Genomic DNA, 57,307 nt, shown 5'->3' with positions numbered 1-57,307 from the left:
CGTCCTCGAGGCCCAGCCGCTTGGTGAGCTGCTGGTACATCCGCGGTTCTGACTGCGGATCAGGCGAAATGAGCTCCACCTGCCGCCCGTTGATGCCCTTGTCGCCGGATTCGACCAGCGTGTCGGCCAATTCGCTGTAGGCGCCGTCCTTGCCGGTTCCTCCTGGGCCGGTGGGGCCACTGAGCAGCGTGAAGCCGTCGTTGATCTCCTTGATCGCCAGTTGCGTGGCATGCAGCTTGGGCAGGCCGAACAGCGCGAAATTGCCCGACTGGTCTTCGAGCAGACCGAACTTGACGGGGCCGTTCTCCGCGGCCCTCACCTTTATCGCGGGAAAGCCGAGCGCCCCGACGGCGGCGATGCCGGCCGCGGATCCGGCAAGAAATTGCCGGCGTGTGGTTCTTGGCATTGCGTCGCCCTCCTGACTGCGGACGGCCGACTCCTTGTCACTCCCTGCTTCCTGTTCCGACATGCTACTCCTCCTCCAAATGCGCATCTACTCTACAAATGCGCCTCAACAAGCTCACGTCATCCGGCTCCGATCATGCGGGTTCGTCCACCTGCGACGGTGCAGGCGAGCCAATTTCGGCAAGCACGGCGCCGGCCAGGACCGAGTCCAGGATCAATGTATTGACAAAGCCGCCCTTGGCGGCCGCGACCACGGCCTTGGCCTTCACCGCGCCGGTCGCGATTCCGACGCGCGCGGGCACCTGCATCAGGTCGCTGAGGCCGATGGTGATCATCCGGTCGTAGATCTCCGTCCGGACGACGTCACCGGCAGCATCGACGAAGTAGGAAAAGACGTCCCCGACGGCCCCCGCGCGCTTCAGCGCCGCCCGCTCCGGCAGCTCGAAGTAGCCGCTGGCAAGCAGCATGGACGCCTCCGACGGCACCAGCGAGCCGATACCGACGATCGCCATGTCGAGGATCGAGAAAAGCTTGAAAACGTCGGCGATCGAACTCTCGCCGAGAAGCAGGTCGCGGGTCTCCTTGCGGTCCACGATGCCAGGTGCATGAAGCAGATGCGGCGCCGTGCCAAGCTTCTCGGCCAGTCGCCGCGTCACTTCCTGGCAATCGAACAGGTGCTCGACGCGCTTGTTTCCGCCGGTGATCTGGATCACCTGGGATCCGGGAAAATCGAGCGTCTTGAGCTGCGTCACCAGTTCGAAGGTCGTGCTGCCCCAGCCAATTCCAATGGCGCCGTTCTCGGGCAAGATCTCGCCGAGGAACTCGGCGCCAAGGGCGCAGGTACGCCGCTTTACCTCGTCGGCGGCAAGATTCGGCTCGACCCTGGCAACGACACAGGTCTTGACGCCGAGGCCGACCTCGATGGCCCGCTCCAGGTCACTGGCCTGACTGACAGGGGCACGAACATCGATGCGCACGACGCCCAGTTCCTCGGCCTCCTGCAGCATCCGGCCGATCTTGTGACGGGAAAGCCCGAAACGCGTCCCCACCTCCGCCATGGTCAGGCGCTCGCGATAGTAGGCTTGACAGATCTTGGCCAGCAGGAGGGATGAGGTTGCCATTGATTGCTCATATGCGCTTAGATTGCGCATATGGATAGAATCGTTATGCGGCTCATGTCAAGCGCGACCGACAGCGACAGGAGAAATTCGGAAAATCGACACAGTGTTTGGGCGCTCGGCAGCGCTTGCCGCGCCGGTCGATGCAGAGGTTGTTCCGCACCCGGCCCAATGCGCACCGTCAAAATCCTGCGGGAAACGCCAGCCGCAGCTTCGATCCGGCCCGACTTCGAGATAGGCTGCCGCAGGCCTGCTGAAAGGATAGGCCGCTCAGGCACCCATTTCCGAAGGCAATCCATAGAATGGCTGGCATCCGCGACGTTGCGAGGCTTTCCGGAACGTCCATCGCGACGGTTTCCCGCGTCATCAACAACTCCGGCTATGTCTCGGCCGGCGTGCGGAAGAAGGTCGAGGCCGCGATCCGGGAGACGGGCTTCCAGCCGAACGCGGGTGCCAGGCTGATACGCATGCAGGAAAGCCGTATGGTGGCACTTATGCTCCCGGCGCTGGACGTGCATTTCTTCGGCATCCTCGCCCACGAAATCGAACAGGAGCTGTTCGCCCGCGGCTATACCGCGATGATCTGCTCGACCGCCGAAAACCCCGAAAGCGAAGCGCGCTATGTCGCCGCACTGCTGTCGCAGAAAGTGGATGGCGTCCTGGTCGTCAGCGTCACCGAGGATTCGCACGCCTTCCAGAGACTGCAGGATGCAGGCATCCCGATCGTCGCCATCGACCGGCAATTGCCGGATGTCACGCCGCATGCGGTCAAGGCCGATCACCGGCAGGGGATGCGGATGGCTGCCGAGCATCTTCTCGCGCTCGGCCACCGCGAGATCGCCATTCTCGGCGCGCCAGGGCATAGCTGGCCAATCCAGGAACGCCTGGAAGGCGCGAGGGAAGCATTGGCGACTGCCGGGATTGCGCCGCTCTGCATCGGCATCGGCGAAATCCATAGCTTCGAGGCCTGCCGCGACCTGATGCTGTCGTTGTTCGATCAGGGCCATCGTCCGACCGCGATCCTCGGCATGACCGACATAGCCGCGATCGGCGCAATCCATGCGGCGAGCCAGCGCGGGCTGCGGGTGCCCGAGGACGTCTCGGTCACCGGCTTCGACGACCTGCCGGCCGCGCGCTACGTCGTGCCGCAATTGACCACCGTGGCCCAACCCGTGAGAGCCATCGGTCGGCAGGCGGTCAACGAACTGCTGGCCCTGATCGCCGGCGAGGCGCCGCCGGCGCCGCTGCCGGGCGCGCTGGACCTGCGCATGGTGCTGCGTGGGACCACGGGACCGCTCATTCGGCGTTCCGGCGGTTCCACACAGGGCCGGTAGCCACGCCGATGTTGCCCACTGTTTGCCGTTGCACCCTTCACTCCGGCCTTCAGCGAGGGGATCGCCCGTCGATGGCGAAATTGACGAAGACGGCGCCAAGGATCAGCGCCCCCTTCACGACCTGCTGCGCGTAAGGGTTGAAGCCCCACAGCGTCATGGCGTTCAACAGCACACCCAGGAACAGCACGCCGATGAAGGCCCCCCAGATCGAGCCCTTGCCGCCGAACAGGCTGACGCCGCCGATGATGCAGGCCGAGATCACCTCGAGCTCCAGTCCCCGCGCGATGGTCGAATTGCCGGAATTGATCAACGAGGAATAGACGATCCCGCCGATCGCCGCGAAGACACTGGTGATGACGAGGCAGATCGTCTTGGTGCGCCAGACATTGATGCCCGACAGTCGTGCAGCCTCGATATTGCCGCCCACAGCGTAAATCTCGCGGCCAAGCGCCGTATAGTTCGTCAGGATGAAGGTGAAGGCGAAGGCTGCCGCCAGGAGGAACACCGGCACCGGAATATGCAGGAAGCGGCCGCTGCCGATGATGTAGTACCACGAAGGAAAGCTCTCGATCGGCGATCCTCCGGTGATGAGGTTCGCTACACCCGCCAGCGTCGCCATCATGGCCAGCGACGAAATGAAGGTCGGCACGCCGATCTTCTGCCGCATGAGGCCGTTGAAGAAACCCACCAGCGCAGCAAAACCGAGCGAAATCAGCATGGCGCCCAGCACGGCAAGCACCGAAGGCTCCATCGCGCCGCGCGATAGAAGCTGCACCATCCAGGCGGTGATGCAGGCCGAGACGGCCACCATCGAGCCGACCGACAGGTCGATCTCGCCGACGATGACGACCAGCGTCATGCCGAAGGCGATCATCCCGGGCACGGCCACGGTGCGGAGGATGTTGAGCTGGTTGTCCGGGGTAAGGAAGCCGCGCCCCGTCAGCGCCACCAGGATGTAGAAGGCGATCAGGATCAGCAGCATGGATTGGCGCCGCAGCAGCCCGGACAGGCGGCGCGGGCCTTGAACGACGGGGGCGTGGGGGATCGCGGTCATGGGGCGGACCTTTCGGCAGAAGTTTCGGGACTGGTCATCATGGTGGCGGCGTAGAGGGCCTTGGGATCGAGCCCCTTGCCAGAAAATTCGGCCGCGATGCGCCCGTCGCGCAGCACCAGGACGCGGTCGCAGCATTCGGCCAGGTCCTCGAGTTCGGTCGAGACGACGATCGAGGACAGCCCTCGCGCGGCCTGGTCCCAGATGATCTGGTAGATCTGGCGCTTGGCCTGCACGTCGACGCCGCGTCCCGGCTCGTCCAAGAGCAGGACACGCGGGCCGCTGTTCAGCCAGTTGCCGACGACGACCTTCTGCTGGTTGCCGCCCGAAAGGGAGTTGACCGGCAGCATCAGGTCCGAAACCTTGATCTGCAACCCTGCCACCTGGCGCTCGGCATGGGGCCGCTCCAGCCCGAGCCAGGTCAGCCCCCATTTGGCGATCTTGCGCAGGGGGGCCGTGACGAGGTTGGCGTGGATCGAATGATCCAGCACCAGCCCGGCATGCTTGCGGTCCTCGGAGGCATAGGCCAGCCCCTCCGCCTTGCGGCCGGGCAGGCCGTAGCTGGTGATGTCGCGCCCGTCCAGTAGGACACGCCCGGCGTCAATGGGTCGTGCGCCGAAGATGCCGTGCAGAAGCTCCGTCCGGCCCGAGCCCAGCATGCCGGCTATCCCCAGCACTTCCCCCTTGCACAGCCGGAAGCTCACGTCTCTCAGCCACGGCTCGATACGCAGGCCCTGGACTTCCAGCAACAATTCGCCACCTGCCCTGTGGGCGGGGCGGTCCAGTGGCGCAAGGTTGCCGAACATCATGCCAAGGATCTCGCGCGGGCCGGCCTCGGCCATCGGCAGCGATCCCGCGAAGGCGCCATCGCGCAACGTCGTCACGGTATCGACGATGCGCGGCAGCTCGGCCAGGCGATGCGAGATGTACAAGATCGTCACGCCCTTGGCCTTCAGGCGGCGGATCAGCGCAAAGAGCCGTTCCACCTCGGCGGCGGCAAGGGCGGAGGTCGGCTCGTCCAACAGCAGCACCTTGGGCGACAGGCTCGAGGCCTTGACGATCTCGACCAGCTGTTGCCGCCCCACTGACAGGCTTTCGACCGACTGGCGCGGATCGATGTCGGTCGCGCCCATTTCTTCCAGAAGTGCCCCGGCAAGATCGTGCAACCTGGTCCAGTCGATCCACTTGCCCCGGCGTGGCAGCCGGCCAAGGAAAATGTTCTCGGCCACCGAAAGGCCAGGCACGAGGCTAAGTTCCTGGTAGACGGTCACCACGCCTTCTGCCAGCGCGTCCTGCGGACTTCGAAACTGAACGGGACGCCCCCCCAGGCGGATGCGGCCCGAGGTCGGCGAGGTGGCCCCCGCCATCATCTTGATGAAGGTGCTCTTGCCCGAGCCGTTCTTGCCGATCAGGGCATGGACCTGGCCGCTCGCGAAGCTATGGGTGAAATTGTGCAGGGCGCGCACGGCGCCATAGTGGCGCGTGAGTCCCTCGAGATGCAGATCCATTGCTGACGCCTTGCCTCCGGCAATGAAAGGTGGCACCGCCCGAAGGCTGGGGCGGCGCCGGCATTCGCCTATTTGAGCGATGCGAGGAACGCTTCGATCCCGGCCGGGTCATTGCGGTTCAGCGGCAGCGTAGGCACGACGGTCTTCGCTTCAACCGCTTCGCCCTTCAGCACCTTGAGCGCAGCTTCTGCGCCCATCTTGCCCATTTCGCGCGGCGACTGGGCGGTGACCGCCTGCAGCACGTCGTCCCCGGCCGTAAGCCCCTTGGCAAGCTGCTCAGACCCGTCGATGCCGAAAACGAAGACCTGCCCGGCCTTGCCCGCATTGCGGACGGCCTGCATGGCACCGATGGTGCCGCCCTCATTGGCCGCGAAGATCACATTGATCTCGGGGTTGGCGGTCATGATGTCGGTTGCGACGGTCACCGCCTTTTCAGGCAGCCATGCATCCTGTGCGGCCTCAATGTCGATCTGATTGCCCTGCGCGGCCGCACCCTTGAACCCTCCGGTGCGCTCGCCGCTCTGTTCCGGCAGAAGCGACGAGAAGGCAAGGATGCCGACCTTCGCCTTGCCGCCCAGCTTCTCGGTGATGAACTTGGCAGCCGCCGCGCCCGAGGTCTTGCCGAGGTCGGTATTCGAGGTCGAGAAGGTGGCCGCCGCGATCGACCCGTCCTGGAGCCCGCCATTCAATGCGATGACGGCGATGCCCGCATCCTTGGCGCGCTTCAGGGCAGCGGCCGAATTGGTTGCCGACAGCGGGGCGATCACGATCGCATCGACCTTGCGGGCAATATAGGTGTCGATCGCCTCGGTTTCCTTGGCCTGGTCGCCGTCGATGTTGATTTCCAGCACCTCGGCGCCCCCGGCCGCAGCACCGTCCTTGACGCCCTGCTGCAGCGATTTCATGAAGGAATCGCCCTGGAACACGATGCTGGCGATGACGGGCTTTTCCTGGGCCAGCGCCGGCAGGGCCAGGCCTATTGTCAATGCGGCGATGGTGGCTTTCAGCAAGGTACGCTTGGTGGTTGTCGTCACGGTTTCCTCCCTTTTTGACAAACCATTTCGTGGATTCAACAAGTTGCGAATGCCTCGGGCATGAGGGTCACAAGCGGCGGGATGCCTCCCGTCGCAGTCGGCGAACGCAACGCCGCGGCTGCGGCTCGATGGCCGAGCTGCAGCGCGTAGTTGGGCGGCCAGTATTCATGGATGCCGAAGATCACTCCGGCGCAGAACGCGTCGCCTGCACCGACCGGGCTTACGATCTCCGAGGTGGGTACGGGTATGGAAGCAAGGCGGACCGCCGGTCCAGCTTTCGGCAACCAGATCGCCAGGTCCTGTGAGTGCAGGATCACGGTCTGCCGCACCCCGGCCGCCAGCAGCTGCCTGCCTGCCGCCTCCATGCCCTTGGCATCCTGCGGACCCGAAATGGCGAGCCCCGTGGCACGAGCGGCCTCGATCTCGTTCAGGAAAAGATGGTCGATTTCGGCCAGCGTCGCTTCGACCGTAGCGCGGAAGCGCGGCCCGTCCGCGGAGACGAGATCGACACATGTCTGCATCCCGGCCAACTGCGCCCGTCGCAACAGTGAGGCCGCATCGGTGCTGCCATCGGGACCGACCGCATCCAGGCTTTTCAATAGATTCAGATAGCCCAGATAGAAGATACGCGCGTCCATATCGGCCAAGGCCTCGACCGACAGATGCATGCCATCGAACAGGTCGTTGGCCCCCGCATGGTAGAGGAAGGTGCGGCTGTCGCCGGGCAGGTTCATCACATGCGTATGCGCGGTGGCCGCAGCGGCGGTGGCGCCGAGGTGACGGCTGTCCAGCCCCGCCGCCCGACAGGCCTGACGCACAGTTTCAGCATGACGGTCGGTGCCGGTCAGGCCGACCGCGAACAGCGGCAGGCCGGTATCGAACGCGGCAAGGTCGATGGCCACATTGGCCGCCCCGCCACCGACGCCCTCGGCTTCCGACAGGATATGCACGAGATCGCTTTTCGCCGGCCAGCGGTCCAGCGTGTGGACGACATCGACGATCCAGTTTCCGGCGCAAACGACCCCATCGCCCTTGGGCATCACACCCGTCATCGTGTTGCACCTTCGGACGAGCTTTCGTTCCAAAGCAGGCGATGCGGCGGCTCGTCCTCTTCGATCTCGGCGAAGCGGCCCAGAGGTTCGAGGAAGAAATTGTCCGCCAGGTCGTCGTTGCATTGGCTGACCTCGGCCGCGAATACGTCGCCCGCCCCGGCTTCGCCCCAGAAGCTGTGCTGCATGCCGCGCGGGATCGTGATGCTTTGCCCCGGCCGCAGCCGGATCGGTGTGTCATAGGGATCGGTCACGACGCGGCCGTCCACTAGCACCGGCGCTTCGGCGAACGAACCGTGACGCGTGAAGGCGACGCACAGATGACCGCCGCCGCGCACGATGATGTCCTCGAGCTTGACCTTGTGGGCGTGGAAGGGCGTCACCTGCCCTTCTGCGACGAACAGAAGCTTCTCGGCATAGGGCAGCGTCGCTGGATTGCCCTGCGCGCCATTCCTGACGCAGAACAGGACCAGGCCGCGGCGGGCGAAATCGCCAAGACCGAAATCCGTTACATCCCACCCGAGCTGCCGTTCGTGCAGGAAAGCGGCCAGGCTCGGGTCCGACGCATGGTCCGCGGGCGACCAGCCGCCCCAATCGGGCAGAAGCCAGCCGTGATCCGCCAGCATCGCTTCGGCCCGGCGCAGCGCCGCATTGATGGCGGACCGCTTCATGCCGCGCGCCCATAGGCGACAGGCACCACGCGGCCGGTCTTCCCGGCCTCCAGCGCGGCGGTCAGCACGGCGTGGTGATCGGCTGCCTCTTGCGGTGTGGCACACTGGAAGCCGTTGGCATCGCCGCCCGAAAGCTCATCAACGAAGGCCGCCCACATCTGTTGGATCGCGTCGGTGAAGCCGAATTCGAAGATGCCGCCGGTAATCGTGGGGAAGAGCGATTGATAGCCGAGGTCCTCGACCTGCCAACACTGTGGCCCGCCGGCCTCGTATCGCATGAACTGCCACTGGCGCGGCGATTTGGTAGTGAAGAAGGCCGAACCCTTCATGCCCAGCACCCGGATGGACCAGGTGTTGCTTTCGCCGGGCGCGATGCGCCAGGTTTTCAACACCATCGGAAAATCGCCGCCCTCGGCCTTGACCGTGCCGGTGACCGTCGCGTTGTCCCAGGTCATGCAGGGGACCTGGTTGCCCTTGCCGTCAGGACGAGTTGTGACCCGCTTCACCAGCGACGCGCTGACCGAATGCGGCTTCCAGCCGAGCCGCAGGGGAACATGCAGCACATGCATTCCCAGATCGCCCATGCAGCCGTATTCGCCGTTCACGCCGACCACCCGCTTCCAGTTGATCGGCTTGTCGGGGTTGATGTCGGACGAATGCAGGAAGCAGGCTTCGACTTCGAGGATTTCGCCGACATGTCCCTTGCGAACGAAGTCGATCACCTTCTGCGCACCGGGGAAGAAGGGCATCTCCGACGAGCAGCGCACCAGCACGTCGGGATGCGCCTTCACCGCCGCGTCGATGATGCGGTTCTGTGCGGCATCCATGCCAAAAGGCTTTTCGCCGAACAGATGTTTCCCCGCGGCCAGGATCTCGGGATAGATTTCGGCGTGCAGCAGATGCGGAACCGCGCAATAGACGGCGTCGACTTCCGGGTTCGCCAGCAATTCGCGATAGTCGGTGGTCGTCTGCCTGACGCTGGGCAGATGGGTGGTGAACCAGTCCATCAGCACCGGGTTGGAATCGCAGACCGCCACGATCTCGGGACGGGCCTTTGCGTCTGTCAAATGCAGCCAGCGCGCCGCAGCGCTCGCCAGTTCACGCCCCATCAGGCCGCAGCCGATAATGCCGACGCGTATGACCTTTCCTCCCATTGCCGCCTCCTCAGCCCAGATATTTCGCCGCCGCGTCGGCAGTGGCGCCTTCGTGCACCACCGCCATCAACGCGCGGGTGATGGCTGTCGGATTGGCGTTGTGGATCACGTTGCGGCCATAGACGATGCCGCGAGCTCCCTGCTTCATCAGTTCCGCCGTGCGGACGAGGATCTCGCGGTCGGAGACCTTGCCGCCACCGCGCACCAGGACCGGAATGCCCTGAGCAATCTCGATCACGCGGTGGTATTCCTGCACGTCGTCGCAGGGATCGGCCTTGATGATGTCGGCGCCGAGCTCGACCGCCTGGCGGACTAGGGGCAGGATCTGGTCGATATCGCCGTTGACCATGTAGCCGCCCTTCGAATTGTCCTGCATCACCAGCGGTTCGACCATCAGCGGCATGCCCATGATCTCGCATTCGCGTTTCAGCGCGTTCACGTTGCGAACACAGGCGTGATAGATCTCCGGCTGGTCGGGCAGCTGCAGCAGGTTGACGACCACGCAGGCAGCGTCCAGCACGATCCCCTGCTCGACCGGGCGATCGACGACCTCGGAGAACAGCGTCCTCGGCAGCGGCGTGCCATAGACATTGGCGATGTCGGTGCGGAGCACCAGCGCGGGGCGGTCCTTACCCTTGATCGCCTGCAGGATCGGTGCTGTGCCAGGCGGCAGCTGGATCGCGTCTGGTTTTGCGTCCGCCACGATCCTGATTGCGCGGTGCATGTCCTCGATGCCGCCGAGAAAGGCCCTCTCATTGAACATGCCGTGGTCGATGGCCACGTCGAAACAATTGCCCGACACACCAAAAAGCCGGTTCATCCGCGCGATCTTCATAAAAGTCCTCAATGTGGAAACGTTTCCATATTGAAACCACGACACTCCTGTCCCTGTCAAGGGACCGGATCGGGCACGCGACAGGAACGACAGGATGTGCGTCGATGGAGAGGCCCCAAGTACGGGCCGGCCTGCCCCTTAGCAGTGTTGGAAACCTGATGTCCTGCGGCCGGTCCGCCCTCTCTTGAGCGTCGCCGACCGTGGCGGGATCAGCCGGTCCAGATGACCGTCTGCTCGTGTCGCTTGATGAGGCCGGCCAGCTTCTCGAAGCTGGCTGCGATGTGCCTTGAAAACGCGGCGACGGCAGGTGACTGCGGACTGCCGGCGAGCCTCAGGATGCCGAGCGTGCGCTCGGGATGATGTATCCGCAGAGGCAGGGCGGTGATTTCGCGCTCCTTCCGGTAGGCGAAGACGACGCTGTGTGGCAGCACCGTCAAGGCATCGCTATGCTTCATGTAGTTCATTGCGCTGGCCAGCGACCCGCCGACATAGGGGATGCGGACCTCGGTGGCGCCCAGCCCGACAAGCATCGCGCGCATGTCCGCAAGCAGTGGACTTCCAGGCGGAGGGGCGATCCATGGATAGTCGAGGATTTCGGGCCCCTTCAGCCTGCGCTTCATCAGCAGCGGGTGGGTGACACGGCACGCTACCATGTTGTGTCCGGGAAGTATGCGCTCGAACTCGAACCCCGACCCTTCTTCAAGCACGTCCACCGGACAGATAGCGAGATCGATCCTGTCAGCACGGATGGCGGCTTGCAGCTCGGGCAGGTAGCCATAGCTCTGCTCCACCCGCACTTCCGGCCGCACGTTGTGGAACTCCGCGATCATGCCCGAGATCAGGGCGTCCATGAAGAACTGGGTGCCGCCGACACGCACGGCTCCCGAGTGTCCGTGCCGGAAGCTGTCGACCAGTTCCGACGCCTTGCGCGACTGCAAGAGCATCGCCTGACCATGCTCGCCGAGTGCCCGTCCGAGCGGCGTCGGGCGCAACGGGCGGCGCCCCTTGACGAACAGCGGTTCGCCCAGGCGCCTCTCCAGCACGGCCAGGGTGCGGGACACCGCGGACTGGGTCATGCCGAGCGCTTCCGCGCCCTCGGTGACACCCCCAGCGTTGATCACCGCTGCAAGCTGGATCAAATGGCGTTCATCGAGTTTCATAGCAATTTGCTATAACAGTCGCCCGACAAATCATCAACGGTGATGAGCGGAGCCGCTAGTTTCCTTCCAGGCACCGAGCTGTCAGGAAGGATCGAGCAGATGCCCACCACCGTCGTTTTCGGTGCCGACACGTCCAGCGAGATCGTCGCGCAGCGCCTCGTGCGTTCCGGTGCAAGCCGTCTTTCGAGCAGCCTCGTCGCCGTGGTCGAGCACATTCACCAAGTGATCCGCGAGCTGAAGCCGACGCGGGCCGAGTGGCGCGAAGCCGTCGCCTACCTCACCGACATCGGCCACGCGACCGACGAACGCAGGCAGGAATGGGTGCTGCTCGCCGACCTGATCGGAGCCACGGCCCTGGTCGAGGATATCAACTGCCGGCGGCCAGCTGGCGCCACCCCCAACACGCCGAGAGGGCCGTTCTATCGCTCCGACGCCCCGCGGCGCTCCGTGGGCGCGGACATTTGCCTCGACGGCGTCGGAGAGAAACTCGAAGTGCGCGGCAGGACCACCGACCTCGACGGTTGTCCGATCGCCGGTGCCACGGTAGAGACATGGCAGGCGAACGGTTCGGGCCTCTATGAGAACCAGGAGCCCGACAATCAGCCCGAGTTCAATCTGCGCGGGGTCTTTTCCACCGACGCACAAGGGCGCTTCTCCTATCGCAGCGTGATGCCCGGCGGCTACTCCGTCCCTGACGATGGCCCCGTCGGGCAGCTTCTCGATGCCCTTGGCTGCCCGCTGCGGCGGCCTGCCCACATTCATTTCATCATCAATGCCGGCGGCTTCGAGACGATCACGACGCAGATCTTCGTGAGGTCCGAAGCCGAGACCATCGAGGATCCGCTGTTTTCGGTTCGTCCGAACCTGATCGGCGACTTCAAGCCGTCCGGCTCGAAAGACGCGCCATGGGCACTGGATTTCACCTTCGTCATGGCACGCGCCCGCAACGCAAGAGGTGTCTCATGACCAGCGTCCAGCCATTCGTCTTCCCGGGCATCGGCCCACGCGTCGTCTTCGGCCACGGAACCATCGGCCAGGCTGCGGCAGAGATCGGCAGGCTCGGCCGGAACAAGGCGTTGGTGCTGTCGACACTCCAGCAAACCAGGGATGCCGACGCCCTGTCGGCGAAGCTGGGCAAACTGAGCGCCGGTGTCTTCGCTGGTGCGACCATGCACACCCCGGTCGAAGTCACGGAAACGGCGGTCGAAGCCTTCAGGGCAAGCGGGGCCGATTGCGTCGTCTCGCTCGGCGGCGGTTCGACCACAGGTCTCGGCAAGGCAATCGCCACCCGCACCGGGGCGGACCAAGTGGTCGTTCCGACTACCTATGCCGGGTCGGAAATGACCAACATCCTGGGTGAGACCATGAATGGCGACAAGATCACGCGCCGGGATCCGTCCATCCTGCCCGAAACGGTGATCTACGATGTCGATCTCACGCTGACGCTTCCCGTCGGCATGACGGTGACATCCGGCCTCAACGCCATCGCGCACGCGGCCGAGGCGCTCTATGCCCCCGACCGCAACCCGATCCTCTCCATGATGGCCGGCGAGTCCGTCCGGGCTTTTGCGAAGGCGCTGCCGGTCCTGGTCGCGAACCCTTCCGACCGCGACGCCCGGGCAAGCGCACTCTACGGCGCATGGCTTGCCGGAGCTTCCCTGGGTGGCGCGTCGATGGCCCTCCACCACAAGCTCTGCCACACGCTGGGAGGCAGCTTCGACACGCCGCATGCCGAAACCCATGCGATCCTGTTGCCGCACACGGTCGGATACAACGCGACCGAAGCCGGCGACTTGCTGCAGCCGCTTGCCGACGCCCTGGGAGGCGCGCCCGGCAAGGCGCTGCATCGGTTCTCCGCATCACTCGGCGCGCCGACGAAACTGAGGGATCTCGGCCTGACCGAGGCCGACCTCGACCGGGCGGCCGAAATGGCTGTCGCGCGGCCTTATCCAAATCCGCGTCCGTTCGACCGCGACAGCATCCGCGCCCTGCTTCAGCAGGCATGGGAAGGGCAAGAACCACAGCTTTGATCTTGGCTCGGGGAGGAGCAGACATGATCACACGACGCTCATTTTTGAAGACTTCCGCCGGCGGCGGGCTGCTAGCCGCCACGCATGGTCTCGCGGCCCCGGCACTGGCACAGGGCACGGCGACGAAGATCGGCTATGTCAGCCCGCAGACCGGCCCGCTCGCCGCCTTCGCCGAAGCCGACAAGTTCGTCATCGACGGCTTCTTGGCAGCAGCCAAGGCCGCCGGGCTCGCTGTCGAGGTCGTGGTGAAGGACAGCCAGTCGAATCCGAACCGCGCCGCCGCGGTGGCCAAAGAGCTGATCGTCGACGATGAGGTCAGCCTGATGCTGGTCGCGTCGACGCCGGAAACGACCAACCCGGTCTCCACCATCTGCCAGGGCGAGGGCGTGCCCTGCATCTCGACCGTGGCGCCCTGGCAACCCTGGTTCATCGGCCAGCAAGCCAATGCCGGCGATCCGGCATCCTGGAAACCGTTCGACTATGCCTACCACTTCTTCTGGGGGCTGGAGGACGTGATCGCCGTCTACACCAATATGTGGGCCCAGCTTGAGACCAACAAGAAAGTCGGCGGCCTGTTCCCCAACGACGGGGACGGCAACGCCTGGGGCGACGGTAAGGTCGGCTTCCCGCCCGTACTGTCCGAGAAGGGCTATGGACTTGTCGACCCCGGTCGCTACCAGAACCTGTCTGACGATTTCTCCGGCCAGATCAACGCCTTCAAATCGGGCAGCGTCGAGATCATCACCGGCGTGATGATCCCGCCGGACTTCACCACCTTCTGGAACCAGGCCAAGCAGCAGGGCTTCGCTCCCAAGATCGCCTCGATCGGCAAGGCAATACTGTTCCCGCAGGCGGTGGATGCACTCGGCAAGCAGGGCCACAATCTGTCGTCGGAAGTTTGGTGGAGCCCAAGCCATCCGTTCAAGTCGTCGCTCACCGGGGCAACGTCGAGGCAACTTGCGGACGACTTCACCGCCGCGACCAGGCGACCATGGACGCAGCCTATCGGCTTCGTGCATGCGCTGTTCGAACTGGCAGCCGACATTCTCAAGCGCATCGACGATCCAACCAGCGCCGATGCGATCGTCGCCGCAATAGGTGCCACCAGGCTCGATACCGTCGTCGGCCCGATCGCCTGGAACGGTGCCAACCTGCCGCCCTTCGCAGCCAGGAACATCTGCAAGACGCCGCTGGTCGGCGGCCAATGGCGACTGAAGGACGGCGGTGGCTACGACCTCGTCATCACCGACAACCGGACGGCGCCCGAAATTCCGACCGGCGGCCAGATGGAACCGATCGCCTGAGCGAAAGGGGCTGCATCCCCACCCCGTCGGACGGAGCAACGGCAATGCCAATCCTGCAACTCGATCATGTGTCCAAGAGCTTCGGTGCCCTGAAGGTGACGGACGACGTATCTTTGCGCGTCGAGGCCGGCGAGGCGCTTGGCATCATCGGGCCCAATGGCGCAGGAAAATCGACGCTGTTCAACCTCGTCACCGGCAACATCCGGGTCGATGCAGGCACGGTCTCCTTCGATGGCGCCGACGTCACACGCATGCCGCCGATGGCGCGGTGCAGGGCGGGCATCGGCCGCACATTCCAGATCCCGCAGCCCTTCGAGAAGTTGACCGTCTTCGAAAACCTGGTCGTTGCGGCATCCTTCGGGGCGCACCAGGCCGAATCCGACGTGACCGACCGCTGTGCCGACATTTTGGTAACGACCGGCCTTGCCGAACGCGCCAACAGCACCGCGGGCAGCCTTGGCCTTTTGCAGCGCAAGCGCCTGGAACTCGCGCGCGCCCTCGCCACGGATCCAAGCCTGCTGCTGCTCGACGAGATCGCCGGCGGCCTGACCGAGGCCGAGTGCCGGTCGCTGGTCGAGACCATCCGATCCATCCACGCCTCCGGCGTCTCGATCGTCTGGATCGAGCACGTGCTGCATGCGCTGAATGCTGTGGTCGAGCGGTTGCTGGTGCTGGATTTCGGCAAAATGGTCGGTATCGGCCGTCCCGACGAGATCATGGCATCGAGCGCCGTGCGCGAAATCTATCTGGGGATCGACGTCTGATGGCCCTGCTCGAAACCCGTGGGCTGACCGCCTACTACCGCGACTTCCAGGCGCTGTTCGGCGTCGACCTGACGTTGGATGCGGGCGAAACCGTCGCCATCATCGGCGCCAACGGCGCCGGCAAGACGACGCTGATGCGTTCGATCTCCGGCGTCATCACCAATCGGCCGGACCAGATCTTTCTGGATGGGCACCCCATCGGCGCGCTCGCCGCTCCCGACGTGATGGCGCTCGGCATCGCCATGGTGCCGGAAGGACGCAAGCTGTTCCCGTCCTTGTCAGTCGAGGAGAACCTGCTGATCGGCTGCTATGGCCGCGCAGTCGACGGGTTGTGGTCGCTTGATGCGATCTACGGCTTGTTTCCGGTACTGAAACAACGGCGCAACCATCCAGCCACTGCCTTGTCGGGCGGCCAGCAACAGATGGTCGCGATCGGCCGCGCACTGATGTCCAATCCACGCGTGCTGCTCTGCGACGAACTCAGCCTCGGTCTCGCGCCGGTGGTCATCAAGGACATCTACGCCGCCTTCCCGGCAATCCGCGAGAGCGGTGCGTCCATCGTCATCGTCGAGCAGGACATCGGCCAAGCCATGAAGGTCGCCGACCGTCTCTACTGCATGATGGAAGGGCGCATCACCCTGTCAGGGCGCCCCGCGGATCTCAGGCGCGAGGCCATCCACGCCGCCTATTTTGGAGCGCACGCATGAACTGGCCGGACACGATCCTGCAGGGCGTTCTGCTCGGCGGACTTTACACCCTCTTCGCGGCCGGGCTTTCGCTGGTCTTCGGCATCATGCGCCTGGTCAACCTGGCGCATGGCGACCTGATCGTGCTTGCGGCCTATCTGATCCTGCTGCTGGTCACGGCCCTTGATCTCAATCCCATCGTGGCAGCGCTGGTGGCGATGCCGATCATGTTCGCCGTCGGCTGGCTGCTGCAGACGCATATCCTCAACCGCACGCTGGGGCCGGACATCCTGCCGCCGCTGCTGGTGACGTTCGGCCTTTCGGTGGTCATCGAGAACGGCCTGCTCGAAGCCTATTCGGCCGACAGCCGCCGCATCTCGGCCGGTACGATCGAGACCGCATCGATGCACCTCGGCCCGGTCACGGTAGGCGTCATGCCGCTTCTGACCCTTCTATCGGCGATAGGCGTGATCGTGGCGCTGAACCGCCTGCTCTACGGCACCGAGATGGGCCGAGCCTTCCGGGCGACCTCGGACGATGCCGTCACCGCCGGTCTCATGGGCATCCGGCCGCATCGCATCTTCGCCAGCGCCACCGGCATCGCCATGGCGGTCGCCACCATCGCCGCGCTCTATCTCGGCACACGCGCCAATTTCGATCCGACGATAGGCCCCGCTCGCCTGATCTACGCTTTCGAGGCGGTCATCATGGGGGGCCTGGGCTCGCTGTGGGGCACGGTGGCCGGAGGCATCATACTCGGCGTTGCCCAGACCATCGGCGGGGCGATCAATCCCGAATGGCAGATCCTTGCCGGGCACCTCGCCTTCGTCGTCGTGCTGCTGGTGTGGCCGCGCGGGTTGTTCCCGCGGGCGGTGGATTAGGAGGCGGCCATGAGCGTGCGAACTCTCCCGTGGCGCGTCGAGACCAGGACGAAAGCCTCGACCTTGTTTGCGGCCTTCGCGGCTCTGGCGATCGTCGCCGGTCTCGCCGCCCCTTTCTTCGTGCCGCGTGCGGCTCTGCAGGACCTCTTCTTCATACTGACCATGCTGGTAATGGCTCAGAGCTGGAACCTGCTTGCCGGCTATGCCGGCCTGGTTTCGGTTGGCCAGCAGGCATTCGTCGGGCTTGGCGCCTATGCGATGTTCGCCGGCGTCATATTGCTAGGCCTCGACCCGCTCGCGGGTATCCTGCTTGGCGGCATTGCGGCGGCGCTGCTCGCCGTCCCGACAGGCTACTTCGTGTTTCGGCTGAACGGCGCCTATTTCGCCATCGGCACTTGGGTCACAGCCGAGATCGTGCGGCTGCTGCTGGCACAGTGGAAGGCACTCGGCGGCGGCACCGGCATGTCGCTACCTACCGATGCAACGCGAGGCATGCTGGGCGTCGGTCTGGTGCGCGACTTGTTCGGCTTCCGCGCCGCGCAGGCCGTGGATGTGGTGTGCTACTGGCTGGCATTAGCGTTGGCTGTGGCAACCATCGCCCTGGCCTATCGGCTGCTGCGGTCCCGCCATGGCCTGGCCCTCGCGGCGGTGCGCGACAATCAGGACGCTGCCCGCGCCGTGGGTGTCGACGCCCGTCGCCTCAAGGTCGTCGTCTATCTCGGGACCGCACTCATCACCGGGCTCGCCGGCGGACTTGTCTATGTGCAGACGGCGCGCATTTCTCCCGACGCGGCGTTCTCGGTCACCGACTGGACCGCCTATGTGATCTTCATTGTCGTGATCGGCGGCATCGGCACGATCGAGGGGCCGATCGTCGGCGTCATCGTATTCTTCATCCTGCAGAACCTGCTGGCCGATTTCGGCTCGGTCTATCTCTTGGTACTCGGCGCGGTCGGCATTGCCGTGATGCTGATCGCGCCGCGCGGGCTGTGGGGATTGTTCGCCGATCGTACCGGGATCCAGCTTTTGCCCGTCCGGCGCAATCTGCGCGGCGGTACCATCGCAAACTGACGACCAAAGGGAGGGCCACATGGCCGACATCACCACTGACGTATTGATCATCGGCACCGGACCCGCGGGATCGGCCGCCGCGGCACTGCTTTCAACCTATGGCGTCGAGAACGTGGCCATCAATCGCTATCGCTGGCTTGCCAACACGCCGCGCGCCCACATCACTAACCAGCGCACCATGGAAGTGCTGCGTGACCTCGGCCGCGACGTCGAGGACGAAGCCTACATGTTCGCCTCGCACCAGGATCTGATGGGCGAGAACGTATTCTGCACCTCGCTCACAGGCGAGGAGATCGGCCGCATGAAAAGCTGGGGCACGCATCCGGTTTCGCGCGCGGAGCACCAGCTTTCCTCGCCGGCGAAGATGAACGACCTGCCGCAGACCTACATGGAGCCGCTGCTGTTCAAGACGGCCTGCTCGCGCGGCACGCAGGCGCGCATGTCGACCGAATATGTGAGCCACACGCAGGACGAAGACGGCGTCACGACCACCGTGCTCGACCGGCTGACTGGCAGGCAGCTCAACATCCGCTCGAAATACCTGATCGGCGCCGACGGCAGCAACTCGCTGGTCGCGCAGCATGCCGGCCTGCCCTTCGAGGGCAGGATGGGCGTCGGCGGCTCGATGAACATATTGTTCAAGGCGGACCTTTCGCGCCACGTCGCCCACCGCCCCTCGGTGCTTTACTGGGTGGTCCAGCCGGGCGCCGATGTCGGCGGCATCGGCATGGGCCTGGTGCGCATGGTGCGGCCTTGGAATGAGTGGCTGATCGTGTGGGGATACGACATCAACCAACCGGCACCCAAGGTCGACGAGGCCTTCGCGACCAAGGTCGCCCGCGACCTCGTGGGCGATCCCGAGCTCAAGATCGAGCTGCAATCGGTGTCGACCTGGACGGTCAACAACATGTATGCCGCCAAGACCTCGAACGGCCGCGTCTTCTGCATGGGCGATGCGATCCACCGCCATCCTCCGTCCAACGGCCTTGGCTCGAACACGTCGATCCAGGATGCCTTCAACCTGGCCTGGAAGCTCGCCTATGTGGTCAAGGGTCAGGCCGGGCCCAGGCTGCTCGACAGCTACACGGTTGAGCGTGCGCCCGTCGCCAGGCAGATCGTCACCCGCGCCAACCAGTCGATCGAAGAGTTCGGTCCGATCTTCAAGGCGCTCGGCCTGCTCGACTCCATCGATCCGGTGAAGATGCAGCAGAACATGGATGCCCGCTGCGGCGACACTCCCGCGGCGGAAGCGCAGCGTGCCAGGATCCGGGAAACGATCGCCCATAAGGTCTATGAGTTCGACGCGCATGGCGTCGAGATGAACCATCGCTACAGGTCCGACGCCATCTTCGCCGACGGCCAGGAGGAACCGGCGTTTGACAAGGACAGGGAACTGCATTTCCAGCAGACGACCTGGCCCGGAGCGCGGCTGCCGCATGCCTGGCTGTTCGGCCGGAATGGCAACAAAGTGTCGACGCTCGACCTTGCCGGCCATGGCCGCTTCGCGGTCTTTACCGGGAATGGCGGCAGGCCCTGGGTCGAGGCGGCGAAGAAGCTGGGCAAGGAAGTCGGCATCCCGATCGACGCGCACGTGATCGGCCCGCGACAGGAATGGCAGGACCTGAGCGGGGACTGGGCCCGTGCGCGCGAGACGGGAGACAGCGGCCTCGTGCTTACCCGGCCCGACCAGCATGTATGCTGGCGCAGCGAGGCAATGGTGGATGATCCGGAAGGTGCACTGCGCCGCATATTCAAGGCCATCCTGGCGAACTGACAGATCGGGACAAGACGATGAACGATTACGAACAAGGCTTCTTCACCGAACAGAACTCGGCCGAAGTTGTCATCGGCCGCAACAAGAACGCGAAGGACGAACGCCTCAAGCAGGTGATGGCCGTCATCACGTGCAAGCTGCATGAGGCGGTGAAGGAGATCGAGCCGACGCAACAGGAATGGTTCGAGGCGATCACCTTCCTGACCCGCACTGGCCACATGTGTACCGACTGGCGGCAGGAATTCATCCTGCTGTCGGACATTCTCGGCGTGTCGATGCTGGTCGACGCGATCAACAACCGCAAGCCGGCCGGTGCATCGGAAAGCACCGTGCTCGGGCCCTTCCATGTAGACGATGCGCCTGAACTGCCACTCGGCACGAACATCTGTCTCGACCGCAAGGGCGAGGACATGGTCATCGCCGGCATCGTCCGCGATACCGCGGGCCGCCCACTTGCGAACGCGAAGATCGATGTGTGGCAGACCAACGACGACGGCTTCTACGACGTGCAGCAGAAGGGCCTCCAGCCCGACTTCAACCTGCGTGGCGTCTTCCGCACGGACCAGGAGGGTCGGTACTGGTTCCGCGCCGTCAAGCCGCGCTTCTACCCGATCCCCGACGATGGCCCGGTCGGCCAGCTGCTCGGCAAGCTCGGCCGCCATCCGTTCCGGCCCGCGCACCTGCATTTCATCCTGTCGGCGGACGGCTTCGAGACGCTGACCACGCACATCTTCGTGCCGGACGATCCCTACATCAATTCGGATGCGGTCTTCGGCGTGAAGGCCAGCCTGCTCGCTGAGTTCGAGAGGGTCGACGACGCCGACCGCGCCCGGGAACTCGAATTCGCGAACCCGTTCTGGTCCGTCGACTACGACTTCGTGCTGGCTGCCGCCAAATAGGCGCATCGGGGCGCGGAGGAATGGGGCATTGTCCGCCACGCCGTCGCCGGAAGCGAAATCTACGACGTACCGTGCTTGGTGGACTGGCGGGCCGCCTCCAGCAGGAGTTCCTTCATCTTGGCTGCAGCCGGCGACAGCATCGGTTGGCGGTGCTGGAGGAGCGAGATGTCGCGGCCTCCAGCCAGCTTCTTCACCGTCGCGTCGATCAGGCGGGCGCCGAGTTGCCGACAATCGCCGTCCGATTTCCCGATGCAGCTTCGCGCCGACCGGAAGAAATCATGCTACTGTGGCTGAGCGCGTCTGGGAGACAACTGCCTTGGCCAACAGCTTGGAAGTCGAAGCGGACAGGGGTTGGTCGAACTTGCTGGTCGCTGCAGAGAAAGGCGACGTGGAAGCCGTTCGGACGGAAGTAGCGGCTGGTGCGCACGTCAATGAGTCCGATGGCGACGGCTGGTGCGCACTTCACCTTGCAGCCCTCAATGCCCGCGCGGCAGTGGTCGAAACACTGCTCGAACATCCAGAAATCGATGTGAATTGCAGAAATAAATGGAAGAGTACGCCGCTAAGCCTTGCTTCGGCCAAGGGCCACTGCGCGTGTATCTCTGCCCTCTTGAAGCATAAGGACATCGAAATAAATGCGTGCGCCGAATATTACGGAAGGACGGCATTTATCGAGGCCGCCAAAAACGGGCATCTGAGCGTTGTCGAGGTGCTTCTGGCACGTGGTGCGGACGCAAATTTGACGGATAAGACGGGTAGAAACAACGCCCTCATCGAGGCCATCAAAGGGCAGCACTACGAGATCGCAGATTTCCTTCTGGATTCCGGGAAACTCAACTTCCTCAACAAGGAAATGAGAATAAACGCGCTGATTTGGGCCGGAAGCAGCCACAACCATCAACTCATCGACAAGCTGGAAGCCGCAATTACCAACTTCTTCGAAGGCAAATAGGGGACGGCCAGGTATCGCTCGGGTGGCCAAACCCCGCTCGCACCGGTCGACGAGCCCCGCACGATCACGACTCATGTGGGGCTCGCGCGGGCGATGCGCGCGTCGAGTTCCTGCAGGCGCCGGGCAGGTCCCGGATTGTTCGGCTGAAGTGCCATAGCTTCGGTGAGCAGGCCGCGTGCGGTCGCGAGTTCGCCATCGCGGATGTGGCGGTTGGCCCGGTGGTAGAGGAAGTTGACCCGTTCAAGTGAGGAAAAGCCATTGCCAAAGCGCGTGCTGAGCCGGTCGGCCCAGGCGGGATGGCGCGCGATCGCGGTGAGTGCGACCTGGTAGGGGCGTATGGGTGCCGCGAGCCGGACCGTGCGAGCGAGCGCACTCAGTCCGGACACATCATCGGCGCGGCAGCACTCGATGAGCGCCAGTCCGCGGGCGGTCCCGGCGAAGGCGCGGACTGTGCCGTGCCCGGTCATGTGGACCGGAAGGAGACGCGTCTCCCTCTGCTTTTTTGCAATCCATTCCGCATGCTTGCGGTCGACGGCATGGAAAGGGTCATAGAAAACATAGGCGCGACCTGCCGCATGCTCGGGCATGATCTCCATATCAGCATGCAGGGCGGGTGCAAAATGACGCGTGAATCGGCCGTCGAAGGGGACTGCCGCGGGGTCGATGGAGACTTGGGGGCAGAAGGCGATGGCAATGTCGGCGTCGAGGAGCAGGCGGTAGCGGAGCGCCGCGTAGCCACCCTGGGAGTGACCATAGAGGATACGCTCGGAGGTTTGGCGCAGGATCGGCGCGGTCGCGGCGGCGGCCTTCTCAATGCTCGCCGCCGGAAACCAGTTGGGGCGCCGGCTGATGAAGCCGAGTGCGGCAATGTCGGCCTTCTCGCAGAACCGCTGCCCCCAGAATCGGCTGCCGTTTGCCTGCATTTCCATCTCGTTGAAAGTCACGAGAATGTAAGACGACAATCCCGGCCTATGAACTACCTCCAGGTTCTCGTCGGAATAAACAAGCACGCCGAATTTCCATGAAACGGCAGGATCATGACAATATAGTTCGCCGCTCGACTATATTTCCGCGCCACAGGTCCAGAACTTCGCTCAAGGCGACATTCGAGTCTCTCCTGCCGCAGGCGCCCGATGGAACATGGGTGCGTTTGCCCCCGACGCTTCGGTTCCGGCTGGCTTGATGGCGATCGCGCCGGCCGGGCTCAATCGCCCGCACCGCCAAAGGCTGTATGACGGCTCGGTGTCCCAATCGTAGTAGAAGGCCGCGGTCAGCCGCCCTGCAGCCATCAGCTGCTCGAAGGCTGCGCGCATGGCGCGAACCGCGCCTTCTCGCCTTCGGTCGTCGACGGGGCACGCGCGTGCAGTGTTGGCGATCCCCCATTCGGTCACCCAGCACGGCTTGCCGGTATCGGACGGCTGGCAAAAATCGAGGAGGCCCTTAACCCGATCGGCGAGGACAGACGCCGGTTTCTGCCCAGGGTAGACATGAATGCCGTAGGCATCGACGAGGCTATCGACGCCCCGCTCGCGCAGCAAGGCAATGACCTCGCCAGGGTCGAGCCGCTCCATGCCTCTCTTGTCCGCCTCGTCTGCAGTGAGGTCCGAAAGGCCCGCCGAAACGATGGCTGCGTCGCGGCTATGAACGGTGCCCCCCACTTCCTCGCGGGTGATCTTCACGGCCTCCAGATATTTGTCGAGCCCGCGCTCGAAGGCCGCCCTGTCCACGAGATCGGCGATGCCGCGCGGGGTCCGGTCGCCGGGCCTAGGAAAGACAAGCAGATCGCCGTTGTAGGCGCTCAGGTTGATCTCGTTTCCAGGCTCGATCGCCTCCAGGCGAATGCCCAGAGCGTCGATGCGCCGAAGCGCCTCCCGCAGCCCCGTGCGGTAGAGGTCAAGATCGAGATCCGAGAGCCGCTGGATATCCCAGATGCGGCCGAAACCGGTTCGGGGGCGAGCCGTCTCGGAAAAATAGCTTTTGTTCGTGAGCTGGACTTCGAGAAGGATTCGAATGCCCAGGCGGTTTGCGATCTCGAGCGCGTCGATGCTCTTGTCGACCGGTCGCGACAGCGAAAGCCGAGCGTGGGTGACGCCGTTCGCCGCGATCTCGCCCAGAACCCTTTCCTGATCGCTGCGGGAGAGCCAGCCGAGGTTCAGTCGGTTGATGCCGATGCGGGCATCCTCCGCCTCGCCGGCATCGGCAATCGGCACCTGGGCAATGGCCAAGGACGCCAGCAGCAAGATGCCTGCAAAAAGCCGGCCTGGCCTTGCCCTGCCGATTGCAAAGCTAGAGCGGCGGGCATTCTGATGAACGCAATTCCACCACTCCACGGTCTTTCTTGGCCGCATTTGTGCAACGTCAGACGATCCCGTCTGGCCGCAAAATGCCTTATAGGCCGACATGGGCGAGAGCGCCGCGGAAATTGGCTTCGCAAGCCCGATATCGGTCGATGACGGCCTGCGTGTCGATCTTGGCGAGGAAATTGGCGAGATAGCTCTTCTTGTCGGCCTCGCGATTCCACGTGGCCGCCTCGATGTAGGGGAAGCCGATGAATTCCAGCATCTCCCGCATGCGGTCGTCGACGGCAATCATGAGGGCCGGCACGCCGGCCTGCATGCCGATGATGCAGCCATGGAACCGGCGGCCAAAGCAGAGTTCGCGGGAGGCGATCCAACTACGCCACTGATTGGTGTCGAAAAACACCATGAGCTCGTGCTGACGCTGCCACTTTTCGGAATGCTTGTATGAGGTCGCGCCGGTGATCCGGCCGCTGGCCCGGTCGTAGACATGCGCATCGTCGTCGACGGGCAGGGACAGATTGTAGGCGATCACCTCGTCCTGCACGACATAGCTTGCGACGCTCGTCGGCTTCAGCAATGCGTGGGCATCGACGATCGTATCGGCCACGCTCCCGAGATACCCGCCGAAAGCGATCTTCTGTGCCTGCACCAGGTCGGGGTTTGCGAGGGCGGCGAGGGAGCGCTCCATCCCCACAGGGGAGAAATATAGCGACGGGCAGCCCGTCGGCTTCACGAACTTCATCCCCTGTTCCCTCAGGAACTCGGCAGTGAAGTAGCCACGCGTAAGGAAGAAGCTCTTCTTGCGCTTCAGGACGTCGAGGAATTTCTGGGTACCGGCGGGCAGGCTGTCCTTGAGGCCCTCCTTGCGCTGGATGCCGATGCCCATGACCACGACCGGCATCTTCAGCTTTTCGAAGACTTCCGCCTCCAGATCGGCCGAGTACCCGGGCCGCAGGAGATTGGCCGAGGCGAAGACGCAGATGTCGAACTCCTGGTTGAGGCATTCGTAGACATCCTCCGACTGGGAGCTGCGGGCGAGGTGCCAGAACGGCACGTAGGTGACGTCATGCTCCTTCAGGCTGTAGCCGGCGCCCTCGCCAATCAGGTAGTTGCCCGTATTGGCAATCTTCCTGACCTGTTCGATCAGTTCCGACTTGGTCCTGATGTCGTCGAAATAGGGCCTGTGACGAACCTCCGCCCCGGATACGCTCGACACGGTTCGCTGCAGATATGATGGGATGCCCGTAAGCAGGATGCGCATGATGTTCCCTGAAATTGTGCCTGATACCTGGATCCTCGCGGCGCGCTACTGCCCGATGCCGATCTCGCGCAACGTCGAGCGGAAGTTCCGCTCGCGATCGGAATAGCGATCGACCAGTTCGGACGTGTTGAGGCCGGCCAGATGATCGGCCACGAACTCGGCCCGGTTTTCGGCCTTGTCGAGATCGGTCGCGTCGACGGCCGGCAGACCGGTGAAGCCCAGCATCTCGCGCATGCGGTCGTCCACCGCCACCATGAGGCTGGGCACCGCCGCCTGCATGGCAATGATCGAGCCATGGAAACGCCGGCCGAGATTGAAGTCCATCGACGACGCCCAGGCACGCCACTGGTTGGTGTCGAAGAAGGTGCGCACCTCGAACGGCGTCTTGAGCCGCTCGGCGCCCGGGTAGGCAAGGTCGCCGATCATCGCTCCTGAGGCCGAGTCGTAGATGCGCCCCCCGCTATCCGGCTCCGCCCGCAGGTCGAAGTGAATGAATTCGTCCTGCACGACATATTGGGGAGTTGAACCCTCCGGGTTCAATGCGTTGGCGTCGAGGATCGCGTCATGATTGCCGCCGAGGTAGCCTGAGAAGATCGTGCGCGCCTTGCCAACCTGTACGTCGGGGAGCTTCTTCAGCGAGCGGCGCATGTTGTCCGGCATGAAATAGACGGACGGGCAGCCGGTCGGCCGCACGAAGGAGAAGCCCTGGTCCTTCAGGAAGCCCGTGGTTTCAAAACCGCGCGTCAGGAAATAGTGCTCCCGTTCCTTGAGGACACTCAAGAGCCGCTTCGTTCCCTCAGGCAGCGCATTTTCGAGGTCCCTCCGGTTCTGGAGGCCGATTCCAAGCATGACGATCGGCATCTTGAGCTTGCCCAGCACTTCTGCTTCCGCATCCGCCGAGAGCCCCTTGCGCAGGAGGTTTGCGCAGGTGAAGACGCAGATGTCGAAATTGGCATTGAACTCGTCGAGCCCCTCTCCGTTGCGGCTGCAATTGTAGAGATGCCAGAAGGGAACCTGCTTCGCATGGGGCGCGAGCGCACGCAAAGCGCCCTCGCCGATCAGATAGTTGCCGGTATTGCTGATGTTGCGCAGTTCCTGAAGAAACTCGTCCTTTGTCTCGGGCTGTTTCTGCCGCTCCGAATAGGAGACGGACAATCCGTGGGCGCCGTTTGCAAGGCGCGAGTAGTGACCAGGAATGCCCGTCACGAGGATCCTTGGACGCATACAACTAGACCTTTCTACTTGCTGGATCTGGTGGGGTCGCTCAGCCTACGGCCGCGACCTCCGGATTCGGCGTCTCGCGCCGTTGCATGACCGTTGCGCGCGACAGCGATGAATTGCTCACCGCGCCGTCGCACCAGCCGAGGAACTCCGAGAAGGAACCTGTCCATGACCGGCGTGCCGCCGACCTGAGACAGCCCTCCATTAGCGGAGCGAGCTTGCCGCGATCGTGGGCGACCTCTTCGATGACCCTGGCCATCTGCCGCACCACCTGGGAGTCGACATCGGCATTGATGAGGATGCCGTCTTCGCCATGCGTGATGAGCTCGTCCACCGCGCCAACCCCGGTGGCGATGGGAACGCAGCCGAGTTGCTGCGCTTCGGCGATCATCAACGGAGCACCTTCCCAGCGCGAGGGCATGACCAGGACGTCCGCCCAGCCCAGCGCCTTGATCAGTTCCTTGCTCGCGAAGACCGGAGGGTGCACCTCGACGCCGAGGCCCTTGAGCTGCTCCGTCCAGGAAACGCTGGAATCTGCGAGGATCTCCCCGCCGATCGCCCTTATGTCGACGGGAACGCGTGAGGCGTGCAGTTCTGCGATGGTCGCAGCGAGGCGGTCGATGCCCTTCTGCTGATCGAACCGGCCCATGTAGAGGAGCCGTAGCCGGTCATCCTTGCGCTCTATCCGCCTGACCGACAGAACTTCGGCAAGCGCCTTGGGCGGCACTGAAAAGCTCGCGCCATTGGGGACGGCGAAGACCTTCTCGTGAGGGACACCGAAACTGTGCAGATAGATCTTGAGCTGCTCCGAGCAGGTCAGAAAAGCGTCGTAGCAGTGCTCGTGGGCGATCGCGGCGAAGGGCTGGCCGGCGGGCCTCTTGAACGAGGTGTTGTCGACGACGTGCAGATAGCAGGCCGTGCGCGTGCCTTCCGAGCGCAGCCGCGCAATCAGGGGATGGACCGACATCACGTGGTTATTGACGATCAGGTCGAAGCCGGAGAGTTGGCCCTTCAGTCCACCCCAGTCGACGTCATGGTGCTCGGCGATGAAATCCTGGCCGAGGAACAAGCCTGAACCTCCCCAGGCCGGAATGCCCTCGTTCCAGAAATGGATATGGTCGAAGCTCGCGTCGAACTCGTCGATCACATCCATGCGAAGCGTGCCGAGTACGAAAAGGTGGGTCTCATACCCAGCCCTCTTCAACTCGCGGGCGGCCGCATAGACCACCTTCTCGGCGCCGCCGAACGAAGCATTCGGCACAAGCAGCGCCGCTGTCCTCTTGCCGGCCTCGCTGTGGCCAAGCGGCAGGACGGGCGAGCCGCCGACTTCCTTCCGCAGCGACTTGTGCAGCTCCGCAAAAGGCACGAGCCGCGCTGGCCGCCAGGTCCAGCGCCTGCCGGCAGTCCGGCGCAGCGGACTTGTCGCGATGGCGTTGATGCTGTTGATCATCACCTGCTGGGGCGTGATCAGGGAGCGACGCGGCAGGGTTCTCGGGAACGGGAAGCGCACTTTCAGAATGGCCGATGTGGGCCATATCTGCTGGTTGCCGATCGAGGCAAACCAGTCCAGCGCATTGTTCTGGATTACGTCGCGAACAAGCGATGTCGGAATGAAGATGAGATCGGCCGGCGCGACTTGCGGTGCGCCCGACCCCAGGACGATCGGCTCGACCTTGCGCTGCGTTGCGTCGTTGCCGAGCTGGACGAAGACGATGTTGGCCTTCTCGCTCAAGCGCTCGAGGTGGCAAAGCACATTGGGCAGCATGCGCGACCGCCGCAGCAGATCGAGCGTCGCGCCGCTGCCGGCTATCAGGAAAGGCGGGAAATGGACGTTGTCGGGCTCACCGATGCTGGCCCAGAAATCCGGGATGATGTCGTCGAGACGAAGCATCCGTGGCGGCTTGGTGGGATCGGTGAAGAACGAAATGGCGGCATCTTCCGTCCGCGCGAAGAGATAGCGCGGACATTCCTCATGTTCGAACTCGACGAGCATCGGGCGCTGGAACAGCGCCTTGTGGCGCTTTCTGAGGAAACTTACCGAAGTCGCCCGGTCGCGGTTGGCTTCCTTGAAGCGGCTTTCCGCCCGCAGCCGGTACTCGAAGGTGGTGTCGTGGGATGGGATGCCGACGAAACCCTGTTCAATGCAGGAAAGCCAGAATTCCCAATCCTCGAAACCGTTCTGCCTGTCATCGTTGAAGCGCACGCCCGCCCGGAAGACGTCGATGGAGATCATCGAGCCGGTGTCGCAGATGTTGTCGGTGATGCAGTGGACCAGCCTTGAATAGCGATTGCCGTAGTGCGCGCGCCAGTTCACGGAGAAGGTGTCGATGTTGGTGTAGACCCAGCCGCAACCGCTGGAGAGAAGCCGCTCATACAGGGTCTCGATGGTACCCGGCAAAACTCTGTTGTCGGCGTCGAGAAAATAGACCGCCCGCGCCTCGGGCAGGTTTTCGAGCACGTAGTCGATTGCGCGGTTGCGCGCCCCGCCCGGCCCGGCATTCGGGCCGAACACCACATGCACCGACGGATGGGCGGCAGCGTAGAGCAGCAGCAGGTCGAAGGCCTCGCGCCGCGGGTCGCCGTCGACCGAGACGATGATGGCGATCCTGCAGTTGGAAGTCGTCGATGCCAGAACGGACTCTAGCGCTTCGAGCGCCAGCGCGGCGTGGCCGTAAAGCGGCATTGCCACGGCAATCAGATCGTCCTCACTGGTGGGCATTGAGCGCCTCCCCCGACTGCTTGACGAGCCGGAAACCGGACACCTTGAGCCAGGAGAAATCGACCGAGTCGGTGACGGCGCGGCTCAGGATCATGAGATCCATCGGCGCGCGCACCGGCTCGTCCATGTGGATGTTGATGCTGACCGACCTGTCGGGACCGACCTCGCGCCAGCCGCTGAAGAAGGCGGTCGGCTTCGCCGTGCCCTTGCGCACCAGCTCTGCCACCTCGGACCGCGCGTTGGAATTGGCCGGGGCGAGCAGAAAACTGACCGCCGCCGGCGCTCCCTGGGGATGATCGATCACGGCGCTTGCCGAGAAGGAAATGGTTCCAGGCTCGACCGCGCGGCTGACGGCGCCGGCGGAAATCCCGCTCTTGAGCGGGTGGCACACCACCGCGTGCTCGTGCTCGAGGAAGCGGACTGTCTGGAATTCGGGCACGACGGGCGTGACCGACACGTCGACTATGCGGCTCAGGAGATCGGGCGCCAGGCGATAGTCTTCGATGAACTGGCCGTCGAGCAGGTCGGTCGGCGCGATCATGTTGGGCATTCGGGTGGGCCTAACGCCCGGTAGCCCGGTGAACACACGGAATGCCAGAGGCCGCAGATCGAGGTCGGGATGCGCAACTTCCGATCGCGCCGTATAGCGCTCGCTGGCAATGGGGAAGCCGAGCGACAGCCCCACCATCTCCGGTCCCGTGGAGGACACCCGCAGCCGCAACGTCTTCGCTCCGCCTCCGCACGCCCGCGGTAGCGAGAAGAAATTCCAGTCCGCGACGAGCTTTGAAGCGGGAACGCTCCACTCGGCCACTCCTTCGCGGCTCTCGACATAGCTCAGCGTGACGACCAGCTCGGCGCCATCCTTCGGCACCGAATGGAGATGGAGGGCGACGCCGGCCACGCCCTGGCTGGAAACCGGCAGGAACTGCTCGACATGGGCGCTCGACAGGAGCTGGCCGATGCCCTCGTCCTTCGGATCGACATGCGGATCATGCCCGAAGATCTCCGCGACCGGCTCCCAGTTCCGTGCCTGGAATGCATCTTCGAGCGCACGGTAGTTTTCGAGCATCACCTCCCGCTCTCGCCGCAGCATGGCGACTTCTGAAGCGATCGAGGCGGAAAACCGGGAGAGCCGCCCCACCCCGCCCTCCGCGAACGCACGAATGAGCGCGCACATCTCGGCCCCGCTTTTCGCGTCGAGCCGCCGAACGGGGATTTCAGGCACCGTACCGAGTTGACGAAGCGAAACGAGAGCATCCCTCAGAGCGGCTTCGGATGCTTCGGAAAAGGCGACCGCAATGAGAGGAAAGGCGTTCCGCAGGATCGGCCGAGCATGAGCGTCGCCGTCAAGGAAGACGACCAAATCTTCAATGCCGGCCTTTTCGATAGCGGCACGGTCCCGATCGGACGCTGCGACCAACCTTATCTTCGCTGCCGATTGCCTCTCGCCAGAAGACATCACCCCGTGCACGCAGCGCCCTCAATAATAACGAAATCTCATTGATGTTTTTGATTGCCATTCGATCGGAATAGCTCCGAGACAACCAGTCAATGAAACCCGTATCAATAATTATTGCCGGCGACAATGATAAATTTCAGGCACTTAGCAATAGATTATACTTCAAAACTTGAAGTAATATTTACGCGATATGCATTTCTTTTGCCGGATTACAATTCAACCCGGTCATTTTTCCAATCAGAGCAGTCTGGCCTGCAATGCAGTCTTCGAGCCGGAAGCGCTGCTCGACCGTCCTGCGCGCCGCAGCCCGCAGTCCGGCAAAGCTGTCGGGGTTCTTCAGGGCCTCCAGAATGACCTCGGCGAGCGCATCCGTATCGAAGAACGGCACCAGCATGCCGTTGCGGCCCGAACGGATGACCTCCTGGACGCATGCGGTATCGGAGCCGATGACCAGCGCCCCGCAGGCCATCGCCTCCAGGACCGACCAGGACAGGACGAACGGGTAGGTCAGATAGAGATGGGCCGCGGAAATCTGGAAGAGCTGGCGTAGTACCGAATGCGGCACCACGCCGGGGAATAGCACCCTGTCTCTCGGGAGATCGAGCGACGCGAGAAGGTGCTCCCTCCACGACCCGCCTCCCGGCGGCGGCGTGCCATAGCTCACGCCGTCGCCGCCGACAAAGACGAACAGGGCATCGGGGTGCTGGCGGATGACCTTGGCCGCGGCCTCCAGCGCCTGCGGGAACCCGCGGTAGGGCTCGAGGTCGCGTGCGACGAAGGTGACAATGGGAGGGCTGCCGGCCTTGAGCACACGCCCGTCCGGGAGCTTCAGCGAAGCCGCCGGATCCGGGCGGAAGCGTCGCGTGTCTATCCCTTCGTGGCACACGGCGATGCGCGCTCGCGCGTCGGCCGGATAAAGGCTCCTCTGCCACTGGGTCGGGCTGATGCCACCCTCCAGCGCCTCCAGTGAAATGAGCTGCGCCATGTTGCGAAGCCTGAGCCGCTTGCGCGTTTCGAGATGAGGCTGATCTTCCGGGGCAAATCCGACATCCGCCCCTTCGGCCCGATAGAAGAACTCGCAATAGCCGAGCGCTGGCACGCGCGGGAGCACATCCTTGACGAACATCATGCTTCCCCAGCCAATGTGGCCGATGATGATGTCCGGGCTCTGGCCCTGGCGCGCCATCGCATCGAAAGTCTCGGCAACGCGGTGGCCGATCCGAACATGGTGGTCGGGTATGCCAAGATGCCGCGCCACGAGCGGATGGACCCGTGGCCCCGGCTCTGTTCGATGCCGCACGACACGAACCGACGGGATACGCTGGTCGATTGCCTCGGTCACGAGGCTCACTTCATTGCCGGCCTGCGCCAAATGCGCGGCCAGTGCGGCGAACTGGCCGAAGCCTCGCCGATGCACGAATGCTATATGCATGATGTCTAGCAAGCCCCCGACAAGGACCCGCCCTTCAAACTCAGGTCAAACGCCGTAACGTGCAGCATTGGCCCAAACCAGTTCGAGCCGGTGCAGCGCTTGAAAGGCGGCAGCGAGGTCCCGCAGGTCCTGCTCCCCGCAAAAAGAACGTTCAAAGAGCTTTGCGGCATCCCGCAAGTCGGCGCAGAGCTGCCTGCCCCTCTCCGTCAACCTAATGCGGGCCGAGCGCTTGTCGCGCTGGGAGGTGACGCGGTCGATGTAGTCGCCATCGGTGAGCTGCTTCAGGTAGTAGGAAATGTTCGAGCCCACGTAGTTTCCGCGATCGAGCAACTCGCCGACCGAGACCTCCGTATCGCCGATTGCCAGCAGAACCATCACCTGGGCGGGCCCGATATCGTCGACGCCGAGCCTGGTCAGCTCCGCGGCAACCAACCCGGAAAAGCGCCGGCTGGAACGCTCCAGGAGCCGTGCCAGATCGAAACACGACACCTGCGGAGCATCGCCAATTTGATCGCGACGAGGCTGCTCAGGGGCAACATGCCGCCTGTCGCCCACGCTCCGTAGTAACAATGCATCTTCCAAACCCATGGATGGGTAGAGAAGTTCTTGAGTCATCCCTCGCTCCATTTCAGAATTTTACTTCAAAAATTGAAGTAAATCACAACAAAGCCCCACCCCAGATTCCCGAACTTGAGAATGTTATCATTTTCGTGTCACACTGACGACAGAGATATTGCTATATGCTCTGCATGCGGTGCAGGCAACATCCTCAAACCGCCAAACACGGTAGCCCCAGGCCAAATCGCCCATGCTTGATACTGTTCGAAAAAAACCCGTTGGCAAGAGCCAAATTGGGTCAGTTGTCGCCCAGAATGGGACGCTCAATCCGAGGTTGCTCGTCCTGCAGGCCCGGCGTGTCTTTGTCGTGACGCTACTTTATGCTGCCCTTTTGAGTGCATGCATAAGCCTGCTGCAACTTACGATGCCCCTGTTCATGCTGCAGGTGCATGACCGCGTGCTCAATAGCCAGAGCATCGATTCTCTCACCGCGCTCACCGTCCTGGCGGTCGGCGCGCTGCTGGTCTATGGCGTGCTCGAATTCATCCGCGCCCTCTCATTCCAGGCCATGGGCAGCGCCGTGACGCGGCGGCTGAACCTGCCGCTGCTCACGGCCGCAGTCCAAGCTTCCGTCGATCAGGGGGTGTCGCGTGCGACGCAGTCGCTGAGGGACCTGACCGAACTGCGCGGCTTCCTCACCTCCCCCGCGGTCAGTGCTCCGCTCGATGCCGCCTGGTCGCCCATCTTTCTTGGTGCACTCTATTTGTTGCACCCCCTCTTCGGCGTGGTCGGCACGATCTCGGTGGCGCTGCTGCTGTGTTGCGGTGTCGTCACTGACCTGCTCACACGCCAGCTCATGAAGGAGGCAAACCAGGCCAACATCGAGTCGGTGGCGAAAATCGGCGCATCACTTCGTCACGCCGAGGCGATCGAGGCCATGGGCATGCTGCCGGCGCTGGCAAAGCGATGGCGGGCAGCGCAGATGCACGCACTGGACCTCCTGGAAACCAGCGGCAGCCGAAGCCGGGCGATGTCGTCCATCACCCGCGTGCTCCGCTACACCGTCCAGGTCGCGACATTGGCCGCGGGCGCCCTGCTCGTGCTCAAGCAGGAGGTCACCCCGGGCGCCATGATGGCCTCGAGTGTCCTTATCGGCCGCCTGCTCCAGCCGTTCGATTCCGTCATCGAGAACTGGCGGCAATGGGTGCTGGCGATCGCCGGCTGGCGCCGGATCGAGACGGCCCTCAACGAGGATCTTGCGGTGCGCCAGGCCATGCCCACTCCGCACTCGGACGGCGACCTGGTCATCGACAGGCTGGTCTACGCCGCGCCGGGCGTGGACGTGCCGATCATCAAGGGCATCTCCTTCTCCCTTTCCCCCGGCGAGGTGCTGGGGCTGGTCGGCCCATCCGCCGCCGGCAAATCCACCTTGGCGCGGCTGCTCGTCGGCATCCTGAAGCCCACGTCGGGGGGTGTCTTCCTGGATGGCAACAACGTCTATCTCTGGGAGCGCGCTTCCTTCGGTCGCGTGGCCGGCTATCTTCCGCAAGCGGTTTCGCTGCTCGAAGGAACGATCCGGGACAACATCGCGCGGATGGAAGACGGCGACCCGCACAGGGTGCTCGAGGCCGCGCGGCAAGCCGAAGTCCACGATATGATCGGGCGGCTCCCCCTGGGCTACGACACGCCGGTCGGCGACGGGCACCTGACGCTGTCGGGAGGGCAGAGGCAGCGGATCGCGCTTGCCCGCTGTCTTTACGACCGCCCCCGGCTGATCGTGCTGGACGAGCCGAACGCCAATCTCGACGCGGTCGGCGAGCGTGCGCTCATCCGCGCCATCGAAAAGGCTCGCGACGACGGCGCCATCGTCGTGATGATCGCCCATCGGCCGACGATCATGGAGGTCGCGGACAAGCTGCTCGTTCTGGAAAACGGCCGCATCACGCAGTTCGGGCAACGCACCGATGTGGTCGCTTCGATGACGTCCGGCCCGTCGTCGCGCGAGGTCGTGGCATCATGATGCACAGGTCGAAGCCGTCACCAGAGCGCACCGAGGTTCAGCCGGTCCGCAAGTCCACCCCTCCGGACCATCGCATGCGCGCAGCGGGACAAGCGCCGCTCCCTGTCAGCGCCATGGAGCAGGAGCTGGCGGAAGGCCGAGCCCGTTCGCCGCTCCGGCGCCTTGTCATCGCCGGCTTCACGACAATCCTCCTGTCGTTCGGCGGCTTTCTCGGCTGGGGATTTCTGACTGAACTCAACAGCGCCTCGGTGGCCAGCGGCACGATCATCGTCGATTCGAAACGCAAGACAGTCAGCCATTTCGAGGGCGGCATCCTGAGCCGCCTCTTGGTGCAGGAGGGCGACAAGGTCGCCGCCGGGCAGCCCCTGATCAAGCTCGAGGACACGCGCGCCCGTGCCGACCTGCAAGCACTGGAAAGCCGGCGCACCGGCCTGATCGCAAAACTTGCACGCCTCAGGGCGGAGCAGGCCGGTACCGAGGCGATAGGCTTTCCCGCAGATCTTGGCGGAACCGGCGAGGCTGCAGCTCAGGACGCCATGACGGCTGAAAGGGCATTCTTCGAAAAGAGGCGGGAGTCCAAGGCAGGCCGAAACGCGATCCAGCGGACGACGATCGAGGAGTATTCCGAGCGGTTGAAGTTCCTGACCATCCAGATCGAGGCCACCGACCGGCAGATCGACCTCATCGACGGGCAGAGGTCGGCTATCGCGACCTTGGTGGACAAGGGGTTTGCCCAGCGCTCCAAGCTCATAGAGATCGAGGCCAGGCTCAGCGAACTCGCAGCCTCGCGCGGCGAGCTAGGTGGTCAAAGAGCACAAGCGGAGAAGGCCGAGGCAGGTGCCGAACTCGCGCTCACGGGCATCGAACGCGACTTCCAGTCGGAAATCGCCGGCGAAATCACCACGGCCCGCCTCGAACTCGCAGATGTCGAGGAGAAGATCATTGGTGCGAAGGACGTGCTGCGCCGCCTCGAGATCCGCTCCCCGCAGGCGGGAATCGTGACCAACATCGGCGTACGCACGCCGGGAAGCGCCGTGACGCCCGGCCAGCCGCTGCTCGACATCGTGCCGGAAAGCGAACCGCTGCTGGTCGAGATGAACGTGAGCACGCGCGACATCGACAGCATTGCGGTCGGCTCCCGGACGCAGATCCGGCTGACGGCATATAACCAGCGCTCGCACCTGCCCTTGTCGGGGACGGTCACCTACGTCGCCGCCGACCAGTCGGTGGACGAAAAATCGAGCACGGCCTATTTCGTCGCGCGGGCTCAGATCGATCCCGAGTCGCTCGCCGCAAATCCGGATATGCGCCTCTATCCCGGCATGCCGGCGGAAGTGATGATCGTGCACAAGGCACGCCGGGCAATCGACTACCTGGTTTCTCCGGTCGCAGACAGCTTCAATCGCGCGATGAGAGAGGACTAGCCGCAACGCTCCTCGGGTTCAGTCCAAGGAGCCGGCCAGCCCGGCCCTTGTTCGCAGGGCTGCGGCACCTCGATTTTGCTACCGACGACTCGGCAAATCGGATCACCTCGAAAAAATGCTTCAAAATTTGAACCGCTTTGAACGCAGTATAAGATGAACTTATTCGAAAATTCTTTTTACTATTCTTTTTGTTTGTTGATATAATAAATCTGCAACAAATAATTCACCTAATAAAATAGAATTTGTGCTCTAAGGTATATTGCACATCTCTTCCATTCCACTACACAATGGCTCCGCGCAATCCTCGGCCTCTGCCGACGGGAGGCGCGTTCAAACGAGGAAGAGGTTAAGCAGATGGCCACATTGGAAGGCGGCGCGTATGACGACGTCTTGTTTGGCTCTCGCTTTGATGACGTCATTCGCGCCCTTGGGGGTGATGACTTCGTCAGCGGAGGCAACGGGGACGACATCATCACAGGGAACGGCGGCGATGATCTGCTGTTCGGCGACAATGGAGACGACACTCTGTTCGGCGGCGACGGCCAGGATGCCGTCTATGGCGGCAACGGCAGTGATGTCCTGAGTGGCGGCCCCGGCGACGACTTGCTGTTCGGCGAGAACGGCAACGACGTGCTTCGGGGCGGCGACGGCAGCGACTTCCTGATGGGCGGCCGGGGCAGCGACATCCTTCTGGGTGGTGCCGGCAACGACGTCATCGACGGTGGCGCCGGCAGCGACACCCTGGTCGGCGGCCAAGGCAGCGATCTGTTCGTCTTCGACGGCGGCGGCGGAAACGACGTCATCCTCGACTTCACGCCCGGCGAGGATCTGCTGCAGATTTCGAAGGACATCAACGGTCTCGATGTCTCTTCTCCCGAAGACCTGGCTTCGCGCATCACCCAGGTGGGCGGCAATGTCGTGATCGATCTCGGCCATGGCGACACGCTTACGCTGGTGAACGCCGACGCCCAGGACATCCAGGCCAACCCGGAAAACTACTTCACGGTTCACTGAGCCTGAAACGGCGTGCCCCACCCCCTCCCACGGGGCACGCCACATGCCCTTCAACCGATCCAAAGGACTAGCGCGTGACGTCCGACCGTTCGAGGGCCGCCGGCGGCGTTTCCAGCATTGCACGGGCCTTCCGGCTTTGTTCGGACGTGGCCGTCGTGATCTGGGACATCCCCCTGCAACTGCCGGCCATAGGCAAGTTCGTCCTGTCCATGCAGCGGCAGCCGGTCCCGCTTGTCAGCATGATGCTGCCGCTGGCCGACGGGAGGCAGTGCATCCTTTGGGCGATGAGGCCCGACAACAAAGCCGAACGCATGCAGATTTGCGCAGCGGACGGAAACACGTTGCTGTCCTTTGCGCTCCAGCCAGCCGCCAAACTTCCGCTCCTCGATGTGGAAGCCCTCCTGGAGAACCTCCCGCCCGAGGGCAGCATCAAGTTCCTGAACACGCTCCTGACCGTCTGGCGAAGCGCGTTCCGCCTGTCCCGCGACGAGCTTTTCGCAGGCATCGTCGACGACGCCATCCAGGCCTTGGTGCCGACGCCGCGGCTTGCGAGCTCCGTCTGCCAGATCGCTCCCGGACGGCACCTCATCCAGGCCGACGTCAGCCCTGAACTGGGCGGGATCGGCAACCTCTATGCAGTCGGCGCCAACTCCGTTGTGCCGCTGACTATGCAATTTGTCGTCGGCGGCAGGTCGGAGCGTGGCTGGCAATCCTGCCATTTCATTCTCGAACAGCGGCAGCCGGCGCAGCCGCTGCATCTCCTCTTCCTGGGCAAGAAGGGCATCGCGGTCCGGCACCTGCCCAACTGCAATCCGCGCTATTCCGGCCTCCAGAAATGGTGGGCGGAGCAGCAGGGCGGTGCGGGCCTGCGCGAGTTCGTCGTGCGGCAACTGTCAAACCTGTCCCGCAGCGGCGCGGCAACCACAACCGACCTTCAGCTGCGAGCACCGCTGCCGGCCAGGCACGTCACAAAGTCGGCGATGCACGCTGCCGCCGAGATCGACCTTGCACTGTCGCTGCAGGGAGGTCTGCTCGCCGGTGGCTGGACCGACGATCCGGCCTCCACGCTCGCCGGCATCGACTATCTGAAAGAGGACGGTACCGCCTTGCCGCTCGACGGCAACTGGTACCAGTTCCCGGCCTGGGGACGCGAAGGGAAGTCCAGCGCCAAGACCGACGTGACCGGCTTCGTCGCCTGGCTTCCCTTGGACGAGCCATTGGGTCCGTTGCTTCAGCCGCGGTTCCAGCTGCGGCACACCTCGGGTGCGGTGAAACCGCTCGTGCCGAAGCCACAGCCCTTAGAACCGGTCGCCCAGCGCAACCGCATCCTGCGCGCCGTTTCCCCGCAACATGCAACGGATGAAGCGTTCCGCACCATTCTTGCCCCTGCCCTTCAAGATGTCGAGCAGACGCTCGGCAAGACCATCGGGGTCGATCATATGAAGGACTACGGCCAGGCGCGAAAGGCACCCCTGGTCTCGATCGTGGTGCCCCTCTACCGCGTTCTCGACTTCCTGCGCTTTCAGCTGTCCGGCATGGCGACCGATCCCTGGCTCGCGGAGAATGCCGAGATCATCTACGTGCTGGATTCGCCCGAGATCGAGGACGAGACGAAGCATCTCCTGGGCGGGCTGCATATCCTGCACGACCTGCCGATGAAGCTCGTGGTGATGAACCGCAACGGCGGCTATGCCCGGGCCTGCAATGCCGGTGCGCGCTTCGCGAACGGCTCGGTTCTCGTCATGCTCAACTCCGACGTGGTGCCGCGCGAACCGGGCTGGCTCCAGTTGCTGACACGACCGATTTTCGAACGGGATGAACTCGGCGCCATCGGCCCGAAGCTGCTCTTCGAGGACGGATCGCTGCAGCATGCGGGCCTCTATTTCGCCCGCGACCAGCGCGGCATCTGGCTCAACCATCATTTCTACAAGGGCATGCCCGGACGCTACCCGTCGGCGCAAATTGCCCGCGACGTTCCCGGCGTCACCGGCGCCTGCCTCGTGATGCGCAGGGAGATCTACGAGCGCGTCGGCGGCTTTACGGAAGACTATGTCATCGGCGACTACGAGGACAGCGACCTCTGCCTGAAGATCCGGCGCATGGGCCTCCAGATCGCCTATGAACCGGCAGCCTGCCTCTACCATTTCGAACGCCGCTCGATCCGGCGCAGCAACGACTACATGCGCGGCGTCGCCAGCCAATACAACGCGTGGCTGCATACCCAACGCTGGAACGACGACATCGCCGAGCTGATGGCCGCCTCTGTAACCGACGGCGGGAGCAAAACTGTCGTCGCCATCGGCAAAGCCGCCGGGGAAAGGAGCGCCGCATGAGCGAAGCCGCCATCCGTCATGAAGCCACACCGGCAATAGCGCCGGCCGATGACGACCGTATCCGCTGGCTGCAGGACGCGGTTTTGCACAATCGCTTCATGCCGCAACCCGATGCGGGCAGCGTCTTCGTCGGCGACGGCGACTTCCGGGCGGTCGGCGCGGAATTTCTCGGCCATTTCATCCGGCTGGGGGGCCTCAAGCCGGAGCATCGCGTGCTCGACATCGGCTGCGGGATCGGCCGCATGGCCGTTCCACTCACCCAGTATCTGGATGTAGAGACGGGCCGCTACAGCGGGCTGGATCCCGTCGAGGGTGGCATCGCCTGGTGCCGGCGTTTCGTCACCCCGGTCTATCCCAATTTCACGTTCCAGCGGCTCGACATCGCGCACAATCTCTACAATCCGCAAGGCAAGATCAGCGGCGAGGCACTGAAGCTGCCTTATGCCGATCGGCAGTTCGATTTCGTCATCATGACGTCCGTCGTCACCCACCTGCCGCCGGACGAGGTTCTCGTTCATTTGAGCGAAGTCGCCCGGCTGCTCAAACCGGGCGGACGCCTGTTCATGACTGCTTTCGTCGTCGACCGAGTTGCCGCGGAGAACATGTCCGGCAGGCGCGATCCCAGACTGGCCTTCGTGCGCGATGGCAACGGCCCGTGCTGGTTCGTCCCTGACATGCCGCCGCTTGCGGCTGTCGGGTTCGACGACGGTTTTCTGGACCAGGCACTGGAAAAGGCCGGGCTTGCGGTCGCCTTCAAATCCCTCGGACATTGGCGGGGCCAGGACGCGAATCACTACCAGGACGTCTACGTGGCCGAGTCCCGCAGAGCCCAGCGGTAAGCATGCGCATCCTCGTTGCGGCGCACAACCATCCGGCCCTCCATCCAGGCGGTACCGAGATCTTCGCGCACGACCTCTTCCGCGCCTATCAGCGCGCTGGCCACGAGGTGCTTTTCCTGGGCGCCACCAACCAGATCCATCGCCAGGCCAGGCCCGGCACGAGCTTTCAGGGCCTTGGCGGCGCGGAAGACGAAATCCTGCTGTGGTCCGGCCACTTCGACCGTTTCTACATGAGCCAGGTCGACCTCTACGGGGTCGTTCCGGACCTCGTGGAACTACTGTCCGACTTCCGCCCCGATGTCGTCCACATCCACCACCTGCTCCTTATCGGCGCCGAGTTCCCGCATATCGTCCGGCGAACGCTGCCGGACTGCCGGATCGTCATGACGCTCCATGACTACTATCCGATCTGCCACCACGACGGCCTGATGGTGCGCACCAGCGGCAAGGAGCTCTGCCACGCCGCAAGCCCCGACCGCTGCCATGCCTGCTTCAAGGACATACCCCTCGACCGGTTTGCGCTGCGCGAGCGCCACCTGAAGGCCTTGCTGCGCACGGTCGACCGCTTCGTGGCCCCGAGCCAATTCCTGCGACAGCGCTTTGTCGAATGGGAGCTTGCCGAGGACAGCATAAGCGTTATCCCCAACGGTCTTCCGCCCCGGCGCACGCCGGCGACGGGGCAAAGCCACGGCGTCCGCCCGACCGTCTTCGGATATTTCGGCAATCTCAACCCCTGGAAGGGCACGACTGTTCTGCTCGAGGCGGCCCGCCAGCTCATCGCCGAAGGGCTCGAGTTCGAATTGCGCGTCCATGGCGGCGCGCCGTTCCAGAGCGAAGCCTTCGTCGAGGAGATCGACCGCCGCTTCGGCGAGACCGCCCCAACGGTGCAGCGGCGCGGACCCTATCGGCGCGAGGACGTCGCCGAACTCGTCGCGGCGGTCGACTGTACGGTCGTGCCCTCCATCTGGTGGGAGAATGCGCCGCTGGTCATCCAGGAAGCACAGGCTCAGGGGCGACCCGTCATTGCCAGCAACATCGGCGGCATGGCCGAACTGGTCGAAGACGGTGTCAATGGCCTGACAGTCTCGCCCGGCGATCCGCGCGCCCTCGCTTCGGCCATGCGCCGCATCGCCGAAGAGCCGGAACTGCGGCGACAGCTTTCCAGAAACGCGCGCAGGCCCGACGACATCGACACGACCGCCCTGCGCTATCTCGAATTGATCGAGGCGATCGAGCCCGCACGTGTCTCCAAGCAGCCTGAGGGACAATCGAATGCCCGTTGAAGTCGAAGGAGCGGCTATAGTGGTAGAGCAGAACAACGCCAGGCCGGTGAGTGGCCGCGTCGACGCTATCGACCAGGGCCGAGTCTTCGGTTGGGCCTTCGACCCCACCGAGCCGAACAAGCGGCTGGCGATCCGCGTCGTCCTGGACGGCAAGACGATCGCCGAGGCGGCTGCCGACCGCGATCGTCCAGATCTCAAGCGCAACGGCATCGGTGACGGTAAGCACGCCTTCGAGATCGCGCTGCCCGAACCGGCGGTCACGCGCGTGGCAGAACTCGTCGTGGTGGCCATCAACGGGCAAGACAACGAACAGACACTGCGCGTTCCGCGCCCCGACGAACAGGCCGCCGAAGCCCTGATAGCCGCGCCGCTCGCCAAGGTTCTCGACAGGCTGGACGTCCTGATGGCCGCGCAACGGCAGCTGCAGGTTTCCCAGCGCTCCTACTTGCGCACGCAGCAGATCGACGACGCGGGCGAGGCGGAGACGGTAGGTCTCATCGACATCAGCACCGCCGTTGCAAGCCTCCGGACTGACATCACCCAGCGGCTGAACGATCTCGACGTCCATCTGATGCGGCTTGATGGCGTGGTCGCAGGGATGGAGAAGAACCTGGGTGGACTGCAGAAGCGCTCCAACGGGGAGGTGAAGCCCCTGCTCCTCTTGCTCTTCGTCCTGGTGGGTTTTGCGGCAGGCGCTGCCATGACGCTGCTTGCAAGGGCCTGAAATACCATGCTGGCCGTGGACAATGCCCCCTCGCTTGCCACCGCATCCCGGCGCTCCGGCAAGGCTCCCAGAGCAGGAAGGATAATCGGATGCCCGATCGGCGATGACACCTTGCTGGTCATCGGCAGCGGCGGGGCCATGCCAGCCGAGGCGCAGGCAGAACTCAACGACGATCCGTCCGAAGCTTGTTCAGCGGAAATCGTCAGTTGGCGATTGGCGGCGCCATTGCCGATAGCGACACACGGTTTCGCGGCACTGCTGTCGACTGGCACGGCCGATCGCGTCTTCACGACCTTGCAGTTCGGGCAGGAAAGTACCCGCAAGCGCTATGTCTTCACGCCTCGCGCCGCCTCAGTGAGCGAAGCTGCCGCTGTGCTGGCCGAACTAGCCGGGAACCAATTGGCCGCCGCGGTCGATGCTCTGGTGGATTTTCTCATCAAGGCGCCATCAGGTTGGCGCGAACCGTCAGCCATCGCCGCACTTGTCAAGGCTGCGCACGGCAGCACCGGCTTCATCGAGCTTCTCGGCGAAGGCCAGAACGGAGAGATCTTCCTGCAAGGCTGGGCCCATGACATCCTGCCGGGCGTTTCCCGAACGGTGGCCGACGGCGAGAGGCCCTCGGCTGCGGAGTGCGCAATCGCCGTCTACGCCCGGCAGGACGTCCCTCAGGGAGCTTCGGGCTTCGTTGGCCTCCTGCATGGGGACGAACAGCTCATACCGGGCGGCATCGGGGGATTGGCCTATCGCGGCCGCCACGGATGGCGCTACGCGGCCATCCATGATCGCAAGCTGATTGCCGGGCCGCTGGAAACGCCGGGCCATGTCCGCTCGGTGCTTCTGCGGACACACAGTTCGGCCCCGGTTCTGCTGCGCCTGCGCGCAGCCGCAAACAGCTTCGACGGAACCGAGACGGTTTCGAGCCTGCCCTTTCCGGTGCGGATGGGGATAGACGATGTTTTCCAGGTCGATGGTGCCGGTCTTCTCATCTCCGGATGGCTGCTTGATCCCAACAACCACGTCCAATGCGTGAAGCTGCGCCGCCACGGCTGCGAGGCAAGGCTCGATGACCACTGGAGCCGGCTCGATCGGCCCGACGTGACCAAGGCCCATGCAGACGAGCCCGCTTTTTCGCGCGCATACGACCGCAGCTTCCACAGGCATGGCTTCGTTGCCTATGCAAGGCTGCTGGACGGCGACCCGTCGTCGGCGCTCTACCTGGAACTCACATTGCGGGATACCCGCCGCGCCTTCGTGCCGCTTGCACCGGTGCGGACTGCGGCTCGCCTTGCTGTGATGCGCCAGCTCCGCGCCATCGACCCCACGGATTGGGCGCTGCCGGAACTCATAGACCGCCAGATCGTCCCGCTTCTCGCAGCCTCCGCAAGGCTATCGCCGACGGTCAAGGCCGTCCTCGATGCAGGCCCGTTCGAGGAGGCCCTCGGCCCACCGATCGTCGTCAGCGTCGGTGAAAACGATGAAGGCGGCATTGCGCCCCTTCTCGCACTGCTGGCGATCGATCCCGCAACCAAGCGGGCTCCCATTGCCCTCGTGATGCCCTGCGAACGCTTTCACCGGCAGGTAGCCAGGATAGGCAAGCTCGCCGGGTTCTACGGACTTGCCCTCAGGCTGGTCTCGGCGGAGGAAACAGGCGACACCTACGACCTCCTTGAAGCCGGGGCTCGGGCACTCTCGTCCGAAACGGTCGTGCTACTTGCGGGATCGTTGCTGCCGCACGGGCCCGGCTGGTATGGCAAGCTTGTCGCCACCCAGGCGGCGCTGAAGAGAAGCATCATCTCCCCGACCCTGGCCTATGAGGACCATTCAGTTCGCTGGGCCGGAACCTGGCCGGCAGGCCGGTACGAAGGCTATCCCATCAGCGCGGTGACCGGGCTCAAGCTGACGCCGGTTGCGGCGGCATCGCTCGAATGCTGCATTATGCCGCGCGAGGCGCTCCTCCAGGCCGGCGGCTTCGCGGCAGGATTTCTCGGCTCCCGGGACAAAGGTCTGGACCTTGGCCTTCGGCTCAGCAGCGCCGGCCTTGCCTCCTACTGGCTACCATCCGTGCAGATGCTCGGGTCCGACGAGACATCGAGCACGGCCCCTTTGGCGATGGGAGCCCTTTTGGAAGGCATCGATCGCAAGATTCTCGATGCCCGCGGTACCGCCGAACTCGTCCGCAACGAGAAACCACTGGAGAGGCCGCGCAGATGAACGAGCAGCTTCGTGTCCTCGTCGTCTCGCACGGGCATCCGTCGATCTCGCTTGGCGGTGCCGAGATCGCGTCCCACAGCCTCCACCGGGGCCTGAATGCGCTGCCCGATGTGGAATCGGTCTACCTCGCGCGTGTCGGCCGGCCCTTTCCGCGGCATGGCGCCTCGGCGCTCATGGGCCTTCGTCCGAGCGAGGACGAACTGCTGTTCCACGCCGACGACTACGACCACTTCTTCCTATCGAACAGGGACACCGACGCGCTTCAACGCGACCTCGTGCGCTTCGTGCGAGACGCCAGGCCCCACGTCATCCACTTCCATCATGTTCTGGGCGTCGGGATGGAAGCGCTTTATGCCGTTCGCGAGGCCCAGCCGTGGTCGATCATCGTCATGACGTTCCACGAATATCTGTCGATCTGTCACAACCATGGCCAGATGGTTAAGAAGCCGACCGGCCAGCTCTGCCGGGAGGCTTCCCCTATCGCCTGCCATGGCTGCTTTCCCGAAATTCCGGTGTCGCACTTCCTGAAGCGCGAGCGATTCGTGCGCGGAATGATCAATCTGGCCGATGCCTTCGTCAGCCCGAGCAAGTTTCTGGCCGACCGATATGCGGAATGGGGGATCGATCCGGACAGGCTGTCGGTGATCGAGAACGGGATCGTGATGGGGGAGGCCGCGACCGCACGCGAGCTGCCGACGCGTGCCCCCCGCCGGAACCGCTTCGCCTATTTCGGACAGTTGACGCCTTTCAAGGGCGTCGACGTGCTGATCGACGCAGTCTCGCGGGTACCGAAGGACATCTGGGGCGACGACGCCTGCCTGATGATCTTCGGCGGCAATCTCGAGCGGCAGCCGACCGAATTCCAGGACCGCCTGAAGAAGCTCATCGAGGACGCCGGCCAGCGTGTGCGCTTCTACGGCGCCTATGAGAACGCCGATATGCCTCGCCTGATGCGCTCGGTGGACTGGGTGGTGCTGCCGTCCACCTGGTGGGAAAACTCGCCGCTGGTGATCCAGGAAGCCCTGCACCACCGCAGGCCGATCATTTGCTCCGACATTGGCGGCATGGCCGAGAAGGTGCGCGACGGAAAGGACGGACTGCATTTCCGCGCCGGCAGTGCGCAGGATCTCGCCGACCGCCTCGCCGAGGCGCTGGCCGATCCCCAGGCCTGGGATCGGCTGCAGGCGTCTATGCGACAGCCTATGAGCCACGTCGGCTGCGCCCGCGAGCATGTCGACCTCTACCGCCGGCTGCTGCGCCGGAAGCATGGCGACGCCGTCGCCTCCCGGACATCCCTCCTTCCTCAGGCGGGTTGAGAGACGATCGACACCGGCAAATCCCAGAACACCACAAAAGTCGCATGACCAGGAGGGCTACCACCGTGCAGCAGAAGATTCGCAAGGCCATCATCCCCGCCGCTGGTTTCGGAACGCGTATGCTTCCGGCAACCAAGAGCATCCCCAAGGAACTGCTGACCATCGTCGACAGGCCCGTGTTGGACTACATCGTGGCGGAGGCCTTCGCCTCGGGCATCGAGCACGTGATCATCGTCACCGGGCGCATGAAGGGCGCTATCGAAGACCATTTCGATCACGCCTTCGAACTCGATACCTGCCTGCGCAACGCCGGCAAGCATCCCCTCGCCGATCGGATCGCGCAGAACACTCCAGGTGCCGGAACGATCTCCTTCGTGCGCCAGCAACAGGCGCGAGGCCTCGGCCACGCGGTATGGACGGCCCGGCACATCGTCGGCAGCGAGCCCTTCGCCGTACTTCTGCCCGACATGCTCATGGTCGCCGACAGGCCATGCCTGAAATCCATGGTTGATCTCCATGAGCGCCATGGCGGTAACGTGATCGCAGTGGAGAGATGTGCCCCCGAGGACGCCCACAAGTTCGGCATCGTTTCGCTCAAGCCGACGGCCGATGGCCCGGTCGTCACCGGCCTCGTGGAAAAGCCCGCTCCCGGCACGGCCCCCAGCAATCTCTACATTTCCGGGCGGTATGTCCTGCAGCCCGAAATCTTCGAAATCCTCGAAAGGCAGGCACCGGGAGCGGGCGGTGAAATCCAGCTCACCGACGCCATGCTCACGCTCATGGAGAAGCAGGCGATCCGCCCCTTCGAGTTCTGCGGCCGCACCTTCGATTGCGGCATGCCGGCCGGCTTCGTGGCTGCCAACCTGCACATGGCGGCAGCGCGTGCCGACCTCGCGCCTTATGTTGGGATCGAGATCGAAGCCCTCTCCCTGGCGCAGCGTGCAGTTGCGTGAAATGACGCCCCTTGGCCCATGGAGTTCCGTCCATGGGCCACAAGATGAGTTCGCGATATGGAAGTCGAGCCGGTTGGGCCAGGTGACCCGGCGCAGCCAGATCGGGCAAAATGCAGGCTGGTTGTCAGGTCGCGGTCAAGGTGCCGTCCAGCGGCACCTGGTCGGCATCGAACGTCGCCGGTTGTTGAGTGCCTGCTCCAGCTTGTATTCGCTCCAGCTCCGCCTCGGCACTGTCCATCGCACGGTTGAACGCGGCAACCATGGCTTCGACATCCTCGGCCGTGTGGGCGGCCATGACCTGGAAGCGGAAGCGAGATTGCCCAAGCGGGACTGCAGGAAATTCCACCAGATTGGCGATTCCGGCGAATATCGAGAGGTACTTCGAAGCCAGCCGGCCCAGGGCTTCGCCGCCGACGCGAACCGGCACGATAGGGGAAGGCTCGCCCAGCACTTCGCGTCCCGAGCGCGTCATGGCCTCGCGCAAATGATTGACGTTGTCGCGCAGCTCATGCCGCAACTCTTTCCCTTCGCCCGACCGGATGATCGAAAGCGCTTCCAGAACCGTTACCGCCTGGACCGGCGACAGGGCGTTCGAGAATGTGTGCGGCGCGCTGTAATATCTCAGATATTCGGCGGCGGCCCGCGTCTTGACGGCGACGAAGCCGCCGTTGGACGCGAATGTCTTCGAGAAGCTCCCGATGACGATGTCGATCTCGCCGAGCATTTCCTGCTGGCCGATGCGGCCAAGGCCGTCCTCGCCCATGCAGCCGAAGTCGTGGGCGCAGTCGACCAGAAGACTGGCTCCGTAGGCGTCACACACATTTCGAAGCGCCCTGAGATCGGGAGCGTCGGAGTGCATTGAAAAAAGGCTTTCCGTCACCACCAGGATGCCGTTCTTCGCGTCCCCCGTGCGAATGTTGGCCAGCCTGCGGGCCACTGCATCAAGGTCGAGATGCCGGAAGTAATGCACCTTCTGTGTTGCGGCGGCGGCTCCCGCCTGGAGGCAGGAATGCGCCAGCATGTCGATCACGACGTGGTCATCCGAACGGACGAAACCCTGGATGGCGCCATATCCCGCGGCCCAGCCGGTCGGATAAAGCACGACCTCGCGGCCGCCGAGGAAGTCCGAAAGAGTAGCCGACAATTGCAGCGAATAGGCGGTGTTGCCGAGCAGGGCGGCCGAACCGGCGCTATGGACGCCGTATTTGTCGATCGCCTCCGTTGCTGCGGCCTTGATCCTTGGATGGGAGGACAGGCTGAGATAGTCCTGTGAGGCGAAATTGACGCCTGAGCTGGCTTCTCCGGCGTCGGTCCTGATCTCCGATCGCGGCCGGGGGGCGGAAGACGTCGAGCGGGCATAGGGCCACAGGCCGTGCTGACGCCGAAGGTCCTGCCAATCGAAGAAGCTTTCGGCGCGCGACATGAGACCGCTGTTCTTCAAGGCGCGATAGTCCTTCAGACTGCCGGACAGTGCAGCCTTGGGTATTGCTTTCATTGGCAAAGCGTCTTTCTCGTTCGGTATGGAGCTCACGGGTCGAGCGTCTTGGCCGAATCCCTAGAATCTGAAGTCCACCCGCGCCTTCACGAGATCGATCTGGCCATCGATCTGCGTTCCGTCGAACCGATCGAACTGCATGTGATCCCAGCTCACGCCGGCGGTGAGGTTGTCGCTAAGCAGGTAGTCGGCACCGGCACCCGCCACCCAGCCCCAGTCCTCCAGCCCGATGTTGGTGGTGATGTAGGTGGCGCCGGCATGACCGGAAAGCAGAAGGCGATCGAAGGCGAAGCCAATGCGAGCCTTCGCGGCATAGGCGTCCTCGACGTCGATCGGGAAGCCTTCGAAATTGATGTCGAGCCGCATGTACTCGGCTTCGCCCCCAAGGACGAAGGAACCGAATTGGTGGAGGTAGCCTGCGTGGGCGCCGAAGACGACGTCGTCGCCCGATGAACGGAGCGGCGGCGTGAACGAGCGGTCAACATCCCGCAGCCAGCCATAGCCCGCCGAAATGCCGATATAGGGCGCGCTCCAGTCGACCTCCCCTCGCGTACCAAAGTCGGCAGCCTCGCCGGCGCTGCTTGAGAGTACCAGAATCAAAAAGACAGGAATTCGCGCGCTCATCAGCTTCCTTGGTCGAATCAACTAAGATGAGAACGCAGTAAGCAGCTTGCCAGACCCAGTTCAAGCGTCAACTGAAAGGATCATTAATTTTCATTTAAGTATTTCTGGGCACAACCTTCCAAAGAAGGTAGCGATTTACATCAATGTTGTTGCAAGTATATGACAGAATACTTATTATGCGCTGACAATTAACCAACAATAAATCCAACAGGCATAATACTATATATCGCAATTGGATTTACGCGCAATGGAAGATGGGCGGCATCGCGTTTCTTTCGAGACTTGTTCACCGAATTCCGCCTGCCCCCGACACTTTGCGAAAACCGTTCCGAGCGCACTGACGATCAGTGCTTGACCTCGTTTCATCAGCCTCGACCTCATGAACCGCTATAGGGCAGTGCAGCGGGACGACGAGACGGTCCGCTCGGCGTCAGGCGCCCAAGAATCGCGCACTCAAGATCCCGCTCATCTCGCTGGTGAGTTCGCCGACCAGTCCGCCTCGCTCCCAGGAGTAGATCGAGACCACCATCGGAGGTTCCATGCCGAAGTCGGGCGATTGCCTGACCTTTCGGCCTGTCGTGGTTCCGACCGGGAGCAGGGAAAGGCCGAGCCCGGCCTCGACGGCAGAAAGCACGCTTTGAAGGCTACTGCTCGTGAAGGCGACATACCAGCGCCTGCGTTCGCGCTCGATGCGCTCGAACATTGCGTCGCGGTAAAGCCCTCCCGGCGGGAACGCCACCAGCGGTAGCGGATCCGAAAACAGCGTGCCGGTATCGGCGGATGCAAACCAGGCGATGGGCTCGGGAAACGTCGCGAAATGGTCGGAGCTGGCCGCTGCTTCCTTGACCACCACGATGTCGAACTCGCCGCCGCGATAGCGCCTGGTCAAGTCGAGGCTCAGTCCGGTCGTGACGTCTATGCGCACCTGCCTGTGGCGGTTTGCGAAGGCCGCAAAGACCCGAACCATCTCGGGCGTGGCGATGTCGTCGGGCATTGCGACCCGCATCGAAGTCGTGCCGGAAGTGTCGGCCAACAGGCTCAACGCCTCGGTCTGCAGGGCAAGGATGCGGCGCGCATGGCCGAGCAGCCGTTCACCCGTCGCGGTTACGCGAACCGGCCTGGCCGCCCTGTCGATCAACTCCCGCCCGACGGCGTCCTCCAGCCGTCCCAGTTGCTGACTGATCGTCGACTGGGTCATGTGAAGACGTTCGGCAGCCGTGGTGAAGCTGCCGCAATCAACGATCATCACGAAGGCACGCAGCAGCCTGGGATCAAACATGCTCCCTCCATCCAATTTCTGCATAAACTTTATCAAAACATCTAATTTGCGCATGCAAAACGCAAGAACTAACCGTCTGTGTCCGCAATAGGCGGGCCCAAGCTTCCTCCATTGAAATGATGTGGCGCCAAAGCGGGCATCGCACGAGGGCTGACACGTGTTCGCATTCCGGCTCAAGCATGTTCCGACCCCAGGCGAGGGCCTGCCTCTGCCGGAACGGACGATCGCCGCCGTAGCCGTGCTGATGAACGTGTGCATGGCCAATCTCGACGTGGCCATCGCAAACACCGCCCTTCCGACGATCGCGCGGGACATCGGCGCCACCGATGCCCAGTCGATCTGGGTCGTCAGTGCCTACCAGCTGGCGATGGCCGCCTCGCTGCTGCCGGCGGCGGCTCTCGGCGAGATCATTGGCCTGCGCCGCATCTCGATGTGTGGCCTCATCCTGTTCACGCTTGCCTCGCTCATCTGCGGTCTTGCGCCATCGCTGGAGTGGCTGGTGGCGGGGCGCATCCTTCAAGGCGTGAGCGCGTCCGGAATCCTGGGCATCGGCCTGGCGATGACCCGGTTCATCTTCCCACAATCCATGCTCGGGCGCGGCATGGGGCTGAACGCCTTCGTCGTCGCGATCTCTTTCGCGGCAGGACCGTCGGCAGCTTCGGCCATCCTCAGCATGACGAGTTGGCACTGGCTGTTCCTGATCAACGTGCCTATCGGCATCGTCGGCATCGCGATGGGCCTCTACGCCCTTCCCGCCACCCCGCGCAGCACGCGCCGGTTCGACGGCCTGGCTGCGGGGCTCTGCGCCACGTTCCTTGCCTCGACCGTCTTTGCCCTGGGAACGGCGACCCAGGGCGCTCGATGGACGACACCGGCACTTGCGGCACTTGTCGCAGCAAGCAGCCTGGCCCTGCTGATGAGGCGCCAGGCTGGTAGCCCGGCACCGATCCTGGCGGTCGACCTGCTGCGCCGGCCGATGTTCGGGCTGTCGGTGCTAACCTCCTTCCTGGCCTTCTTTGCGCAGACGGTGGCCTTCGTGTCGCTGCCCTTCATGCTGCAAGCCCTCTACGGCTATTCGCAGGTGGAGACGGGGTTTCTGATAACGCCTTGGCCCGCGGCCGTCGCGTTGGCGGCACCCTTGGCGGGCCGCCTGTCCGACCGGGTGCCGGCCGGTACGCTGGGCGGCGTCGGGCTGGTTGTGCTGAGCCTCGGGCTGGTCTTGCTCGCCACGCTGCCGAACGCGCCGACCACTATCGATATTGCCTGGCGCATGGCGTTCTGCGGCTTTGGCTATGGGCTTTTCCAGTCGCCCAACATGCGGGCGATCATGACCGCTGTGCCCCGCGAGCGAAGCGGCAGCGCGGGCGGCATGTCCAGCGTCTGCGGCGTCATGGGTCAGTCCTTCGGCGCCGGCCTGGTGGCCGCCCTGTTCACGTCCCTTGGCTCCCCCGGCGCGGCGGTCGCGATGTGGGTTGCTGCGGCCGCTGCGCTTTTGGGCAGCATGGCGAGTCTGTCGCGGCTGGGGGTGACGACAAACGACGCAACCGAGCAAAGGCCGGCCCCCACGGATACTCAACCGGGCGTCGTTGTTGCCGGCGAAGGTGCCCGGCAGCGCCAGGCTGACGATCGGGAACGTGAGGCGACCGAATGAGAAGTAATCCATGAACGCCAGCCGCTGCGCCCGCGTTTCGATGCTCACCCGCCTTTGTATTGTTCTTCGTTTGGAAGCCAATGACAGCGAAATCGCAGCCATCGAGCATGCTGACCACAATGGTCATCGCCTTGCGCGTGCGTAGGGAGCTCGCCCTATGAAGCAATCGAGGAACGGGCGCGCTAGCCGCCAATGGGCCATGGTCGGGCTGGTGGTCCTGATTGGCATCAACCTGCGGCCATTTCTGACGGCGCCCGGGCCGATGCTTGCAGACATCGTGGCTGACACGGGCCTAAGATTCAGTGGCGTCGCAATGCTTACCTTGCTGCCCATGCTTCTTATGGGCGCTGGAGCCTTCGTCGCGCCGGCCATCGAGGCGGCGGTCGGGGTGCGACGCGGCTTGATTGCGGCACTTGCTTTGCTGATGTCGGGTTCGTGGTTGCGGTTGTTTGCAACGGACGGGCTTATTCTGATCTTGACGGCCATGATGTGCGGCGCAGGGGTTGCGTTCATACAGGCCGCGTTTCCTGGGATCATCAAAACCCGGTTTCCAACCAGCGTGCCGACTGTTACCGGCCTCTATTCCGCTATGATCATGGGCGGCGGTGCCTTCGGAGCCCGCCTGATGCCGGCCCTGGCAAGCGCCGGCTATGGTTGGAGAGCCGCTCTCGCATGGCTCGCGGCCCCCGTCTTGGTCGCACTGATAGCCTCCTGCCGGGTTCTGCCGGACGCGAAGGCAGTCAGGCCGGACAAGACCGTAACGGGATCGTTGCTGCGGCGCCCGCGCTCATGGGCTCTGATGGCCGCGTTCGGCTTGATCAATAGCGGCTATTCTTCACTGGTGGCGTGGCTTGCGCCCTACTACCAGACTCAGGGCTGGACCAGTGCTGAAAGCAGCAGCCTCGTAGCCATCATGGCATTGTGCCAGGCAAGCTCGGCCCTCGGCCTTCCGCTCCTGGCACGTAGCAGCTGCGATCGACGTCCCTGGCTCCTGTTTGCTGCAGCTATGCAGGTTGTCGGCTTTTCCGGCCTCGCCTTTTTTCCCACCCAGGGCGCCTGGTGGTGGGCCGGGCTTTGTGGCGCGGGGCTCGGCGGAAGTTTTTCGCTTTCGATCGTAACAGCTCTCGATCATCTGCCGCGGCCAGAACAGGCCGGAGCTTTGGCAGCGCTCATGCAAGGGGGCGGGTTTCTGATCGCAGCGCTGGGCCCGTATGCAATGACCGTCATGCAGGATTGGACCGGCAACTTCTCCGCCGGGTGGCTCATGCATGCGGTAAGCGTGGGGGTGACGGCATTGATTTATCTGCGCCTCGATCCTACCCGCTACCATCAAGCCATGAGGTCCAGTGGGGCGGACAGAAGCGGCCTCTCAGGCTTTCCCACCTGAAGCAGCGCGCACAGGACCCGAGTGTCGAGGAAGCTCGGGCAGCATGACTGTGACGATCTCCATAGACGCCATGGGGGCGGTTGAATGCAGATCGAATGGAGCATTCTACCCCAATCCTTCGGCAGTCGCGTAGCGGGCCAACACATTGCGGATGTCATTTTGACCATCCCGGGGCAACACCGCCCTGGTGGTGATGGACTCCAGGTGCTGCACCATCAGATGGGCGGCGCGTGACGTTTCCCCCGCAACCAGAGCGTCGAGAATCTCACGATGTTCGGAAACCGCGCACTCCGATGAATGTGGGCGACCATACAGCGCCAGTATAAGCGAGCTACGCGAGACCAGTTCATTGACGTAGCGGATCAGCGTCGCATTGCCGGTCATCGAGGCCAGCAACGTATGGAACTCGCCTGCCAGACGGATTGAGGCGGCATCCTGGCCGTGCCTCGCCGCTTCTTCCGCAGCAATATGTTCTGCCAGTTCATGCGCCTGCTCTTTGGTCAGCCGCCCCGACAAGGTCTCGGCGACCAAGCGCTCGAGCGCAAAACGGGTGATGAACAGATGGTGTCCCTCCTCGAGGCTCGGCGTAGCTACGGCCGCGCCTCGATGTGGCCGCAGTTCTACCAATCCCTCCTCGCTCAAGCGTACCAGAGCTTCGCGCACGAGGGTCCTGCTGACGCCCAGCTGTTCGCCAATCGAGTCCTCCGGCAGCTTCACCCCTGGCCCCAGTGCCTTGTCCAGGATTGCCCTCTTGATGGCGCGATGCACTGCCTGGGCGCGCCCACCGTTCGACTTGCTCTTCTCGCTTCGCATCCTGCGATGCCTCCCAATCTGTCCGATTGCATACGAAATAGTCTACATAATAGCACGATATCTGTCCTCATATAGCCTGCGCAATGCCACATTGACGGCAAGTGGCCGCATCGAAAAGCCATGGCTGCCAACATTTTTTCGCTTGGCGTCGGCATATTTGTATGCTCTAATTGTATCCAATCTCATGCGAGCTTGTATTCACGCTGGAGGAGGCGGATTGATGCTTGCTTTTGTGGCCAAGCGAACGCTCGCCGTGATCCCGGTGATGGTCGTCGTCTCCGTGGTGGTGTTCCTGCTGCTGCGGCTCAGCCCGGGCGACCCTGCCCTGGTCATTGCCGGTGACAACGCTGATGCCGAGGCACTCCAGCGTATCCGCACGGCCCTCGGCCTCGACCAGCCGCTGGCGACGCAATTCATCATCTGGATGGGCAACACGCTGTCCGGCGATCTCGGGACCTCGATCTTCACGAACCTGCCGGTCACCGAGCTGATACTGCAGCGCGTCGAGCCGACATTGTCGCTCGCACTGACAACCATGTTGTTTGCCATCAGCGTTGCCGTTCCGCTAGGCACCGTGGCTGGTGCGACCGCGGGAAGTTGGCTCGACCGGACGCTCATGGCCGTCTCGGTGGTCGGCTTTTCGGTGCCCGCCTTTGTGCTCGGCTACTGCATGATCTACCTGTTCTCCTTGAAGTTTGGCTGGCTTCCCGTCCAGGGCTTCACCAGCATATCCGAAGGCGTGCTGCCCTTCCTGCGCAGCATCGCACTGCCGACGGTGACACTCGGCCTTGCCTATATGGTGCTTATCGCCCGCATCACGCGCGCCAGCGTGCTTGAAATGATGGGCGAGGATTTCATTCGCACGGCCCGCGCCAAAGGCGTCGCCGAGCGACTGGTGATCACCCATCACGCCTTGCGCAACGCCGCAATTCCGATCCTCACGGTCATTGGCATAGGCGTGGCACTGCTGATCAGCGGCGTCGTGGTCATCGAAACCGTATTCAACATCCCCGGCATCGGCCGCCTGGTCGTCGATGCCATCCTGAAGCGCGATTATCCAGTCATCCAGGGCGTGATCCTGCTGTTTTCGGCAGTCTACGTCCTGATCAACCTGGCCATTGATATCGGCTACGCGCTGCTCGACCCAAGGGTGCGCTACTGATGACGCTGCTTTCACCACAACTTGCCGGTGACGAACCGCGCAGCCCGATTTTCGACCTGATCTCTCAGGCGGTACGCAATCCCTCCGTCATGATCGGCGGCTCAATCGTTGCAGCGATTGTGATCATGGCGCTTGCGGCACCTTTGCTCGGGACGGTCGACCCCGTTCGGATCGATCCCGGGATGCGCCTGAAGCTGCCGTCGGATCTCGCCTGGTTCGGCACCGACCTGTTTGGCCGCGACGTCTACAGCCGCGTGGTCTACGGCGCGCGCAGTTCACTGATCGTAGGGCTCACCGTTGCAGTCACGGCCATCACCTTTGGTGTCCTGATAGGGCTTGTTGCGGGCTATTTCCGTTCCATGGACATCGTTGTCATGCGCGTCATGGACGGGCTGATGGCGATCCCCACCTTCCTTCTGGCAATCGCGCTGGTCTCACTCACCCGCGCAAGCGTCGGAACGGTCATCGTTGCTCTGACGATCCCGGAAATTCCGCGGGTGGTGCGGCTTGTTCGAAGCGTGGTGCTCACCGTGCGCGAAGAGCCCTATGTGGAGGCGGCGATCTCCATCGGCACGCCAACACCGCTCATCCTGGTGCGTCACATAATGCCTTCGACCATCGCTCCGCTGCTGGTGCTTGGATCCTATATCTGCGCGTCGGCCATATTGGTCGAGGCGGCGCTGAGCTTCCTCGGCACGGGGCTACCGCCCGAGATCCCGAGCTGGGGCAACATGATCTCGGAAGGCCGCACCTTCTTCCAGGTGGCGCCGCGGCTCGTCTTCCTCCCAAGCCTGTTTCTGGCGCTGACGGTGCTGGGCATCAATCTGCTCGGTGATGGCCTGCGTGACACGCTCGACCCACGCATTGCCAAACGGATGTGAGCGAGATGTACATGAACGCACTTCCTCCAGTCATCGACATCCGAAACCTCACAGTGCCGCTGCCGCTCGGTGGCGACCGCCGCAACGCGGTCGAGGATGTCTCCTTCTCGGCCTCCCAAGGCGAGATCGTCTGCGTCGTGGGCGAATCCGGTTCAGGCAAGTCGGTCACGGCGCAGACGATCATGGGCCTGATGCCCAAAACCTTCGCCAGGCCGTCGGGCGCGATCATGTTCAACGGCGAGGACCTGCTTCAGGCGTCGCCGCAGCGGATGCGCGCGCTGCGCGGGGCCGAGATCGGCATGATCTTCCAGGAGCCGATGACCGCGCTCAATCCCGTCCATACCATCGGCGCCCAGATCGACGAGGTCCTCCGTACGCATCTTTCGCTGTCCCCCGCCGAACGGTTCGCCCGTGTCGTCAAGGCCATGGAGGAGGTCGGCCTGCCCGATCCGCATCGGCTCTATCATACCTACCCCCACCAGCTTTCGGGCGGCCAGCGCCAGCGCGTGCTGATCGCGGCCGCGCTGATCCTGGAGCCCCGCCTGCTCATTGCCGACGAGCCGACGACAGCACTCGACGTCACCACGCAGGCGCAGATCCTCAAGCAGATCCGCGATCTCCAGCGCAGTCGCGGCATGGGGGTGCTGTTCATCACCCATGATATCGGAGTGGTTGCCGAGATCGCCGACCGTGTGATTGTGATGAAGTCCGGCAAGGTCGTCGAAAGCGGCATCACAAGCAGCATCCTCACGGCTCCCGAGGCTGACTACACGCGTATGCTGATCGCCGCCGTGCCCACCCTCGAGGCCGCCCGGCCGCCGGAACCGGCGCTTGGCCCCCTCGCCCTTACCGTCAAGGACATCGCCAAAACCTACAATGTCCGATCGGGCATCGGTGGCACGCGCGAGGTTGTGGCGCTCAAGCCGACCTCTCTCACCTTGCGCCGCGGCGAGACAGTGGGCGTGATCGGTGAATCGGGTTCCGGCAAATCGACGCTGGCACGCTGCATAACGCGCCTGATCGAGCCCACCGCCGGCGAAGCTCAGATGCCGGACGGCTCGGGCAAGCCCTTGCGGAGGCGTCTGCAGATCGTCTTCCAGGACCCATATCGCTCACTCAACCCACGCCGAACCGTCGGTCAGTCGATCATCGAAGGACCGATGAACTTCGGTGTCTCGAAGGCTGCTGCATGGGAGAAGGCCCGCGAGCTGATGGCGCTGGTGGGGCTCGATCCGGCAGCCCTCAACCGTTACCCGCATCAGTTCTCG

At 63.6% G+C, this 57,307-nt stretch carries 50 protein-coding genes (2 of these 50 only partly in view); 27 read left to right on the top strand and 23 right to left on the bottom strand.

Annotated elements, in window-relative coordinates; all coding sequences use genetic code 11:
* Both AmiPiv_RS08825 and AmiPiv_RS08820 read right to left on the bottom strand, forming a co-directional pair.
* Positions 1-406: the start of an ABC transporter substrate-binding protein gene (locus AmiPiv_RS08825; RefSeq protein WP_340037008.1), read on the bottom strand. It extends 953 nt beyond the left edge of the window; the window shows 406 of its 1,359 coding nt (coding positions 1-406); it begins with the start codon at positions 404-406; its stop codon lies off the left edge, out of view.
* A 133-nt stretch (positions 407-539) separates the two neighbouring features.
* Positions 540-1,412, bottom strand: a complete 873-nt coding sequence (locus tag AmiPiv_RS08820; RefSeq protein ID WP_340037007.1) for a sugar-binding transcriptional regulator — start codon at positions 1,410-1,412, stop codon at positions 540-542.
* Positions 1,413-1,825: 413 nt separating this feature from the next.
* Here AmiPiv_RS08820 and AmiPiv_RS08815 point away from each other — a divergent pair, with 413 nt between their 5' ends.
* A complete protein-coding gene (locus AmiPiv_RS08815; protein WP_340037006.1) occupies positions 1,826-2,857 on the top strand; it encodes a LacI family DNA-binding transcriptional regulator in 1,032 nt (343 codons plus the stop codon).
* A gap of 49 nt (positions 2,858-2,906) precedes the next feature.
* Here the strand turns inward: AmiPiv_RS08815 and AmiPiv_RS08810 are convergent, their stop codons facing one another.
* From AmiPiv_RS08810 to AmiPiv_RS08775, 8 genes are all read right to left on the bottom strand, one after another.
* Positions 2,907-3,911: an ABC transporter permease gene (locus tag AmiPiv_RS08810; protein WP_340037005.1), complete on the bottom strand. Its 1,005-nt coding sequence runs from the start codon at positions 3,909-3,911 to the stop codon at positions 2,907-2,909.
* Positions 3,908-5,416 (bottom strand): sugar ABC transporter ATP-binding protein, encoded by a 1,509-nt coding sequence (locus tag AmiPiv_RS08805; RefSeq protein ID WP_340037004.1) that lies wholly within the window; start codon positions 5,414-5,416, stop codon positions 3,908-3,910. Before AmiPiv_RS08805 ends, AmiPiv_RS08810 begins: the two co-directional genes overlap by 4 nt.
* A gap of 68 nt (positions 5,417-5,484) precedes the next feature.
* Positions 5,485-6,450: a substrate-binding domain-containing protein gene (locus AmiPiv_RS08800; protein WP_340037003.1), complete on the bottom strand. Its 966-nt coding sequence runs from the start codon at positions 6,448-6,450 to the stop codon at positions 5,485-5,487.
* Positions 6,451-6,485: 35 nt separating this feature from the next.
* Positions 6,486-7,502: a carbohydrate kinase family protein gene (locus AmiPiv_RS08795; protein ID WP_340037002.1), complete on the bottom strand. Its 1,017-nt coding sequence runs from the start codon at positions 7,500-7,502 to the stop codon at positions 6,486-6,488.
* On the bottom strand, positions 7,499-8,170 hold the full coding sequence (locus tag AmiPiv_RS08790; protein ID WP_340037001.1) for a D-lyxose/D-mannose family sugar isomerase: 672 nt from the start codon (positions 8,168-8,170) through the stop codon (positions 7,499-7,501). The genes AmiPiv_RS08795 and AmiPiv_RS08790 overlap by 4 nt, the downstream gene beginning before the upstream one ends.
* Positions 8,167-9,324, bottom strand: a complete 1,158-nt coding sequence (locus AmiPiv_RS08785; RefSeq protein WP_340037000.1) for a Gfo/Idh/MocA family protein — start codon at positions 9,322-9,324, stop codon at positions 8,167-8,169. The genes AmiPiv_RS08790 and AmiPiv_RS08785 overlap by 4 nt, the downstream gene beginning before the upstream one ends.
* A 10-nt stretch (positions 9,325-9,334) precedes the next feature.
* On the bottom strand, positions 9,335-10,159 hold the full coding sequence (locus AmiPiv_RS08780) for a class I fructose-bisphosphate aldolase (RefSeq protein WP_340036999.1): 825 nt from the start codon (positions 10,157-10,159) through the stop codon (positions 9,335-9,337).
* A gap of 209 nt (positions 10,160-10,368) precedes the next feature.
* The gene (locus AmiPiv_RS08775; protein ID WP_340036998.1) at positions 10,369-11,319 is read right to left on the bottom strand and encodes a LysR family transcriptional regulator; all 951 of its coding nucleotides are present in this window, start codon (positions 11,317-11,319) and stop codon (positions 10,369-10,371) included.
* 99 nt (positions 11,320-11,418) lie between these two features.
* Between AmiPiv_RS08775 and AmiPiv_RS08770 the strand changes: the two genes are divergently transcribed.
* From AmiPiv_RS08770 to AmiPiv_RS08730, 9 genes are read left to right on the top strand one after another with little or no spacing between them, the layout of a single operon-like run.
* Positions 11,419-12,285: a dioxygenase family protein gene (locus tag AmiPiv_RS08770; protein ID WP_340036997.1), complete on the top strand. Its 867-nt coding sequence runs from the start codon at positions 11,419-11,421 to the stop codon at positions 12,283-12,285.
* On the top strand, positions 12,282-13,349 hold the full coding sequence (locus AmiPiv_RS08765; RefSeq protein ID WP_340036996.1) for a maleylacetate reductase: 1,068 nt from the start codon (positions 12,282-12,284) through the stop codon (positions 13,347-13,349). Before AmiPiv_RS08770 ends, AmiPiv_RS08765 begins: the two co-directional genes overlap by 4 nt.
* A gap of 23 nt (positions 13,350-13,372) precedes the next feature.
* Positions 13,373-14,653, top strand: coding sequence for an ABC transporter substrate-binding protein (locus AmiPiv_RS08760; protein ID WP_340036995.1), 1,281 nt, complete (start codon positions 13,373-13,375; stop codon positions 14,651-14,653).
* A 44-nt stretch (positions 14,654-14,697) separates the two neighbouring features.
* Positions 14,698-15,417: an ABC transporter ATP-binding protein gene (locus AmiPiv_RS08755; protein WP_340036994.1), complete on the top strand. Its 720-nt coding sequence runs from the start codon at positions 14,698-14,700 to the stop codon at positions 15,415-15,417.
* Positions 15,417-16,124 (top strand): ABC transporter ATP-binding protein, encoded by a 708-nt coding sequence (locus tag AmiPiv_RS08750; protein WP_340036993.1) that lies wholly within the window; start codon positions 15,417-15,419, stop codon positions 16,122-16,124. Before AmiPiv_RS08755 ends, AmiPiv_RS08750 begins: the two co-directional genes overlap by 1 nt.
* Positions 16,121-16,984, top strand: a complete 864-nt coding sequence (locus AmiPiv_RS08745) for a branched-chain amino acid ABC transporter permease (RefSeq protein ID WP_340036992.1) — start codon at positions 16,121-16,123, stop codon at positions 16,982-16,984. Before AmiPiv_RS08750 ends, AmiPiv_RS08745 begins: the two co-directional genes overlap by 4 nt.
* Positions 16,985-16,993: 9 nt before the next feature.
* Positions 16,994-18,055, top strand: coding sequence for a branched-chain amino acid ABC transporter permease (locus AmiPiv_RS08740; protein ID WP_340036990.1), 1,062 nt, complete (start codon positions 16,994-16,996; stop codon positions 18,053-18,055).
* Positions 18,056-18,074: 19 nt separating this feature from the next.
* Positions 18,075-19,829 (top strand): FAD-dependent oxidoreductase, encoded by a 1,755-nt coding sequence (locus AmiPiv_RS08735; protein WP_340036989.1) that lies wholly within the window; start codon positions 18,075-18,077, stop codon positions 19,827-19,829.
* Between the two features lie 17 nt (positions 19,830-19,846).
* Positions 19,847-20,728: an intradiol ring-cleavage dioxygenase gene (locus AmiPiv_RS08730; protein ID WP_340036988.1), complete on the top strand. Its 882-nt coding sequence runs from the start codon at positions 19,847-19,849 to the stop codon at positions 20,726-20,728.
* 59 nt (positions 20,729-20,787) lie between these two features.
* Here the strand turns inward: AmiPiv_RS08730 and AmiPiv_RS08725 are convergent, their stop codons facing one another.
* On the bottom strand, positions 20,788-20,922 hold the full coding sequence (locus AmiPiv_RS08725; protein WP_340036987.1) for a hypothetical protein: 135 nt from the start codon (positions 20,920-20,922) through the stop codon (positions 20,788-20,790).
* 122 nt (positions 20,923-21,044) lie between these two features.
* Here AmiPiv_RS08725 and AmiPiv_RS08720 point away from each other — a divergent pair, with 122 nt between their 5' ends.
* A complete protein-coding gene (locus tag AmiPiv_RS08720) occupies positions 21,045-21,680 on the top strand; it encodes an ankyrin repeat domain-containing protein (protein WP_340036986.1) in 636 nt (211 codons plus the stop codon).
* Between the two features lie 71 nt (positions 21,681-21,751).
* Here the strand turns inward: AmiPiv_RS08720 and AmiPiv_RS08715 are convergent, their stop codons facing one another.
* The 8 genes from AmiPiv_RS08715 to AmiPiv_RS08680 all read right to left on the bottom strand — a co-directional run bounded on the left by AmiPiv_RS08715 (position 21,752) and on the right by AmiPiv_RS08680 (position 32,687).
* The gene (locus AmiPiv_RS08715) at positions 21,752-22,690 is read right to left on the bottom strand and encodes a hypothetical protein (protein ID WP_340036985.1); all 939 of its coding nucleotides are present in this window, start codon (positions 22,688-22,690) and stop codon (positions 21,752-21,754) included.
* A gap of 84 nt (positions 22,691-22,774) precedes the next feature.
* The gene (locus tag AmiPiv_RS08710; protein WP_445206934.1) at positions 22,775-23,920 is read right to left on the bottom strand and encodes a glycoside hydrolase; all 1,146 of its coding nucleotides are present in this window, start codon (positions 23,918-23,920) and stop codon (positions 22,775-22,777) included.
* A 148-nt stretch (positions 23,921-24,068) separates the two neighbouring features.
* Positions 24,069-25,241, bottom strand: coding sequence for a polysaccharide pyruvyl transferase family protein (locus tag AmiPiv_RS08705; RefSeq protein WP_340036983.1), 1,173 nt, complete (start codon positions 25,239-25,241; stop codon positions 24,069-24,071).
* 45 nt (positions 25,242-25,286) lie between these two features.
* On the bottom strand, positions 25,287-26,465 hold the full coding sequence (locus tag AmiPiv_RS08700; RefSeq protein WP_340036982.1) for a polysaccharide pyruvyl transferase family protein: 1,179 nt from the start codon (positions 26,463-26,465) through the stop codon (positions 25,287-25,289).
* A gap of 40 nt (positions 26,466-26,505) precedes the next feature.
* Positions 26,506-29,181 (bottom strand): glycosyltransferase, encoded by a 2,676-nt coding sequence (locus AmiPiv_RS08695; protein WP_340036981.1) that lies wholly within the window; start codon positions 29,179-29,181, stop codon positions 26,506-26,508.
* The gene (locus AmiPiv_RS08690) at positions 29,168-30,640 is read right to left on the bottom strand and encodes a DUF6212 domain-containing protein (RefSeq protein WP_340036980.1); all 1,473 of its coding nucleotides are present in this window, start codon (positions 30,638-30,640) and stop codon (positions 29,168-29,170) included. The genes AmiPiv_RS08695 and AmiPiv_RS08690 overlap by 14 nt, the downstream gene beginning before the upstream one ends.
* A gap of 181 nt (positions 30,641-30,821) precedes the next feature.
* Positions 30,822-32,072, bottom strand: coding sequence for a glycosyltransferase family 4 protein (locus AmiPiv_RS08685; protein ID WP_340036979.1), 1,251 nt, complete (start codon positions 32,070-32,072; stop codon positions 30,822-30,824).
* A 45-nt stretch (positions 32,073-32,117) separates the two neighbouring features.
* On the bottom strand, positions 32,118-32,687 hold the full coding sequence (locus AmiPiv_RS08680; protein WP_340036978.1) for a MarR family transcriptional regulator: 570 nt from the start codon (positions 32,685-32,687) through the stop codon (positions 32,118-32,120).
* Positions 32,688-32,880: 193 nt separating this feature from the next.
* Here AmiPiv_RS08680 and AmiPiv_RS08675 point away from each other — a divergent pair, with 193 nt between their 5' ends.
* The 10 genes from AmiPiv_RS08675 to AmiPiv_RS08630 all read left to right on the top strand — a co-directional run bounded on the left by AmiPiv_RS08675 (position 32,881) and on the right by AmiPiv_RS08630 (position 46,747).
* Positions 32,881-34,650: a type I secretion system permease/ATPase gene (locus tag AmiPiv_RS08675; RefSeq protein ID WP_340036977.1), complete on the top strand. Its 1,770-nt coding sequence runs from the start codon at positions 32,881-32,883 to the stop codon at positions 34,648-34,650.
* The gene (locus AmiPiv_RS08670) at positions 34,650-36,074 is read left to right on the top strand and encodes an HlyD family type I secretion periplasmic adaptor subunit (protein ID WP_340037306.1); all 1,425 of its coding nucleotides are present in this window, start codon (positions 34,650-34,652) and stop codon (positions 36,072-36,074) included. Before AmiPiv_RS08675 ends, AmiPiv_RS08670 begins: the two co-directional genes overlap by 1 nt.
* 354 nt (positions 36,075-36,428) lie before the next feature.
* On the top strand, positions 36,429-37,088 hold the full coding sequence (locus AmiPiv_RS08665; protein WP_340036975.1) for a calcium-binding protein: 660 nt from the start codon (positions 36,429-36,431) through the stop codon (positions 37,086-37,088).
* 74 nt (positions 37,089-37,162) lie between these two features.
* Positions 37,163-39,421, top strand: coding sequence for a glycosyltransferase family 2 protein (locus tag AmiPiv_RS08660; RefSeq protein WP_340036974.1), 2,259 nt, complete (start codon positions 37,163-37,165; stop codon positions 39,419-39,421).
* Positions 39,418-40,260: a class I SAM-dependent methyltransferase gene (locus AmiPiv_RS08655; protein ID WP_340036973.1), complete on the top strand. Its 843-nt coding sequence runs from the start codon at positions 39,418-39,420 to the stop codon at positions 40,258-40,260. The genes AmiPiv_RS08660 and AmiPiv_RS08655 overlap by 4 nt, the downstream gene beginning before the upstream one ends.
* Positions 40,261-40,262: 2 nt before the next feature.
* Positions 40,263-41,543, top strand: a complete 1,281-nt coding sequence (locus tag AmiPiv_RS08650; protein WP_340036972.1) for a glycosyltransferase family 4 protein — start codon at positions 40,263-40,265, stop codon at positions 41,541-41,543.
* A complete protein-coding gene (locus tag AmiPiv_RS08645) occupies positions 41,533-42,267 on the top strand; it encodes a hypothetical protein (RefSeq protein ID WP_445206930.1) in 735 nt (244 codons plus the stop codon). The genes AmiPiv_RS08650 and AmiPiv_RS08645 overlap by 11 nt, the downstream gene beginning before the upstream one ends.
* 6 nt (positions 42,268-42,273) lie before the next feature.
* Positions 42,274-44,478, top strand: a complete 2,205-nt coding sequence (locus AmiPiv_RS08640; protein ID WP_340036970.1) for a hypothetical protein — start codon at positions 42,274-42,276, stop codon at positions 44,476-44,478.
* A complete protein-coding gene (locus AmiPiv_RS08635; RefSeq protein WP_340036969.1) occupies positions 44,475-45,794 on the top strand; it encodes a glycosyltransferase family 4 protein in 1,320 nt (439 codons plus the stop codon). The genes AmiPiv_RS08640 and AmiPiv_RS08635 overlap by 4 nt, the downstream gene beginning before the upstream one ends.
* Positions 45,795-45,838: 44 nt before the next feature.
* Entirely contained in the window at positions 45,839-46,747 is a 909-nt protein-coding gene (locus AmiPiv_RS08630) for a UTP--glucose-1-phosphate uridylyltransferase (RefSeq protein ID WP_340036967.1), read from the top strand.
* Between the two features lie 124 nt (positions 46,748-46,871).
* Here AmiPiv_RS08630 and AmiPiv_RS08625 read toward each other — a convergent pair whose 3' ends face one another.
* From AmiPiv_RS08625 to AmiPiv_RS08615, 3 genes are all read right to left on the bottom strand, one after another.
* Positions 46,872-48,242, bottom strand: coding sequence for an aminotransferase class I/II-fold pyridoxal phosphate-dependent enzyme (locus AmiPiv_RS08625; protein WP_340036966.1), 1,371 nt, complete (start codon positions 48,240-48,242; stop codon positions 46,872-46,874).
* A gap of 60 nt (positions 48,243-48,302) precedes the next feature.
* Complete coding sequence (locus AmiPiv_RS08620) at positions 48,303-48,866, bottom strand: outer membrane protein (RefSeq protein WP_340036965.1); 564 nt, start codon at positions 48,864-48,866, stop codon at positions 48,303-48,305.
* Between the two features lie 430 nt (positions 48,867-49,296).
* Entirely contained in the window at positions 49,297-50,199 is a 903-nt protein-coding gene (locus AmiPiv_RS08615) for a LysR family transcriptional regulator (RefSeq protein WP_340036964.1), read from the bottom strand.
* 103 nt (positions 50,200-50,302) lie between these two features.
* Between AmiPiv_RS08615 and AmiPiv_RS08610 the strand changes: the two genes are divergently transcribed.
* The 3 genes from AmiPiv_RS08610 to AmiPiv_RS08600 are packed head-to-tail and all read left to right on the top strand — an operon-like array spanning position 50,303 to position 53,183.
* A complete protein-coding gene (locus AmiPiv_RS08610; protein ID WP_340036963.1) occupies positions 50,303-51,796 on the top strand; it encodes an MFS transporter in 1,494 nt (497 codons plus the stop codon).
* A 10-nt stretch (positions 51,797-51,806) separates the two neighbouring features.
* Complete coding sequence (locus AmiPiv_RS08605) at positions 51,807-51,941, top strand: hypothetical protein (RefSeq protein WP_340036962.1); 135 nt, start codon at positions 51,807-51,809, stop codon at positions 51,939-51,941.
* Positions 51,942-51,953: 12 nt separating this feature from the next.
* A complete protein-coding gene (locus AmiPiv_RS08600; RefSeq protein WP_340036961.1) occupies positions 51,954-53,183 on the top strand; it encodes a cyanate transporter in 1,230 nt (409 codons plus the stop codon).
* A gap of 105 nt (positions 53,184-53,288) precedes the next feature.
* Here the strand turns inward: AmiPiv_RS08600 and AmiPiv_RS08595 are convergent, their stop codons facing one another.
* The gene (locus AmiPiv_RS08595) at positions 53,289-53,996 is read right to left on the bottom strand and encodes a GntR family transcriptional regulator (protein ID WP_340036960.1); all 708 of its coding nucleotides are present in this window, start codon (positions 53,994-53,996) and stop codon (positions 53,289-53,291) included.
* A gap of 220 nt (positions 53,997-54,216) precedes the next feature.
* Between AmiPiv_RS08595 and AmiPiv_RS08590 the strand changes: the two genes are divergently transcribed.
* The 3 genes in view from AmiPiv_RS08590 to AmiPiv_RS08580 are tightly spaced (at most 5 nt apart) and all read left to right on the top strand, a layout consistent with a single transcriptional unit that may run on beyond the window.
* Positions 54,217-55,158 carry an ABC transporter permease gene (locus AmiPiv_RS08590; RefSeq protein WP_340036959.1) on the top strand — a complete coding sequence of 314 codons (942 nt, stop codon included), beginning with the start codon at positions 54,217-54,219 and terminating at the stop codon, positions 55,156-55,158.
* A complete protein-coding gene (locus AmiPiv_RS08585; protein ID WP_445206933.1) occupies positions 55,155-56,039 on the top strand; it encodes an ABC transporter permease in 885 nt (294 codons plus the stop codon). The genes AmiPiv_RS08590 and AmiPiv_RS08585 overlap by 4 nt, the downstream gene beginning before the upstream one ends.
* Positions 56,040-56,044: 5 nt before the next feature.
* On the top strand, positions 56,045-57,307 hold the 5' portion of the coding sequence (locus AmiPiv_RS08580; protein WP_340036956.1) for an ABC transporter ATP-binding protein. The gene runs 336 nt beyond the window's last position; 1,263 of the gene's 1,599 nt are visible here — the first part of the coding sequence; it begins with the start codon at positions 56,045-56,047; its stop codon lies off the right edge, out of view.

This window comes from Aminobacter sp. Piv2-1 (genome assembly GCF_037625995.1).
In the GTDB taxonomy this organism is placed as follows: domain Bacteria; phylum Pseudomonadota; class Alphaproteobacteria; order Rhizobiales; family Rhizobiaceae; genus Aminobacter.
The sequence above is the reverse complement of the archived record's forward strand: the minus strand, read 5'-3'. Positions and strand labels throughout refer to the sequence as shown.

What these genes read in the sequence shown, in the direction of transcription:
- AmiPiv_RS08700 (WP_340036982.1), bottom strand. Translation starts at nt 26,465, where the DNA reads ATGCGTCCAAGGATCCTCGTGACGGGCATTCCTGGTCACTACTCGCGC.
- AmiPiv_RS08595 (WP_340036960.1), bottom strand. Translation starts at nt 53,996, where the DNA reads ATGCGAAGCGAGAAGAGCAAGTCGAACGGTGGGCGCGCCCAGGCAGTG.
- AmiPiv_RS08645 (WP_445206930.1), top strand. Translation starts at nt 41,533, where the DNA reads ATGCCCGTTGAAGTCGAAGGAGCGGCTATAGTGGTAGAGCAGAACAAC.
- AmiPiv_RS08695 (WP_340036981.1), bottom strand. Translation starts at nt 29,181, where the DNA reads ATGCCCACCAGTGAGGACGATCTGATTGCCGTGGCAATGCCGCTTTAC.
- AmiPiv_RS08705 (WP_340036983.1), bottom strand. Translation starts at nt 25,241, where the DNA reads ATGCGCATCCTGCTTACGGGCATCCCATCATATCTGCAGCGAACCGTG.
- AmiPiv_RS08650 (WP_340036972.1), top strand. Translation starts at nt 40,263, where the DNA reads ATGCGCATCCTCGTTGCGGCGCACAACCATCCGGCCCTCCATCCAGGC.
- AmiPiv_RS08665 (WP_340036975.1), top strand. Translation starts at nt 36,429, where the DNA reads ATGGCCACATTGGAAGGCGGCGCGTATGACGACGTCTTGTTTGGCTCT.
- AmiPiv_RS08760 (WP_340036995.1), top strand. Translation starts at nt 13,373, where the DNA reads ATGATCACACGACGCTCATTTTTGAAGACTTCCGCCGGCGGCGGGCTG.
- AmiPiv_RS08620 (WP_340036965.1), bottom strand. Translation starts at nt 48,866, where the DNA reads ATGAGCGCGCGAATTCCTGTCTTTTTGATTCTGGTACTCTCAAGCAGC.
- AmiPiv_RS08730 (WP_340036988.1), top strand. Translation starts at nt 19,847, where the DNA reads ATGAACGATTACGAACAAGGCTTCTTCACCGAACAGAACTCGGCCGAA.
- AmiPiv_RS08765 (WP_340036996.1), top strand. Translation starts at nt 12,282, where the DNA reads ATGACCAGCGTCCAGCCATTCGTCTTCCCGGGCATCGGCCCACGCGTC.
- AmiPiv_RS08625 (WP_340036966.1), bottom strand. Translation starts at nt 48,242, where the DNA reads ATGAAAGCAATACCCAAGGCTGCACTGTCCGGCAGTCTGAAGGACTAT.
- AmiPiv_RS08795 (WP_340037002.1), bottom strand. Translation starts at nt 7,502, where the DNA reads ATGACGGGTGTGATGCCCAAGGGCGATGGGGTCGTTTGCGCCGGAAAC.
- AmiPiv_RS08600 (WP_340036961.1), top strand. Translation starts at nt 51,954, where the DNA reads ATGAAGCAATCGAGGAACGGGCGCGCTAGCCGCCAATGGGCCATGGTC.
- AmiPiv_RS08655 (WP_340036973.1), top strand. Translation starts at nt 39,418, where the DNA reads ATGAGCGAAGCCGCCATCCGTCATGAAGCCACACCGGCAATAGCGCCG.
- AmiPiv_RS08780 (WP_340036999.1), bottom strand. Translation starts at nt 10,159, where the DNA reads ATGAAGATCGCGCGGATGAACCGGCTTTTTGGTGTGTCGGGCAATTGT.
- AmiPiv_RS08735 (WP_340036989.1), top strand. Translation starts at nt 18,075, where the DNA reads ATGGCCGACATCACCACTGACGTATTGATCATCGGCACCGGACCCGCG.
- AmiPiv_RS08740 (WP_340036990.1), top strand. Translation starts at nt 16,994, where the DNA reads ATGAGCGTGCGAACTCTCCCGTGGCGCGTCGAGACCAGGACGAAAGCC.
- AmiPiv_RS08680 (WP_340036978.1), bottom strand. Translation starts at nt 32,687, where the DNA reads ATGACTCAAGAACTTCTCTACCCATCCATGGGTTTGGAAGATGCATTG.
- AmiPiv_RS08790 (WP_340037001.1), bottom strand. Translation starts at nt 8,170, where the DNA reads ATGAAGCGGTCCGCCATCAATGCGGCGCTGCGCCGGGCCGAAGCGATG.
- AmiPiv_RS08805 (WP_340037004.1), bottom strand. Translation starts at nt 5,416, where the DNA reads ATGGATCTGCATCTCGAGGGACTCACGCGCCACTATGGCGCCGTGCGC.
- AmiPiv_RS08750 (WP_340036993.1), top strand. Translation starts at nt 15,417, where the DNA reads ATGGCCCTGCTCGAAACCCGTGGGCTGACCGCCTACTACCGCGACTTC.
- AmiPiv_RS08745 (WP_340036992.1), top strand. Translation starts at nt 16,121, where the DNA reads ATGAACTGGCCGGACACGATCCTGCAGGGCGTTCTGCTCGGCGGACTT.
- AmiPiv_RS08670 (WP_340037306.1), top strand. Translation starts at nt 34,650, where the DNA reads ATGCACAGGTCGAAGCCGTCACCAGAGCGCACCGAGGTTCAGCCGGTC.
- AmiPiv_RS08635 (WP_340036969.1), top strand. Translation starts at nt 44,475, where the DNA reads ATGAACGAGCAGCTTCGTGTCCTCGTCGTCTCGCACGGGCATCCGTCG.
- AmiPiv_RS08605 (WP_340036962.1), top strand. Translation starts at nt 51,807, where the DNA reads ATGAACGCCAGCCGCTGCGCCCGCGTTTCGATGCTCACCCGCCTTTGT.
- AmiPiv_RS08785 (WP_340037000.1), bottom strand. Translation starts at nt 9,324, where the DNA reads ATGGGAGGAAAGGTCATACGCGTCGGCATTATCGGCTGCGGCCTGATG.
- AmiPiv_RS08615 (WP_340036964.1), bottom strand. Translation starts at nt 50,199, where the DNA reads ATGCGCAAATTAGATGTTTTGATAAAGTTTATGCAGAAATTGGATGGA.
- AmiPiv_RS08775 (WP_340036998.1), bottom strand. Translation starts at nt 11,319, where the DNA reads ATGAAACTCGATGAACGCCATTTGATCCAGCTTGCAGCGGTGATCAAC.
- AmiPiv_RS08810 (WP_340037005.1), bottom strand. Translation starts at nt 3,911, where the DNA reads ATGACCGCGATCCCCCACGCCCCCGTCGTTCAAGGCCCGCGCCGCCTG.
- AmiPiv_RS08675 (WP_340036977.1), top strand. Translation starts at nt 32,881, where the DNA reads ATGCTTGATACTGTTCGAAAAAAACCCGTTGGCAAGAGCCAAATTGGG.
- AmiPiv_RS08690 (WP_340036980.1), bottom strand. Translation starts at nt 30,640, where the DNA reads ATGTCTTCTGGCGAGAGGCAATCGGCAGCGAAGATAAGGTTGGTCGCA.
- AmiPiv_RS08820 (WP_340037007.1), bottom strand. Translation starts at nt 1,412, where the DNA reads ATGCTGCAGGAGGCCGAGGAACTGGGCGTCGTGCGCATCGATGTTCGT.
- AmiPiv_RS08590 (WP_340036959.1), top strand. Translation starts at nt 54,217, where the DNA reads ATGCTTGCTTTTGTGGCCAAGCGAACGCTCGCCGTGATCCCGGTGATG.
- AmiPiv_RS08770 (WP_340036997.1), top strand. Translation starts at nt 11,419, where the DNA reads ATGCCCACCACCGTCGTTTTCGGTGCCGACACGTCCAGCGAGATCGTC.
- AmiPiv_RS08685 (WP_340036979.1), bottom strand. Translation starts at nt 32,072, where the DNA reads ATGCATATAGCATTCGTGCATCGGCGAGGCTTCGGCCAGTTCGCCGCA.
- AmiPiv_RS08755 (WP_340036994.1), top strand. Translation starts at nt 14,698, where the DNA reads ATGCCAATCCTGCAACTCGATCATGTGTCCAAGAGCTTCGGTGCCCTG.
- AmiPiv_RS08630 (WP_340036967.1), top strand. Translation starts at nt 45,839, where the DNA reads ATGACCAGGAGGGCTACCACCGTGCAGCAGAAGATTCGCAAGGCCATC.
- AmiPiv_RS08640 (WP_340036970.1), top strand. Translation starts at nt 42,274, where the DNA reads ATGCTGGCCGTGGACAATGCCCCCTCGCTTGCCACCGCATCCCGGCGC.
- AmiPiv_RS08815 (WP_340037006.1), top strand. Translation starts at nt 1,826, where the DNA reads ATGGCTGGCATCCGCGACGTTGCGAGGCTTTCCGGAACGTCCATCGCG.